Annotated in this window: 48 protein-coding genes and 10 tRNA genes; 40 read left to right on the top strand and 18 right to left on the bottom strand. The window is 62.2% G+C overall.

All coding sequences use genetic code 11. The annotated features are described in order from the left end of the window. Positions 1-94: 94 nt before the first annotated feature. The 11 genes from HU760_RS17880 (at position 95) to HU760_RS17830 (ending at position 4,587) form a co-directional block, all read left to right on the top strand. A tRNA-Ala gene (locus HU760_RS17880) sits at positions 95-170 on the top strand. 72 nt (positions 171-242) lie between these two features. Beyond that, positions 243-318: transfer RNA gene (locus HU760_RS17875), tRNA-Glu, on the top strand. A 53-nt stretch (positions 319-371) separates the two neighbouring features. Further along, positions 372-447, top strand: a tRNA-Ala gene (locus tag HU760_RS17870). A 42-nt stretch (positions 448-489) separates the two neighbouring features. After that, positions 490-565 (top strand) — tRNA-Glu (locus tag HU760_RS17865). A gap of 61 nt (positions 566-626) precedes the next feature. Beyond that, a tRNA-Ala gene (locus HU760_RS17860) sits at positions 627-702 on the top strand. 42 nt (positions 703-744) lie between these two features. After that, positions 745-820 (top strand) — tRNA-Glu (locus tag HU760_RS17855). 170 nt (positions 821-990) lie between these two features. Beyond that, entirely contained in the window at positions 991-1,530 is a 540-nt protein-coding gene (locus HU760_RS17850; protein WP_186680483.1) for a TetR/AcrR family transcriptional regulator, read from the top strand. A gap of 13 nt (positions 1,531-1,543) precedes the next feature. Continuing rightward, positions 1,544-2,377, top strand: a complete 834-nt coding sequence (locus tag HU760_RS17845) for an alpha/beta fold hydrolase (RefSeq protein WP_186680481.1) — start codon at positions 1,544-1,546, stop codon at positions 2,375-2,377. Between the two features lie 155 nt (positions 2,378-2,532). Further along, positions 2,533-2,967, top strand: coding sequence for an acyl-CoA thioesterase (locus tag HU760_RS17840; RefSeq protein ID WP_186680479.1), 435 nt, complete (start codon positions 2,533-2,535; stop codon positions 2,965-2,967). A gap of 50 nt (positions 2,968-3,017) precedes the next feature. Next, entirely contained in the window at positions 3,018-3,989 is a 972-nt protein-coding gene (locus HU760_RS17835) for a tRNA dihydrouridine synthase (protein WP_186680476.1), read from the top strand. Positions 3,990-4,143: 154 nt separating this feature from the next. Then, positions 4,144-4,587 (top strand): Hsp20 family protein, encoded by a 444-nt coding sequence (locus HU760_RS17830; protein WP_186680474.1) that lies wholly within the window; start codon positions 4,144-4,146, stop codon positions 4,585-4,587. Positions 4,588-4,683: 96 nt separating this feature from the next. Here the strand turns inward: HU760_RS17830 and HU760_RS17825 are convergent, their stop codons facing one another. Beyond that, positions 4,684-7,986 carry a PAS domain S-box protein gene (locus HU760_RS17825; RefSeq protein ID WP_186680472.1) on the bottom strand — a complete coding sequence of 1,101 codons (3,303 nt, stop codon included), beginning with the start codon at positions 7,984-7,986 and terminating at the stop codon, positions 4,684-4,686. Between the two features lie 63 nt (positions 7,987-8,049). Next, positions 8,050-8,928 carry a LysR family transcriptional regulator gene (locus HU760_RS17820; protein WP_186680468.1) on the bottom strand — a complete coding sequence of 293 codons (879 nt, stop codon included), beginning with the start codon at positions 8,926-8,928 and terminating at the stop codon, positions 8,050-8,052. Positions 8,929-9,058: 130 nt separating this feature from the next. Between HU760_RS17820 and leuC the strand changes: the two genes are divergently transcribed. The 22 genes from leuC (at position 9,059) to HU760_RS17710 (ending at position 29,926) form a co-directional block, all read left to right on the top strand. Beyond that, the gene (leuC, locus tag HU760_RS17815) at positions 9,059-10,492 is read left to right on the top strand and encodes a 3-isopropylmalate dehydratase large subunit (RefSeq protein ID WP_186680465.1); all 1,434 of its coding nucleotides are present in this window, start codon (positions 9,059-9,061) and stop codon (positions 10,490-10,492) included. Continuing rightward, complete coding sequence (gene leuD / locus HU760_RS17810) at positions 10,489-11,133, top strand: 3-isopropylmalate dehydratase small subunit (protein ID WP_186680462.1); 645 nt, start codon at positions 10,489-10,491, stop codon at positions 11,131-11,133. The genes leuC and leuD overlap by 4 nt, the downstream gene beginning before the upstream one ends. Positions 11,134-11,280: 147 nt before the next feature. Then, positions 11,281-12,045, top strand: coding sequence for a class I SAM-dependent methyltransferase (locus HU760_RS17805; RefSeq protein ID WP_186680460.1), 765 nt, complete (start codon positions 11,281-11,283; stop codon positions 12,043-12,045). Between the two features lie 54 nt (positions 12,046-12,099). Continuing rightward, entirely contained in the window at positions 12,100-13,182 is a 1,083-nt protein-coding gene (gene leuB, locus HU760_RS17800) for a 3-isopropylmalate dehydrogenase (RefSeq protein ID WP_186680456.1), read from the top strand. 63 nt (positions 13,183-13,245) lie between these two features. Beyond that, positions 13,246-14,358 (top strand): aspartate-semialdehyde dehydrogenase, encoded by a 1,113-nt coding sequence (gene asd, locus HU760_RS17795; protein ID WP_003260268.1) that lies wholly within the window; start codon positions 13,246-13,248, stop codon positions 14,356-14,358. A gap of 652 nt (positions 14,359-15,010) precedes the next feature. Further along, complete coding sequence (locus HU760_RS17790; RefSeq protein WP_186680454.1) at positions 15,011-15,193, top strand: hypothetical protein; 183 nt, start codon at positions 15,011-15,013, stop codon at positions 15,191-15,193. A 68-nt stretch (positions 15,194-15,261) separates the two neighbouring features. Further along, positions 15,262-16,266, top strand: coding sequence for an aspartate-semialdehyde dehydrogenase (locus HU760_RS17785; RefSeq protein WP_186680451.1), 1,005 nt, complete (start codon positions 15,262-15,264; stop codon positions 16,264-16,266). Positions 16,267-16,337: 71 nt separating this feature from the next. Then, entirely contained in the window at positions 16,338-19,055 is a 2,718-nt protein-coding gene (locus HU760_RS17780) for a FimV/HubP family polar landmark protein (RefSeq protein WP_186680433.1), read from the top strand. 116 nt (positions 19,056-19,171) lie between these two features. Continuing rightward, positions 19,172-20,029: a tRNA pseudouridine(38-40) synthase TruA gene (gene truA / locus HU760_RS17775; protein WP_186680419.1), complete on the top strand. Its 858-nt coding sequence runs from the start codon at positions 19,172-19,174 to the stop codon at positions 20,027-20,029. A 61-nt stretch (positions 20,030-20,090) separates the two neighbouring features. Further along, complete coding sequence (locus HU760_RS17770; RefSeq protein WP_186680416.1) at positions 20,091-20,711, top strand: phosphoribosylanthranilate isomerase; 621 nt, start codon at positions 20,091-20,093, stop codon at positions 20,709-20,711. A gap of 216 nt (positions 20,712-20,927) precedes the next feature. Further along, positions 20,928-21,821: an acetyl-CoA carboxylase, carboxyltransferase subunit beta gene (accD, locus tag HU760_RS17765; protein WP_186680413.1), complete on the top strand. Its 894-nt coding sequence runs from the start codon at positions 20,928-20,930 to the stop codon at positions 21,819-21,821. After that, positions 21,821-23,128 carry a bifunctional tetrahydrofolate synthase/dihydrofolate synthase gene (folC, locus tag HU760_RS17760; RefSeq protein ID WP_186680410.1) on the top strand — a complete coding sequence of 436 codons (1,308 nt, stop codon included), beginning with the start codon at positions 21,821-21,823 and terminating at the stop codon, positions 23,126-23,128. Before accD ends, folC begins: the two co-directional genes overlap by 1 nt. After that, positions 23,112-23,789 (top strand): SPOR domain-containing protein, encoded by a 678-nt coding sequence (locus HU760_RS17755; protein ID WP_186680406.1) that lies wholly within the window; start codon positions 23,112-23,114, stop codon positions 23,787-23,789. Before folC ends, HU760_RS17755 begins: the two co-directional genes overlap by 17 nt. A gap of 170 nt (positions 23,790-23,959) precedes the next feature. Next, entirely contained in the window at positions 23,960-24,517 is a 558-nt protein-coding gene (locus HU760_RS17750) for a CvpA family protein (RefSeq protein ID WP_186680403.1), read from the top strand. Between the two features lie 42 nt (positions 24,518-24,559). Next, complete coding sequence (gene purF, locus HU760_RS17745; RefSeq protein ID WP_170028951.1) at positions 24,560-26,065, top strand: amidophosphoribosyltransferase; 1,506 nt, start codon at positions 24,560-24,562, stop codon at positions 26,063-26,065. Between the two features lie 15 nt (positions 26,066-26,080). Further along, entirely contained in the window at positions 26,081-27,292 is a 1,212-nt protein-coding gene (locus HU760_RS17740; RefSeq protein WP_186680400.1) for an O-succinylhomoserine sulfhydrylase, read from the top strand. Next, entirely contained in the window at positions 27,289-28,062 is a 774-nt protein-coding gene (locus tag HU760_RS17735) for an SDR family oxidoreductase (RefSeq protein ID WP_170028953.1), read from the top strand. Before HU760_RS17740 ends, HU760_RS17735 begins: the two co-directional genes overlap by 4 nt. 229 nt (positions 28,063-28,291) lie before the next feature. Then, a tRNA-Val gene (locus HU760_RS17730) sits at positions 28,292-28,367 on the top strand. A 66-nt stretch (positions 28,368-28,433) separates the two neighbouring features. Further along, positions 28,434-28,510 (top strand) — tRNA-Asp (locus HU760_RS17725). Positions 28,511-28,610: 100 nt separating this feature from the next. Beyond that, positions 28,611-28,687, top strand: a tRNA-Asp gene (locus HU760_RS17720). Positions 28,688-28,828: 141 nt separating this feature from the next. Further along, positions 28,829-28,905: transfer RNA gene (locus HU760_RS17715), tRNA-Asp, on the top strand. Positions 28,906-29,104: 199 nt separating this feature from the next. After that, positions 29,105-29,926, top strand: coding sequence for a DUF2242 domain-containing protein (locus HU760_RS17710; protein WP_186679543.1), 822 nt, complete (start codon positions 29,105-29,107; stop codon positions 29,924-29,926). Between the two features lie 40 nt (positions 29,927-29,966). Here the strand turns inward: HU760_RS17710 and HU760_RS17705 are convergent, their stop codons facing one another. From HU760_RS17705 to HU760_RS17680, 6 genes are all read right to left on the bottom strand, one after another. Next, positions 29,967-30,959 carry a LacI family DNA-binding transcriptional regulator gene (locus tag HU760_RS17705; protein WP_186679540.1) on the bottom strand — a complete coding sequence of 331 codons (993 nt, stop codon included), beginning with the start codon at positions 30,957-30,959 and terminating at the stop codon, positions 29,967-29,969. Positions 30,960-31,034: 75 nt separating this feature from the next. Then, positions 31,035-32,537, bottom strand: coding sequence for a glycoside hydrolase family 32 protein (locus HU760_RS17700; RefSeq protein WP_186679537.1), 1,503 nt, complete (start codon positions 32,535-32,537; stop codon positions 31,035-31,037). Then, entirely contained in the window at positions 32,534-33,679 is a 1,146-nt protein-coding gene (locus tag HU760_RS17695) for an ABC transporter ATP-binding protein (protein ID WP_186679534.1), read from the bottom strand. Before HU760_RS17695 ends, HU760_RS17700 begins: the two co-directional genes overlap by 4 nt. A gap of 27 nt (positions 33,680-33,706) precedes the next feature. Continuing rightward, the gene (locus HU760_RS17690) at positions 33,707-34,549 is read right to left on the bottom strand and encodes a carbohydrate ABC transporter permease (protein WP_186679532.1); all 843 of its coding nucleotides are present in this window, start codon (positions 34,547-34,549) and stop codon (positions 33,707-33,709) included. Beyond that, the gene (locus HU760_RS17685) at positions 34,546-35,508 is read right to left on the bottom strand and encodes a carbohydrate ABC transporter permease (protein WP_186679530.1); all 963 of its coding nucleotides are present in this window, start codon (positions 35,506-35,508) and stop codon (positions 34,546-34,548) included. Before HU760_RS17685 ends, HU760_RS17690 begins: the two co-directional genes overlap by 4 nt. Before the next feature lie 21 nt (positions 35,509-35,529). Further along, positions 35,530-36,804, bottom strand: a complete 1,275-nt coding sequence (locus HU760_RS17680; RefSeq protein WP_186679568.1) for an ABC transporter substrate-binding protein — start codon at positions 36,802-36,804, stop codon at positions 35,530-35,532. Between the two features lie 167 nt (positions 36,805-36,971). On the opposite strand from HU760_RS17680, the gene HU760_RS17675 reads away from it, so the two are divergent. Both HU760_RS17675 and HU760_RS17670 read left to right on the top strand, forming a co-directional pair. After that, positions 36,972-38,534, top strand: coding sequence for a carbohydrate porin (locus HU760_RS17675; protein WP_186679528.1), 1,563 nt, complete (start codon positions 36,972-36,974; stop codon positions 38,532-38,534). Between the two features lie 133 nt (positions 38,535-38,667). Then, the gene (locus HU760_RS17670; protein WP_186679527.1) at positions 38,668-39,570 is read left to right on the top strand and encodes a carbohydrate kinase family protein; all 903 of its coding nucleotides are present in this window, start codon (positions 38,668-38,670) and stop codon (positions 39,568-39,570) included. 174 nt (positions 39,571-39,744) lie between these two features. Here HU760_RS17670 and HU760_RS17665 read toward each other — a convergent pair whose 3' ends face one another. From HU760_RS17665 to HU760_RS17655, 3 genes are all read right to left on the bottom strand, one after another. Then, on the bottom strand, positions 39,745-40,785 hold the full coding sequence (locus HU760_RS17665) for an AraC family transcriptional regulator (RefSeq protein WP_186679519.1): 1,041 nt from the start codon (positions 40,783-40,785) through the stop codon (positions 39,745-39,747). Between the two features lie 4 nt (positions 40,786-40,789). Then, positions 40,790-41,908 carry a nitrilase-related carbon-nitrogen hydrolase gene (locus tag HU760_RS17660; protein ID WP_186679517.1) on the bottom strand — a complete coding sequence of 373 codons (1,119 nt, stop codon included), beginning with the start codon at positions 41,906-41,908 and terminating at the stop codon, positions 40,790-40,792. 181 nt (positions 41,909-42,089) lie between these two features. After that, positions 42,090-43,055, bottom strand: coding sequence for a GlxA family transcriptional regulator (locus tag HU760_RS17655; protein ID WP_186679514.1), 966 nt, complete (start codon positions 43,053-43,055; stop codon positions 42,090-42,092). 96 nt (positions 43,056-43,151) lie between these two features. Between HU760_RS17655 and HU760_RS17650 the strand changes: the two genes are divergently transcribed. After that, positions 43,152-43,610: a tautomerase family protein gene (locus tag HU760_RS17650; RefSeq protein WP_186679511.1), complete on the top strand. Its 459-nt coding sequence runs from the start codon at positions 43,152-43,154 to the stop codon at positions 43,608-43,610. 75 nt (positions 43,611-43,685) lie between these two features. Here HU760_RS17650 and HU760_RS17645 read toward each other — a convergent pair whose 3' ends face one another. From HU760_RS17645 to HU760_RS17625, 5 genes are all read right to left on the bottom strand, one after another. Then, on the bottom strand, positions 43,686-44,798 hold the full coding sequence (locus HU760_RS17645) for an alkene reductase (protein ID WP_186679509.1): 1,113 nt from the start codon (positions 44,796-44,798) through the stop codon (positions 43,686-43,688). Positions 44,799-44,950: 152 nt separating this feature from the next. After that, positions 44,951-45,919 carry an XdhC family protein gene (locus HU760_RS17640; RefSeq protein ID WP_186679508.1) on the bottom strand — a complete coding sequence of 323 codons (969 nt, stop codon included), beginning with the start codon at positions 45,917-45,919 and terminating at the stop codon, positions 44,951-44,953. A 42-nt stretch (positions 45,920-45,961) separates the two neighbouring features. After that, a complete protein-coding gene (locus HU760_RS17635) occupies positions 45,962-48,184 on the bottom strand; it encodes a xanthine dehydrogenase family protein molybdopterin-binding subunit (RefSeq protein WP_186679506.1) in 2,223 nt (740 codons plus the stop codon). Next, entirely contained in the window at positions 48,168-48,650 is a 483-nt protein-coding gene (locus HU760_RS17630; protein WP_186679502.1) for a (2Fe-2S)-binding protein, read from the bottom strand. The genes HU760_RS17635 and HU760_RS17630 overlap by 17 nt, the downstream gene beginning before the upstream one ends. After that, complete coding sequence (locus tag HU760_RS17625) at positions 48,647-49,915, bottom strand: cytochrome c (protein ID WP_186679500.1); 1,269 nt, start codon at positions 49,913-49,915, stop codon at positions 48,647-48,649. Before HU760_RS17625 ends, HU760_RS17630 begins: the two co-directional genes overlap by 4 nt. 274 nt (positions 49,916-50,189) lie before the next feature. On the opposite strand from HU760_RS17625, the gene HU760_RS17620 reads away from it, so the two are divergent. The 4 genes from HU760_RS17620 (at position 50,190) to HU760_RS17605 (ending at position 53,359) form a co-directional block, all read left to right on the top strand. After that, positions 50,190-51,092 carry a LysR family transcriptional regulator gene (locus HU760_RS17620; protein ID WP_186679498.1) on the top strand — a complete coding sequence of 301 codons (903 nt, stop codon included), beginning with the start codon at positions 50,190-50,192 and terminating at the stop codon, positions 51,090-51,092. A gap of 96 nt (positions 51,093-51,188) precedes the next feature. Beyond that, positions 51,189-51,818, top strand: a complete 630-nt coding sequence (locus HU760_RS17615; protein WP_186679496.1) for a DsbA family oxidoreductase — start codon at positions 51,189-51,191, stop codon at positions 51,816-51,818. A gap of 538 nt (positions 51,819-52,356) precedes the next feature. Continuing rightward, complete coding sequence (locus tag HU760_RS17610) at positions 52,357-52,821, top strand: GNAT family N-acetyltransferase (RefSeq protein ID WP_189665593.1); 465 nt, start codon at positions 52,357-52,359, stop codon at positions 52,819-52,821. 79 nt (positions 52,822-52,900) lie between these two features. Beyond that, a complete protein-coding gene (locus HU760_RS17605) occupies positions 52,901-53,359 on the top strand; it encodes a GyrI-like domain-containing protein (protein ID WP_186679491.1) in 459 nt (152 codons plus the stop codon). A 276-nt stretch (positions 53,360-53,635) separates the two neighbouring features. Here the strand turns inward: HU760_RS17605 and HU760_RS17600 are convergent, their stop codons facing one another. Both HU760_RS17600 and HU760_RS17595 read right to left on the bottom strand, forming a co-directional pair. Beyond that, positions 53,636-55,273 (bottom strand): restriction endonuclease, encoded by a 1,638-nt coding sequence (locus tag HU760_RS17600; protein WP_186679487.1) that lies wholly within the window; start codon positions 55,271-55,273, stop codon positions 53,636-53,638. Between the two features lie 145 nt (positions 55,274-55,418). Then, on the bottom strand, positions 55,419-56,327 hold the full coding sequence (locus HU760_RS17595) for a LysR substrate-binding domain-containing protein (protein ID WP_186679485.1): 909 nt from the start codon (positions 56,325-56,327) through the stop codon (positions 55,419-55,421). Positions 56,328-56,417 lie beyond the last annotated feature (90 nt).

Genomic DNA, 56,417 nt, shown 5'->3' with positions numbered 1-56,417 from the left:
TGCAATCCGATCTTAATATGCGCCCCGTCCACAGCGATGAACGAAAACGAAACGTCAGGCACCCAGCCAGCGCTTCGGTTCAAAGCGACATTGTGGGGCTATAGCTCAGCTGGGAGAGCGCCTGCATGGCATGCAGGAGGTCAGCGGTTCGATCCCGCTTAGCTCCACCAAATTCCGTTTGGCAGCCAAGGCTGTCGAGCAAGGCCGGGTCCAGCAACCGGGTCTTGAAGGTAAGAAGGTTCGTCCCCTTCGTCTAGTGGCCTAGGACACCGCCCTTTCACGGCGGTAACAGGGGTTCGAGTCCCCTAGGGGACGCCAGTTTTGCACAAGCGATGTTTCAGGATGTCGCTGGGCCGAGAGGCTATAAATCCGGGGCTATAGCTCAGCTGGGAGAGCGCCTGCATGGCATGCAGGAGGTCAGCGGTTCGATCCCGCTTAGCTCCACCAATTCTGCCAGGGTCCACATGCGTGGATCTTCGCGAAGGTTACGTCCCCTTCGTCTAGTGGCCTAGGACACCGCCCTTTCACGGCGGTAACAGGGGTTCGAGTCCCCTAGGGGACGCCACTTTTCCTGCGTTTTGCAGGGCTTAAAAAGGCTCGTCGATTATTGATGAGCCTTTTGTTTCGGGGCTATAGCTCAGCTGGGAGAGCGCCTGCATGGCATGCAGGAGGTCAGCGGTTCGATCCCGCTTAGCTCCACCATTTCTGCCAGGGTTCACATGCGTGGATCTTCGCGAAGGTTACGTCCCCTTCGTCTAGTGGCCTAGGACACCGCCCTTTCACGGCGGTAACAGGGGTTCGAGTCCCCTAGGGGACGCCACATTTACCCGCGTATTGCGGGACCTTAAAGGCTCATTCGCTTATTGAATGGGCCTTTTGTTTTTTCCCTTCTCGAAAAAAATCTCACTGACAGATGGCCGCAGAATCCGCTTGCAGAAAAATATTATGAGAATAATATTTCGATCATCATATTTTCCTGGTGAGTGCCTCATGAGCGACAAGAAGAGCAAAACCCGCGAGCGCATTCTCGAAGCGGCATGCACTGCATTGATCCAGCACGGCCCGGCCGAGCCTAGCGTCAGTCAGGTGATGGGGGCGGCAGGCCTGACTGTGGGCGGCTTCTATGCCCATTTCGACAGCAAGGACGACATGATGCTCGAGGCGTTCCGCCAACTGCTCAGCGAACGCCGGGCCTTGCTGGCCCAGGTCGATCCCGGCCTCGATGGTACCGAGCGGCGGGCGTTGGTCAGCGCCTTCTACCTATCGCGCAAGCACCGCGATGCCGAGGTGCATGCCTGCCCACTGCCCAATTCGCTGGGTGAAATGCAGCGCCTGCCAGAGGCTTTTCGCGAGGTGCTGGCCGAGCACATCGAGTTGATGACTGCCGCCATGGTCGACTGCCCCGAGGAAGCCGACAAGGCGCTGGCCGACCTGGCCCTGATGATTGGCGGTCTGGCCCTGGCCCGTGCCTTGGGCACCAGCGAACTGTCTGACCGGATTCTACGCGCCGCCAAATCGGCGGTGCTCTGAGAGGAGCATGGCGATGACCACCCTGAGCTGGATTCGTGGTGTCAACGGCACCCTGGGCCATCTGGCCCCGGAGCATATTGCGGGCAAGATGCGCCGTGCGTTCATGACCCCGCGCAACCTGCCGCCGCGGCAGTGGGAGCTGCCGGTGCTGGCCAGCGCCGAACGCATCACCCTGCGCTTCGGTTTGTCCGCGTTGCGATGGGGCAAAGGGCCGACCGTGCTGTTGATGCACGGCTGGGAAGGGCGCCCGACCCAGTTCGCTGCCTTGATCGAGACCCTGGTCCAGGCCGGGCATACCGTGGTCTCGCTGGAAGGGCCGGGGCATGGTCGGTCGCCTGGCGAGCAGGCGCACGTGGTGCTGTTTGCCCGGGCCTTGCTGGAGGCTGCCGCCGAGTTGCCGCCGCTGCGCGCGGTGATTGGCCATTCCATGGGCGGTGCCAGTGTGTTGCTGGCGCTGCAGATGGGCCTGCGCGCAGAAGCGGCAGTGAGCATCGCTGCGCCGGCACAACTGCTGGGCGTACTGCGTGGGTTCGCGCACCGCCTGGGGCTGCCGGCACGCGCGCGGGCCGCGTTCATCCGCCAGGTAGAGCGGGATGTGGGCATGCAGATTGCGCGGCTCGATGTCAGTGGTTATCAGCTGGAGTTGCCGGGGCTGGTGGTGCATGCCGCCGATGATGAGCTGGTACCTGTCACTGAAGCCCAGGCCATTCACAAGGCCTGGTTCGACAGCCGGCTGCTGCGGCTGGAGGAGGGCGGGCACCAGCGCGTGCTGGCTGACCCACGCTTGAGTGAAGCCGTGCTCGAATTGCTGGCGCAGGCGGATGCACCGGCGCGGCAAAGCGCCTGATCGACGCGCCTGGCATCGCCCGAGGCGGTCGTTCCGGCACCACTCGACGTGGCTGCTCCGGCAACGACTGCGTCGGGCTCACTAGCAGGCGCAGAAGGTCTGGACATTCCCCCGCAGGTCGCTGCTAAATCCACTTTTGCGCCAAGGAAGCGAACATGAGCTGGGATCTGGCAACACCTTTTGTCATCGACCTGCGCGTCGCCAGCGAGGACATCGATGGCCTCGGCCACGCCAACAATGCCGTTTACGTCACCTGGTTGGAACGCTGCGCCTGGCGTCACTCACAGCGCCTGGGCCTGGATCTGGCCGAATACCGCCGGCTGGACCGGGCCATGGCCGTGGTGCGCCACGAAATCGACTACCTGGCCGCCGCCTACGAGGACGATGAGCTGCAACTGGCCACCTGGATCATCGACTGGGACCAGCGCCTGCGCATGACCCGGCGCTTCCAGCTCAAACGCCCGCGTGACGGCGTGACCCTGCTGCGCGCCCAGACCACCTTTGCCTGCATCGAGCTGTCCAGTGGCAAGCCCAGGCGCATGCCGGCGGAATTCCTCAACGGTTACGGCCCGGCGCTGATCGGCGCCTGAAACACCGGCAATTTTTGCTAGACTGCCGGCTTTTTCCCCGAGACCCCGACATGCAAATTGCCCTGGCCCCCATGGAGGGGCTGGTCGACAACATCCTGCGCGACGTGCTGACCCGCGTCGGCGGTATCGACTGGTGTGTCACCGAGTTCATTCGCGTATGTGATCGCCTGCTGCCGCCTGCCTCGTTCGACAAGCTGGCGCCCGAATTGCGCAGCGGCGCGCGGACTGCCGCAGGGGTGCCGATGCGTGTGCAGTTGCTGGGCTCCGACCCGGTGTGCCTGGCCGAAAACGCCGCGCTTGCCTGCGAGCTGGGGGCGCCGGTGATCGACCTGAACTTCGGTTGCCCGGCCAAGACCGTGAACAAGTCACGCGGTGGCGCGGTGCTGCTCAAGGAGCCGGAGCTGCTGCACGCCATCGTGCGCGAGGTACGCCGCGCCGTGCCGGCGGATATTCCGGTGACGGCGAAGATGCGTCTGGGCTTTGACAGCCCCGATGGTGCGCTGGACTGTGCCACCGCCCTGGCCGAAGGTGGTTCGGCGCACCTGGTGGTGCATGCGCGGACCAAGGTCGAGGGCTACAAGCCGCCGGCCCACTGGGAGTGGGTGGCGCGGGTGCAGGATGTGGTCAAGGTGCCGGTGTTTGCCAATGGCGAGATCTGGACCGTGGAGGACTGGCGGCGTTGCCGTGAGGTCAGTGGTGCCGAAGACATCATGCTGGGCCGCGGGCTGGTCTCGCGCCCCGACCTGGGGCTACAGATTGCCGCCGCGCGTGATGGGCGCGAGTATCTGCCGATGACCTGGACCGACCTGCTGCCGTTGTTGCGTGAATTCTGGCGTCAGGCCCAGGCCAAGCTGTCGCCACGTTATGCGCCGGGGCGGATGAAGCAGTGGTTGGCGATGCTGACCCGCAGTTACCCGGAAGCGGTGGTACTGTTCGCCGAATTGCGCCGGGAGGATGACTGTGCGCGGATCAGTCGCTTGCTTGGGGTTGAGGAGGCTTCCTTCGAGGTCTGTGTTGCCTGACCTGGCCCTGTCGCGGTCAGGCCCGGTGCAAGTCGGTGGAATTTTTCGGTTTGCCCCCTTGAAAGCATATTCCTCGACCCTATCTCTTGAGTACGCGATGCCGAAGTCGGGTCGCGTAGTGACTTTACTTGCTGAATCTCAGGAGTTTACGACCATGACTACCGCTTTCTCTCTCGCTCCACTGTTCCGCCATTCCGTGGGTTTCGACCGTTTCAACGACCTGTTCGAGTCCGCGGCACGTAACGAGGCCGGTAGCAGCTACCCGCCCTACAACGTGGAAAAGCATGGCGATGACCACTACCGCATCGTGGTAGCCGCAGCCGGCTTCCAGGAGCAGGACCTCGACCTGCAGGTCGAAAAAGGTGTCCTGACCGTGTCCGGTGGCAAGCGCGACAACGGCGCCGAAGAAGTGACCTACCTGCACCAGGGTATCGCGCAGCGCGCCTTCAAGTTGTCCTTCCGCCTGGCCGACCATATCGAAGTCAAGGCTGCCGGCCTGGCCAATGGCCTGCTCAGCATCGACTTGCTGCGCATCGTGCCTGAAGAAGCCAAGGCCAAGCGCATCCCGATCAATGGCGACAAGCCGGCGCTGAACTGATCGCGGCGATGTGAAAAAGGGCACCCCAGTGGTGCCCTTTTTTGTGTCCCGCTGTGGTGGCTCTTGCGCGGCAACTGTTGCAGGAGCGCATCAGTATCAGCTTCCGTAATTAGCCGGCGCCTCCAGCAACATCTGCCGAAACTCCGACAAGGGCAGCGGCCGGCTATGCAGGTACCCCTGGTACAAGTGGCACCCCAGCCGTTCCAGGAACTCCAGCTGTTCGGTCAGCTCCACCCCTTCGGCAATTACCGCCAAACCCAGGCTGCGGGCCATGGCAACGATGGCGCGGACGATCTCGGCGTCGTTGGGATCCATCGGCGCATCGCGCACGAAGGTCTGGTCGATTTTCAGTGCGTCTACCGGCAGGCGCTTCAGGTAGGTCAGTGAGGAGTAGCCGGTGCCAAAGTCATCCATCGCAAAACTCACCCCTTGGCGCTTCAGCTCGCGCATCTTGCTGATGGTGTCTTCGAGGTTCTGGATGACGATGCCTTCGGTGATTTCCAGCTTCAGCATCTGCCGTGGCAAACGGTAGTCGTCCAGGCTGCGCAGCACCCGCCCAACGAAATCGTTCTGGCGGAACTGGCGCGGGCTGATGTTCACACACAGGCTGAAGCTGTCGGCCTCGACCAGCCCGTCGGCAAGCATGCTGGCGCAGGCATCGCAGGCTTCGTCGAGGATCCAGCTGCCAACCTCCAGGATCAGGCCGCTTTCTTCCAACACCTGGATGAATTGTGCCGGTGGTTGCTGGCCCAGTTGCGGGTGGTGCCAACGCAGCAACACCTCGGCGCCGACGATGCGGTTGTCACGCGCATCCACCTGCGGCTGGAAGTGCAACGCCAATTCGCCGCGGGCCAGGGCCAAGCGCAGGTCGTTTTCCATGCGCAGGCGCTCGCTGGCGGCCTTCTGCATGGTGGTATGGAATAGCTGGGTGGTGTTGCGCCCGGAATCCTTGGCCCGGTACAAGGCGATATCGGCGCGCTTGAGCAGGTCGGCTGGCGTGGCGCCATGGTCGGGGATCAGTGCGACACCGATGCTCGGCGTCACCTGCAGGCGCTGGCCATCCAGCGACATTGGCTCGGCCAGCAGTTCGCGCAGATTGTCGGCCAGTTCACGGACTTTTGCTTCGACCATGTCGCGGCTGCCTTCCAGGCCGCTCAGCAACACTACGAACTCGTCGCCACCCAGGCGTGCCACGGTGTCCTCCAGGCGCACGCTGGCTTCCAGGCGTGCGGTGATGATCTTCAGCACCGTGTCGCCCACCGGGTGGCCCAGCGAGTCGTTGATGTGCTTGAAATGGTCGAGGTCGAGGAACAGCAACGCGCCGCGCAGGTTATGGCGCTTGAGCAAGGCAATCTGCTGGCTCAGGCGGTCCATCAGCAGGGCGCGGTTGGGCAGGTTGGTCAACGGGTCGTGGTAGGCCAGGTGGCGAATCTGCGCTTGCGCATTCTTCAGCTGGCTGACGTCGCGAGCGTTCAGCAGCAGGCAGTCGACCTCGTTCAGGGTAATGGGCTCGACGGATACCTCCACAGTGAGGATATCGCCACGCTTGTTGCGCCCGAGCATCTCGCGGTGGTGCACCCGGCCCCGCTCGCGCAACTCCGCCAGCAGGGCGCTACGCTGTTTGTCGTCGGCCCAGATACCCACCTCGTACACCGTGCGGCCGACCACTTCGGCGGCGCTGTAGCCGGTCAGGCGGCAGAAACCGTCGTTGATTTCCAGGTAGCGGCCACTGTAGCGCTCGGTGATGGTGATGGCGTCGGGGCTGGAGTGGAAGGCTTTGGCGAACTTCTCCTCGCTGGACTTGAGCGCCGCCTCGGCGCGCTGCTGCTGGGTGATGTCGCGCAGGGTAGTCACGCTGCAGGGCTGGCCATCGACGGTGATCAGGCGGCTGGAAATCACGCAGGTCAACGGTGCACCATTGCGGTGGTTGACCACCACGGCAACGTTGCTCAGGGCCTGCTCGCGGATCACCCGCTCGATGCGCTGCGCGCGCTCGAAGGTCTCGGCCCACAGGCCGATTTCCTCGGCAGTGCGGCCGATGACCTGGTCGGTGCTCCAGCCAAAGGTCTGGGTGAACGCCGGGTTGATCTCGATGAACTGGCCGGTGTCCTGGCGGTTGACGCAGATCGGGTCGGGGCTGACCTGGAACAGGCTGGCGAATTTCTCTTCCGAAGCGCTCAGGCGTTGTTCACGCTCCACCTGGTCAGTGATGTCGAGCAAGGTGCCGGCCATGCGCAACGGGTTGCCCTGCTCGTCGCGGTACAGCCGGGCGCGGCTTTCGATATAGCGCGAGACGCCGTTCTCCAGCTGTACCTGGTAGGTGATCTGGTAGTTGCCGGCAGGGCCTTCGCGCAGGCTGCGGTAGGTCTGGCGCATCGCGTTGCGCTCTTGCTCCGGCACACCTTCGAAAAACGCGTCGAACGATTCGTGAAAGGGGATCGGCGGCAGGCCATGCAGCTGTGCGGCGCGGGCCGAGCCGTAGAGCATGCCGCTGGGGATATGCCAATCCCAGGTGCCCAGCTGTGCCGAGTCCAGGGCCAGGTCCAGGCGCTCCTGGCTTTCCTTCAGCGCCTGTTCGGCGCGTTTGCGTTCGGTGGTGTCCATGAAGGTGCTGAGGAGGAAGGTCACGCCTTCCAGCTCTATGCCCTGGGTGCTGAGTATGCCGTCATGTACCTTGCCGCTGATGGCGCGGAACTGGACCTCCAGGTTCAATGGGCCGTTGCTGGTACGGGTCGATTCCAGCAATTGGTGGCGCTGTTCGGGGTTGACCCACAGGCCCAGTTCCAGGCTGGTCTTGCCGATCACCTGGCTGCCGGGCCAGCCGAACATGTTTTCGAAGTGCTGGTTGACTTCGAAAATCATGCCGTCGTGGCGGCGGGTCAGCAAAATGGCGTTGGGGCTGAGGTGGAACAGGGTGGCGAAGCGCTTTTCCGAGTTTATCAGCGCTGTTTCCCGTTCGCGCTGGCGGGTGATCTCGCGGATGACCCCGATCATCTGCGGCCGGCCGTGCTGGTCATGGGTCAGGCTGCCATTGATCTCCAGCCAGTGCAGGCTGCCGTCCGGCCAGCGGATGCGGTGGCGCATGGCTTTTTCCGCCGGTTCGCCGTTGACCACGGCCTGGAACACCTGGCGGGTGCGGGCGCGGTCTTCCTCTGGCAGCAGGTCGAGATAGTCGATATCGCTGGGTAGCGGTTTGTGCGGGTCGAAGCCAAACAGCGCCTGGGTGCCCCGTGACCAGCTCACCCGGCCGGTCTGTATATCCCATAGCCAGGCGCCCAGGCGCGCCCCGTTGAGCGCTGCCAGCAATTGCGGGGCGTTCTGCCAGGCCTGTTCCGACTCCTGGGGATCGGCCGCAGGGATGCGCGGCAGGCGCGGAAAGCGGTTCGCTGATTTGGGCATCGGTACCAGACCTTTGGCGTATGACGCGTCCTTTGGAGGTGGAAAAACCGGGCTGACGGCCGGTCAGGCGGGCCCCGCGTGGCTGTCGAGCAGGGCCATGAATGCCCTGGCGGCGTTCGATAGCGTACGCTCCGTGTGCAAAATGTAGCCTAGCTGGCGCGACAGCTGTATGCCCGGCAAGCTGATGGGTGCAACCTGTTCATCGAGCATGGTGCGCGGCAGCACGCTCCAGGCCAGGCCGATCGAGACCATCATCTTGATGGTTTCCAGATAATTGGTGCTCATGGCGATATTGGGTGTCAGGCCCTGGCTTTCGAACAGGCGCTGCACGATATGGTGAGTGAAGGTATTGCCGCCCGGGAATACGGCCGGGTGGCGCGCGACGTCGGCCAGGCTCACCGCATGGTTGGCGGCCAGTGGGTGTTCAGGGGCGGCGACGAAATCCAGGGCGTCGTCCCACACCGGCACGGCCTTTACCAGGTGGTGCGGTTCGGGTGCCAGGGTGATCACGGCAATCTCGGCGCGGCCATGGAGGATTTCGTCGTAGGCCGCTTCCGAATCCATGAACTGAATATCCAACGCCACCGCCGGGTATTCCCGAGTGAAGGCCCGCAACAGCGGGGGCAAGCGGTGCAAGCCGATATGGTGGCTGGTGGCCAGGGTCAGGCGGCCACTGACTTCGCCGGTCAAATTGGTCAGTGCGCGCCGGGTATCATCGAGGACGTTGAGGATCTGGTAGGCGCGGGGCAGCAAGGCGCGGCCAGCTTCGGTCAGGGTCACCTCGCGGCCCAGCCGGTCGAACAGGCGCACATCCAGTTGTTGTTCCAGTCCGGCGATGCGCTTGCTGACGGCCGGTTGGGTCAGGAACAGGCGGTCGGCCGCCCCGGAAAAGCTCCCGGTTTCGGCAATCGCGATGAAGGCGCTAAGGTTGGCCAGATCCACGGTTTGTATTCCTGTTTGTTATCCAAAGCATAAAAATTATGAATTTGAGTTATTCAATCTAACCCCCTAGCATCGACCGCACAAGCCAAGGGGTCTTTGGCATAGAAAGACGCTGATGAGGAACAGTCTGATGGCTGGCAAAACGCTCTACGACAAACTCTGGGAAGCCCATGAGGTCAAGCGCCGTGATGACGGCTCGTCCTTGATCTACATCGACCGCCACATCATCCACGAAGTGACGTCGCCCCAGGCCTTCGAAGGCCTGCGCCTCGCCAACCGCAAGCCATGGCGCATTGATGCCAACATCGCCACGCCAGACCATAACGTGCCGACCACGCCAGAGCGCAAGGGCGGTATCGAGGCCATTGTCGACCAGGTGTCGCGCCTGCAGGTGCAGACGCTCGATGAAAACTGCGACGAATACGGCATCGTCGAATTCAAGATGAACGACGAGCGCCAAGGCATCGTCCATGTCATCAGCCCGGAGCAAGGTGCCACCTTGCCGGGCATGACCGTGGTCTGCGGTGATTCACACACCTCCACCCATGGCGCTTTCGGCGCCCTGGCCCATGGCATCGGCACTTCCGAAGTGGAGCACGTTCTCGCTACCCAGTGCCTGGTGGCGAAGAAGATGAAGAACATGCTGGTACGCGTGGAGGGCCAGTTGCCTGTCGGCGTTACCGCCAAGGATATCGTTCTGGCCGTGATCGGCAAGATCGGCACCGCCGGTGGTAATGGCCATGCCATGGAATTCGCCGGCAGCGCCATTCGCGAGTTGTCGATGGAAGGCCGCATGACCATCTGCAACATGTCCATTGAAGCCGGAGCCCGCGTAGGCCTGGTTGCGGTGGACGATACCACTGTCGCCTATGTTGAAGGCCGCCCGTACGCGCCCAAGGGCGAGCAATGGAAGCAGGCGGTCGAAGCCTGGAAAGGCCTGGTTTCCGACGCTGACGCGGTGTTCGACACCGTGGTCGAGCTCGACGCTGCGCAAATCAAGCCACAGGTCAGCTGGGGCACCTCGCCGGAGATGGTCCTGGCCGTCGACCAGCGCGTACCGGACCCGGCTGCCGAGCCTGACCTGATCAAGCGTGGCTCGATCGAGCGCGCCCTCAAGTACATGGGCCTGGCCGCCAACCAGGCAATCACCGACATCAAGCTCGACCGCGTGTTCATCGGCTCGTGCACCAACTCGCGTATCGAAGACCTGCGCGCCGCAGCCGCAATCGCCAAGGGCCGCAAGGTCGCTGCCAACGTCAAGCAGGCGCTGGTGGTGCCGGGCTCGGGCCTGGTCAAGGCCCAGGCCGAGCGCGAAGGCCTGGACAAGATCTTCCTCGAAGCCGGTTTCGAATGGCGTGAACCAGGCTGCTCGATGTGCCTGGCGATGAACCCGGATCGCCTGGAGAGCGGCGAGCACTGCGCGTCCACCTCGAACCGCAACTTCGAAGGCCGTCAGGGCGCCGGTGGCCGTACCCACCTGGTCAGCCCGGCCATGGCCGCCGCCGCCGCGGTGACCGGCCACTTCATCGATGTCCGCGAGTTGATCCAAGGGAGCGCAGCATGAAAGCCTTTACCCAGCACACTGGCCTCGTTGCTCCGTTGGACCGTGCCAACGTCGACACCGACCAGATCATCCCCAAGCAGTTCCTGAAGTCGATCAAACGCACCGGCTTCGGCCCCAACCTGTTCGACGAGTGGCGTTACCTGGATGTAGGCCAGCCCTACCAGGACAACAGCAAGCGCCCGCTGAACAAGGAATTCGTGCTCAACCACGAACGTTACCAGGGCGCCAGCGTGTTGCTGGCGCGGGAGAACTTCGGTTGCGGTTCCAGCCGTGAACACGCGCCGTGGGCGCTGGACGAGTACGGCTTCCGCAGCGTGATCGCGCCGAGCTTTGCCGACATCTTCTTCAATAACAGCTTCAAGAACGGCTTGCTGCCGATCATCCTCAGCGATGAGGAAGTCGACGAGCTGTTCAAGCAGGTCGAAGCCAACCCGGGCTACCAGCTGGTCATCGACCTGCAGGCGCAGGCGGTGACCCGTCCGGATGGCAAGGTGCTGCACTTCGAGATCGATGCGTTCCGCAAGCACTGCCTGCTCAACGGCCTGGACGACATCGGCCTGACCCTGCAGGACAGCGATGCGATCAAGGCTTTCGAAGGCAAGCACCGCGCCGGGCAGCCTTGGCTGTTCCGTGATGCCTGATTGTTTTTAGGGCAGTACCGGCCTGTTCGCGGGTGAACCCGCTCCCACAGGTACAGTGCAGGATTGCAAACCTGTAGAGGTCCTGTGGGAGCGGGTTTACCCGCGAAAGGGCCGGTACAGGCAGCAATAAACCCAAAGGATCGAGACATGACCAGCACCCAGCACACCGATGTGGTCCAGCGCCAGTTCGGCGAACAGGCCAACGCCTACCTCAGCAGCGCCGTACACGCCCAGGGCAGCGAATTCGCCCTGCTGCAGGCCGCACTGGCCGGGCAGGGCCATGCCCGCGTGCTGGACCTGGGCTGCGGTGCCGGCCATGTCAGCTTCCACGTCGCCCCGCTGGTTGCCGAAGTGGTCGCCTACGACCTTTCGCAAGCCATGCTTGACGTGGTTGCCAGTGCCGCTGCCGAGCGCGGCCTGGCCAATATCACCACCGAACGCGGCGCCGCCGAACGCCTGCCGTTCGCCGATGCCTCGTTCGACTTCGTCTTCAGCCGCTACTCGGCCCACCACTGGAGCGACCTGGGCCTGGCCCTGCGCGAAGTGCGCCGGGTACTCAAGCCGGGCGGCGTGGCAGCCTTCACCGACGTCATGTCGCCGGGTAGCCCGTTGCTTGACACCTACCTGCAAACGGTCGAAGTGCTGCGCGACACCAGCCACGTACGCGACTACTCCGCCGCCGAATGGCAGCGCCAGGTCAGCGAGGCCGGCCTGCACGTGCGCAGCCATACCCGCCAGCCGCTGCGCCTGGAGTTCGGCAGCTGGGTCGAGCGCATGCGCACCCCCGAACCGATGCGCGTGGCCATCCGCCAGTTGCAGCAAGCCATGGGCGAAGAAGTACGGCAGTATTACCAGATCGAGGCCGATGGTTCGTTCAGCACGGATGTGCTGGTGTTGTGGGCCGAGCGTTAAGAACTTTTCGGTGTGGCCCGCTTGGCCGCACCGCGTGAATGGATAGAGGAAAGCATGAGCAAGCAGATTCTGATTCTCCCAGGTGACGGTATCGGCCCGGAAATCATGGCCGAGGCGGTCAAGGTGCTGGAGCTGGCCAACGACAAGTTCCAGCTCGGTTTCAGCCTGGCCCACGACGTCATCGGTGGCGCCGCCATCGACAAGCACGGCGTGCCACTGGCCGACGAGACCCTGGAGCGTGCGCGCAAGGCCGATGCCGTGCTGCTGGGCGCCGTAGGCGGGCCGAAGTGGGACAAGATCGAGCGTGACATTCGCCCGGAGCGCGGCCTGCTGAAGATCCGTTCGCAACTGGGCCTGTTCGCCAACCTGCGCCCGGCCATCCTCTATCCGCAACTGGCCGATGCCTCGTCGCTCAAGCCAGAGATCGTCTCCGGCCTGGACATCCTCATCGTCCGTGAGCTGACCGGCGGCATCTACTTTGGTGCGCCGCGTGGCCAGCGCGAGCTGCAAGGTGGCGAGCGCCAGGCCTACGACACCCTGCCGTACAGCGAAAGCGAAGTGCGCCGCATTGCCCGGGTCGGCTTCGACATGGCCCGTGTGCGGGGCAAGAAGCTGTGCTCGGTGGACAAGGCCAACGTCCTGGCGTCCAGCCAACTGTGGCGCGAAGTGGTCGAAGACGTGGCCAAGGACTACCCGGACGTGGAACTGAGCCACATGTACGTCGATAACGCTGCCATGCAACTGGTACGCGCACCCAAGCAGTTCGACGTGATGGTGACCGACAACATGTTCGGTGACATTCTGTCGGATGAAGCTTCCATGCTGACCGGTTCCATCGGCATGCTGCCTTCGGCGTCGCTGGATGCCGACAACAAGGGCATGTACGAACCGTGCCACGGCTCGGCGCCGGACATCGCCGGCCAGGGTATCGCCAACCCGTTGGCGACCATCCTCTCGGTGTCGATGATGCTGCGTTACAGCTTCAATCAGACGGTTGCCGCCGAAGCGATCGAGAAGGCCGTGAGCGTGGTCCTGGACCAGGGCCTGCGCACCGGCGACATTTTCTCGGAAGGCTGCCGCAAAGTGGGTACGCAGGAAATGGGCGACGCAGTAGTCGCAGCGCTGCGGAATCTGTAATCTCTCTGGCCCGCCACCCCAAATTCCCGGTGGCGGCCCACTTTTAGCAAAGGTGTAGTTGCGATGAAACGTGTAGGTCTGATCGGTTGGCGCGGTATGGTCGGTTCCGTGCTCATGCAGCGGATGCTGGAGGAGCAGGATTTCGACCTTATCGAGCCGGTGTTCTTCACCACCTCCAACGTCGGTGGCCAAGGCCCGAACGTGGGCAAGGATACTGCTCCACTCAAGGACGCTTATTCGATCGAAGAACTCAAGACCCTCGACGTGATCCTGACCTGTCAGGGCGGCGACTACACCAACGAGGTCTTCCCCAAGCTGCGTGAAGCCGGTTGGCAGGGCTACTGGATCGATGCCGCTTCGTCCCTGCGCATGCAGGATGACGCGGTGATCATCCTCGACCCGGTCAACCGCAAGGTCATCGACCAGCAGCTGGACGCGGGTACCAAGAACTACATCGGCGGCAACTGCACCGTCAGCCTGATGCTGATGGGCCTGGGCGGCCTGTTCGAAGCCGGCCTGGTCGAGTGGATGAGCGCCATGACCTACCAGGCGGCCTCGGGTGCTGGCGCGCAGAACATGCGTGAGCTGATCAAGCAGATGGGGGCTACCCACGCCGCGGTGGCCGATGACCTGGCCAACCCGGCCAGTGCCATCCTCGACATCGACCGCAAGGTTGCCGAAACCATGCGTAGCGAAGCGTTCCCGACCGAAAACTTCGGTGTGCCGCTGGCCGGCAGCCTGATCCCGTGGATCGACAAGGAACTGCCGAACGGCCAGAGCCGCGAAGAGTGGAAGGCCCAGGCCGAGACCAACAAGATCCTCGGCCGCTTCAAGAGCCCGATCCCGGTAGACGGCATCTGCGTGCGCATCGGCGCCATGCGTTGCCATAGCCAGGCGCTGACCATCAAGCTGAACAAGGACGTGCCGCTCGCCGACATCGAAGGCATGATCAGCCAGCACAACCCTTGGGTGAAACTGGTGCCGAACCAGCGGGAGATCAGCATGCAGGAGCTGAGTCCGACCAAGGTGACCGGGACCCTGAATATTCCGGTTGGCCGCTTGCGCAAGCTGAACATGGGGTCGCAGTACCTGGGCGCGTTCACCGTCGGTGACCAGCTGCTGTGGGGCGCGGCCGAACCGCTGCGTCGCATGCTGCGGATTCTGCTGGAGCGTTGATCGTTCCGGTCTGACCGAAAACCCGCGCTGGTGACAGCGCGGGTTTTTTATTTCCGATCCATCCCGGCCGGCCCGGCTCTTCTCTACTTTTGCTTCTAGGCGCGCGATAGTTCAGGCGCCGCCGATTGCGACTTCAGGAGGCCGAGCGAAGGGACTGCGGAGGGAGGTGACGGGCATGGATGCCCGTCAAGCGCTGAGGCCCCATGGATGGGGCCTGCAGCGCGTACTCCCGGGAGCAGGCCCGTAGCGAGGGGACCCCGGAGCGAAGCGTAGGGGCCGGATGATGGGAGCCGACGGTTTTTGGTTCCTTTTTGCCACGACAAAAAGGAACCCGCCGTAAGGGCGGAAAGGTGACTTTGCGCCACCATCGCGAATGAATGTCTGCCTACATCCCAAAAGCCCAAAAGCCCAAAAGCTTTAAGCGACGGTTTTGATATGGCGAACAGTCCGTTTGCGATGGCGACGCTGACTCACCTTTTCGCCCTTACGGCGAGTCACTTTTTGCCAAACGCGGCAAAAAGTAACCAAAAAACGCTGCGCTCCCATCATCCGGCCCCTCCGCTGCGCTCCGGGGTTCCCTCGCGCCGGTCTTGCTCCCGGGAGTACGCGCTGCAGGCCCCATCCATGGGGCCTCAGCGCTTGACGGGCATCCATGCCCGTCACCTCCCTCCGCAAGACCTCTGCTCGGCCTCCTGAAGTCGCGAAGATCAAGATCAAGATCAAGATCAAGATCAAGATCAAGAGCAAGAGCAAGAGCAAGAGCAAGAGCAAGAGCAAGAGCAAGAGCAAGAGCAAGAGCAAGAGCAAGAGCGGCGCAGCTCTAGGTTTGGGCTAGCACAGACAAAACTCTACAATCCGAGTAAAGTGCCGCCCCCCGCCGTTTTCAGCAAAAGGATCCCTTCCATGACACACCCTTTGGACATCGCCGTCGTCGGCGCCACCGGCAGCGTCGGTGAAGCCCTGGTGCAGATCCTCGAAGAGCTGGATTTCCCGGTCGCCACCCTGCACCTGCTGGCCAGCATGGAATCGGCGGGCAGCAGCGTGATGTTCGCCGGCAAGAAGCTGAAAGTGCGCGAAGTGGACAGCTTCGACTTCGCCCAGGTCAAGCTGGCCTTCTTCGCCACCGGCGCCGCCGTCAGCCGCAGTTTTGCCGGCAAGGCGCTGCAGGCGGGTTGTACGGTCATCGACCTGTCCGGCGGCCTGGACGACGCCCTGGCCCTGGTGCCTGAAGCCAACGCCGAACGTCTGGCCGGCCTGGCACTGCCCGCGCGCATCGTCAGCCCGTGCTCGGCCGCAGTTGCCCTGGCTGTGGCGCTGGCACCGCTCAAGGGCTTGCTGGATATCGAGCGGGTGCAGGTGATGGCGGCGCTGGCGGTGTCGGCACAGGGGCGCGAAGCGGTCAACGAGCTGGCCCGGCAGACCGCCGAGCTGCTCAACGCCCGGCCGCTGGAACCACGCTTCTTCGACCGTCAGATGGCATTCAACCTGCTGGCCCAGGTGGGTGCTGCCGACGAACAGGGCCATACGGCGCTGGAGCGGCGCCTGGTCAGTGAGCTGCGTGTGCTGCTGGGCATGCCTGAACTGAAGATTTCCGTGAGCTGTGTTCAAGTCCCGGTGTTTTTTGGCGATAGCTTCAGTGTCGCGGTGCAGAGCCGTCGCCCGGTCGACCTGGAGGCGATTCAACAGGCACTCGAGGCGGCCGACAGTGTCGAACTGGTGGAACGCGATGATTATCCGACCCCGGTTGGTGACGCAGTGGGCCAAGACGTGGTCTATGTTGGTCGTGTACGGCATGGCGTTGATGAAGACCAGCAGCTCAACCTCTGGCTGACCACCGACAACGTGCGCAAAGGCGCCGCGTTGAACGCCGTGCAAGTGGCGCAATTGTTGATTAAACACATGCCGTAAAAGATACTGGCGAGCACTTTTGTCCTGCTCCGCATGCAGGTTTCAGGACGCTTCATACAAGGGAAGAGGTCATGCTTCGAATTCGCAAACTGGTTCTGGCCATGGCTGCAGCATCGGCGCTGTCATCAGGCATGGCGAATGCCCTGGGCCTGGGGGAGTTGACCCTCAAGTCGGCACAGAACCAGCCGCTGGACGCCGAGATCGAGCTGCTGGACGTGCGCGACCTCACCGCCGCCGAGGTGGCGCCGAGCCTGGCGCCGCCGGAAGAGTTCAGCAAGGCCGGCGTGGCGCTGCCGCCTTACCTCGAAGACCTGACCTTCACGCCGGTGATCAACCCCAACGGCCGGAGCGTGCTGCGGGTTACCTCCAGCCAGCCGCTGCCCGGGCCGGTGGTCAAGTTCCTGGTCCAGGTGATGTGGCCGCAGGGGCGTCTGCTGCGTGACTACAGTGTGCTGCTCGACCAGGCCAAGGCCCAGGGCGACAAGCCGGCGGCAGGCAATGTCGCGCCGGCGGTGACCGCTGCCGGCAGCTACACCACCCAGCGTCGCGACACCTTGTGGCAGATTGCCGCGCGCAACACCCAGGGTGGTGGCTCGATCCAGCAGACCATGATCGCGATCCAGGCGCTTAACCCGGACGCCTTCATCGGCAACAACATCAACCAGCTGAAGGTGGGCCAGGTGCTGCGCCTGCCCGACCAGCAGCAGATCCAGAGTATTGCGCAGAGCGAGGCGACCCGTGAGGTGGCCGAGCAGTATGCGGCCTGGCGTGAAGGCCGCCGCCTGGGCCCACGTGCGCGCCAGCTGGATGCTACCCGTCGCGGCGCCGCCGAGGCGGCACCGGCGCGCATTGCCCAGGGTGACAACCTGCGCCTGGTCAGCCCGGGCACCCAGGCCGGCGCCGACCAGGCCAAGGCACTCAGCGATAAACTGGCCGTGGCCGAGGAAAGCCTGGACACCAGCCGCCGCGACAACGAAGAACTCAAGAGCCGCATGGCCGACCTGCAGAGCCAGCTGGACAAGCTGCAGCGCCTGATCGAGTTGAAGAACAACCAGTTGGCCCACCTGGAGGCCCAGGGTGCAGCTGCTCCGGCCCAGCCCGCAGCCGATGCGCAACCGGTGGATGCGCAAGCGGAGGTCAAGCCTGCACCTGCCGCCGTGGATACTGCGCCCAAGCCGGCACCAGCCGCCGAGGCCGCAGCCAATGAACAGCCTGGCGGCATGCTGGAGGAAATCACCGGCAACCCGCTGCTGCTGGGGCTGATTGCCGGCAGTGCATTCCTCGTGCTGCTGCTTCTGCTGTTGCTGCTGGCGCGCAAGCGCAAGGCCCAGCAGGAAGCCGAGAAGCACCTGCGCATGGCGCGCGCGCTGGAAGAAGAGCAGGGCACAGGCTTCGACAACGACAGCGCAAGCCTCGAGGGTGTCGATGTTTCGGCCCCGAGCGTGACCCTGTCGCCAGCCGTGGTCGCCGCTTCGGCTGCTGCCGCTGCAGCAGCGGAAAAGCCGCTGACAGCCGCCGTCGAAGCGCAGCCGGAGCCGCAAGCCGACCCGTACGCCGCGCTGCTGGAAGAAGTCGGGCAATGCCTGGCCGCCGGTCGCCTGAACCGCGCTGCCGACCTGCTGGAGCCCGCCGTGGCCGCCGCGCCGCAACGTGATGACCTGCGCCTGCAACTGATGGATGTGTACGCCCGCCAGGGTGACCAGAGCGCCTTCGTCGAGCAGGAGCGCAAGCTGCCGGCAAGCGAGCAGAACAGCGCCGCAGTTGCCGGCTTGAAGGAACGCTACCCGGCCATGCTCGGCCTGGCTGCCGCCGGTCTCGGTGCTGCGGCCCTGGCTGCCGAGATGGACGAACAGTACGTGCAGGAGTTGCTCCAGGATCAGCCCGAAACGCCAGCGGTGGCCGAAGCCGGGCTGGACGACCTGCCGGCCCTCGAGCCGCAGTTGGCGGGCGAGCCGGAGGCCATCACGCCAGCGCAACCGGAGGCGGCACGCGAGCCGGAAGCCGAGCTGGATGCCTTCGATGAGGTACCGACCCTCGATGTGCCGGGCCTGGATGAGCAGGACCTGGACAGTGCCTTTGACCTGAGCCTGGGTGATGATTTGCCCGAGGAAGGCCCGCTGGCTGCGCCGGTACTCGACGAGCCGGTACAGGATGAGCCCCTGGCGCCAGTGCCACCGGCAGCAGAAGAGCCGTTCGCCGTCGATGCCGAGCTGCAGGCCGATGCCGACGCCGATTTCGAGGCCATGCTCGCCCAGGCTGAAGCGCAACCCGCAGTAGACCTGTCCGATTTCGACCTCGATATCAGCGAGCCGGTTGCCCCGGCTGCCCCGGCGGCGGCCGACGAGCCCCCGGTGGATGTCGCTGCGGAACTGGCGGCCTTCGACAGCGTGCCGGCGTTCGACCCATTGTCCGAATTCGACCTGCCGTCCGACTTCGACCTGTCGTTGTCGCTGGAAGACGATTCGCCGGCAGCCAAGAGCTTTGCCTCCGAGCTGGACGACGTCAACGCCGAGCTGGACAAGCTGTCGCAGAGCCTTGAGTCCCCCTCGCTGGAGCCACACTTCACCAGCGAAGACGCGGCTGCCCAGCCAGAGCCCGAGCCGCTGGACGACCTCGACTTCGACTTCTTCTCCGGCAGCGACGAAGTGGCGACCAAGCTTGACCTGGCCCGTGCCTATATCGACATGGGCGACCACCAGGGGGCACGTGACATCCTCGACGAAGTGGTCAAGGATGGCGATGAAAGCCAGCGCCAGGAAGCCGAGGACATGCTTTCCCGGTTGATCTGAAGCAGGCAGGGCTGGCGCCTTCGCGGGCCAGCCAAGGCAATGCAGATCCAACGGCAGCCCTGCACGGCTGCCGTTGTCGTTATAATCCCCGCCATTCCGTACACCCCACAGGTTTCATGCTCTTGGACATCATCGACACCGCCGCCGAGTCTGCGGCCGAAGGCTACTCTCGCATCGCCCTGGGCGTGGAATACAAAGGCGCGCGCTACCGCGGCTGGCAGCGCCAGGCCAGCGGTGTGCCGAGTGTCCAGCAGGCGCTCGAACAAGCCCTGTCCAAGGTGGCCAACGAGCCGATCTCGGTCATCTGCGCCGGGCGCACCGACGCCGGCGTACACGGTTGCGGGCAGGTCGTGCATTTCGACACCCGCGCCGTGCGCGACGAGCGCGCCTGGACCATGGGGACCAACTTCAACCTGCCGCATGACATCAGTGTGGTCTGGTCGCGGCCGATGCCGGCCGACTTCCATGCCCGTTTCAAGGCCTGTGCCCGGCGTTACCGCTACGTCATCTACAACGACCCGATCCGCCCGGCGCACCTGGCCGAGGAGGTTACCTGGAACCACCGCCCGCTGGATGTCGAGCGTATGGCCGAAGCCGCGCAGTACCTGCTCGGCACCCATGATTTCAGCGCCTTCCGTGCCAGCCAGTGCCAGGCCAAGTCGCCGATCAAGCATATCTACCATCTGCGTGTTACCCGCCATGGCCAGATGATCGTGCTGGACGTGCGCGCCACCGCCTTCCTGCACCACATGGTGCGCAACATTGCCGGCGTCCTGATGACCATCGGTGCCGGTGAGCGTCCGGTGGCCTGGGCGCGTGAGGTGCTGGAAGGGCGCAATCGCCGCGAAGGCGGGGTCACCGCGCACCCGTACGGGCTCTACCTGGTGCAGGTGGAGTACCCCGAGGAGTATGCGCTGCCAAGGCGTTACATCGGCCCACACTTTTTGACCGGCTACGAGGCATTGGCCGACTGACGGGCGAAAAGCCATTTGCTAACATCCGGCCTTTCACCTTCAGCAGCAGGGTTCGCTGTCCATGAGCAACGTTCGCAGCAAGATCTGCGGTATTACCCGCATCGAAGATGCACTGGCCGCTGCCGAAGCAGGGGCTGACGCCATCGGCCTGGTGTTCTACGCCAGGAGCCCGCGCGCGGTGGACGTGCGTCAGGCGCGGGCGATCATCGCCGCACTGCCGCCGTTCGTGACCACGGTGGGGTTGTTCGTCAACGCCACACGTTGCGAGCTGAACGAGATTCTCGAAGCGGTGCCGCTGGACCTGCTACAGTTCCACGGCGATGAAACCCCGCAGGATTGCGCAGGCTATCAGCGCCCCTGGATAAAGGCCCTGCGCGTGCGCCCGGGCGATGACCTGGAGGCGGCCTGCCGGTTGTACGCCGGTGCCCGCGGCATTCTGCTGGATACTTACGTGCCTGGCGTACCCGGCGGTACCGGTGAGGCATTCGACTGGTCGCTGGTGCCACCGCACCTGAGCAAGCCGGTCATCCTGGCCGGCGGGCTGACGGCCGACAACGTCGGCCAGGCCATCGCCCAGGTGCGGCCATACGCGGTGGATGTCAGTGGCGGCGTGGAGCAGGCCAAGGGCATCAAGGATGCAGCGAAGATCGAAGCCTTCGTGCGGGCGGTGAAACAGGCGTGATGGCAGATGTGACGGCTGGCTGCGCGCCATCGTCCATAGCTTTCGCAGCCCTGTGGGCAGCCGCCTGCGCCTGAGGCGGCAGAACGACACATTAGCGGTGGAGTGGCGCGCCGGAAGCCCCGGCGGTCGGTCCATCATCGTTTCATAAAAGATTGTGAGCTCAAGGGCAGGGCCGGCGATAGCGGCCGCTGCCTGCCGATACTGGAGAAAGAAAGCATGAGCAACTGGTTAGTCGACAAACTGATCCCTTCGATCATGCGTTCCGAGGTGAAGAAGAGCTCGGTGCCTGAAGGCCTGTGGCACAAGTGCCCGGCCTGCGAGGCCGTGCTGTATCGTCCGGAGCTGGAAAAGACCCTGGATGTCTGCCCCAAGTGCAACCACCACATGCGCATCGGCGCACGTGCGCGCATCGACATCTTCCTCGACGCCGATGGCCGTGCCGAACTGGGTGCCGACCTGGAGCCGGTCGACCGCCTGAAGTTCCGGGATGGCAAGAAGTACAAGGACCGCCTGGCCGGCGCCCAGAAGCAGACCGGCGAGAAAGACGCGCTGATCTCCATGAGCGGCACCCTGATGGGCATGCCGGTCGTGGTCAGTGCCTTCGAATTCTCGTTCATGGGTGGCTCGATGGGCGCCATCGTCGGCGAGCGTTTCGTACGCGCGGCCAACTACGCCCTGGAGCACCGCTGCCCGATGGTCTGCTTCTCCGCCTCGGGTGGCGCGCGCATGCAGGAAGCGCTGATCTCGCTGATGCAGATGGCCAAGACCTCGGCCGTACTGGCGCGCCTGCGTGAAGAAGGCATCCCGTTCATCTCGGTACTGACCGACCCGGTGTACGGTGGCGTTTCCGCCAGCCTGGCGATGCTCGGTGACGTGATCGTCGGCGAGCCGAAGGCCCTGATCGGTTTCGCCGGCCCGCGCGTGATCGAACAGACCGTACGCGAGAAACTGCCGGAAGGCTTCCAGCGCAGCGAGTTCCTGCTGGAACACGGTGCCATCGACCTGATCATCCCGCGTGGTGAGTTGCGCCCGCGTCTGGCTCGCCTGCTGGCCCAGATGACTGGCCAGAAGACCCCGGAGCAGGCGCGTGAGGCGGCTGCCGTCGCGTGATGAAACAACGATCCCTGGGCGAATGGCTCGCCTACCTCGAGCAGTTGCACCCCACGGCCATCGACATGGGCCTGGAGCGGTCGCAGAAGGTGCTTGCCCGGCTGGCGCTGGGCAAGCTGGCGCCACGCGTGGTAACGGTGACCGGTACCAACGGCAAGGGCTCGACCTGCGCCTTCGTGGCTTCGCTGCTGCGTGCCCAGGGGTTGAAGGTCGGCGTGTACAGCTCGCCGCATCTGTTGCGTTACAACGAGCGAGTGCTGATCGATGGCCAGGAAGCCAGCGACGAGCGCCTGTGCGATGCCTTCGCCGCCGTCGAGGCGGCGCGGGGCGACATATCGCTGACCTATTTCGAAATGGGCACCCTGGCCGCGTTCTGGTTGTTCTGCCAGTCGCAACTGGACGCGGTGGTGCTGGAAGTAGGCCTGGGTGGCCGTCTGGATACCGTGAACGTGGTGGATGCCGACCTGGCCCTGGTGACCAGCATCGGCGTCGACCATGTCGACTACCTGGGCGATACCCGCGAGCAGGTGGCTTTCGAGAAGGCCGGGATCTTCCGTCAGGGCAAGCCTGCCCTGTGCGGTGACCTGGAGCCGCCCCAGCCGCTGCTGGACAAGGCCGCCGAGCTGGCTGCGCCATTGTTCCTGCGCGGGCGGGATTTCGACCTGGCCAGTGCCGATGGCCACTGGAGCTGGCGCGGTGTTACCGCCGCGGGTCAACCGGTGGCGTTGCCCAACCTGCCGTTGCTCGACCTGCCGATGGAGAACGCCGCGCTCGCCCTGCAAGCCTACCTGCTGATGGGGCTGCCGTGGGACGCCGGGCAGATTCGCCAGGCGCTGCTGGATACCCGTATCACCGGGCGCCTCGATCGTCGGCTGCTGAGCTGGCAGGGCAGGCCGGTGGAGCTGTTGCTGGATGTGGGGCACAACCCGCACGCTGCAGAATACCTGGCGCGACGCCTGGCCACCCGGCCGCTGAAGGGGCGCCGCCTGGCGGTGTTCGGGCTGCTCGCCGACAAGGACCTGCACGGTGTTATCGCGCCGCTGCAGGGCCTGGTCGACGACTGGGCGGTGGCACCGCTGGACACCCCGCGCAGCCGGCCGGCTGCCGAGCTGGTCGCGGCCTTGACGAACCTCGGCGCCGCGGTGAAGTCTTATGCCAGCGTCGACGCCGCCCTTGAAGGGCAATGCGCGCAGGCGACGGCAGATGACCAGATCCTGCTGTTCGGTTCGTTTTTCTGTGTTGCCCAGGCGCTGGAATGGCTGGAGCGGCACGCCCAGGAGGGTGGAGTAGATGGCAGTGCTGGATAAAGGGATGAAACAGCGCATGGTGGGTGCGTTGGTGCTGGTGGCGCTGGCGGTGATTTTCCTGCCGATGCTGTTCACCCGCGAGGACGAGATGCGCCAGGTGCACGTCGAGGCCCCGCAGGCACCGGCCATGCCAAGCCTGCCGGAAGTGAAGGTGGAGCCGGTTGCCGTGCCGGAGCCACAGGCCATTGCGCAAGAGCCGCAACAGCCACCGGTGGTGGTCGATGAGTCCACCACGCCGGCGAGCCCGCCCAGTCAGCCGATCACGCCGTCGCCGCAGGCACAGGTGCAGGCTCAGCCGCCCAAGGCGCAGGCTCCTGCGCCAAAGGTCGAGCCCAGGCCGGAGCCCAAGCCGGCAGTTGCTTCGGCCCCGGCCGCAGCCGTGGCCAAACCGGAAGCGCCATCGAAGATCGACGTCAATGGCCTGCCGGTCAGTTGGTCCATCCAGCTGGCCAGCCTGTCCAACCGCGCCGGTGCCGAGAAATTGCAGCAAACCTTGCGTAGCCAGGGTTACAACGCCTATGTCCGCTCGGCGGGAGGCATGAACCGGGTGTACGTGGGGCCGTTGATCGAGCGCGCCGAGGCCGAGCGCATGCGCGATACCATCAATCGCCAGAACAGCCTCAAGGGCTTTGTGGTGCGTTTCCAGCCCGAGCGCAGTTGATCCTGGCTGGCTCGCTCCCACAGAAGTCGTGCGTTTCGCTTTTGCGCGCGATCCTTGTGGGAGCTGGCTTGCCGGCGATGAAGCCAACACCAATCGACCTGACATTCCGCTTACCCAACCCCTCGCCGCTCTGGTAAAATGCGCCGCCTCAAACGTCTGCAGGCAGCACCGTGGCATTTACCCTGGTTGATTGGGCGATCATCGCGATCATCGCCGTCTCCACACTGATCAGTCTCAAGCGCGGCTTCGTCAAGGAAGCCATGTCCTTGCTCATCTGGATCATTGCCGGTGCGGTTGCCTGGATATTCGGCGGTTCGCTCTCGGTATATCTTGAAAGCTACATCCAGACGCCGTCGATGCGTGTCATCGCCGGCTGCGCCATTCTTTTCGTCGCCACCTTGCTGGTGGGGGCCATGATCAACTTCCTCATCGGCGAGCTGATCCGCGTGACCGGGTTGTCCGGCACCGATCGTTTCCTGGGCATGGCCTTCGGCGCCGCGCGCGGGGCCTTGCTGGTGGTGGTGGCCATCGGGCTGATCAGCCTGGGGCCGGTTCAACAGGACACCTGGTGGCAGGAATCACGCCTGATACCACAATTTCTCTTGGTTGCCGACTGGTCGAAAAACCTGATCCTGGGTTTTACCGGCCAGTGGACACCCAGTGGGCTGATCGGCACTCCGGCTGATCTTCCGTTCAAGGAACAGTTGCTCGGGCCGGCTAAGCCCTGAGCGCTATTCACTCAAGTTTCGTCAAAGTAGGGGTTGCGTCGCATGTGTGGCATCGTCGGTATCGTCGGTAAGTCGAACGTCAATCAGGCGCTGTATGACGCGCTTACGGTCCTCCAGCACCGCGGCCAGGACGCTGCCGGTATCGTGACCAGCCATGACGGCCGGTTGTTCCTGCGCAAGGATAATGGCCTGGTGCGCGATGTGTTCCAGCAACGCCACATGCAGCGCCTGGTCGGCAACATCGGCATCGGCCACGTGCGCTATCCGACGGCGGGCAGCTCGACCTCGGCCGAGGCACAGCCGTTCTACGTCAACTCGCCGTACGGCATCACCCTGGCACACAACGGCAACCTGACCAACGTCGAGCAGTTGGCCAAGGAGATCTACGAGTCCGACCTGCGCCACGTCAACACCAACTCCGACTCGGAAGTGCTGTTGAACGTGTTCGCCCATGAACTGGCCGTGCGCGGCAAGCTGCAGCCGACCGAAGAAGACGTGTTTGCCGCTGTGTCCCACGTGCACAGCCGCTGCGTCGGCGGTTACGCCGTGGTGGCGATGATCACCGGCTATGGCATCGTCGGTTTCCGCGACCCCAACGGCATCCGCCCGGTGGTGTTCGGCCAGCGTCATACCGACGAGGGCGTGGAGTACATGATCGCTTCGGAAAGCGTGGCCCTGGACGTGCTCGGCTTCACCCTGATCCGCGATCTGGCGCCCGGCGAAGCGGTGTACATCACCGAAGAAGGCCAGCTGTACACCAAACAGTGTGCCGACGCGCCGAAGCTGCAGCCGTGCATCTTCGAGCACGTCTACCTGGCCCGTCCGGACTCGATCATGGACGGCGTGTCGGTGTACAAGGCGCGCCTGCGCATGGGTGAGAAGCTGGCCGAGAAGATCCAGCGCGAGCGCCCGGACCATGACATCGACGTGGTCATCCCGATCCCGGACACCAGCCGCACCGCAGCCCTGGAGCTGGCCAACCACCTGGGCGTGAAATTCCGCGAAGGCTTCGTCAAGAACCGCTACATTGGCCGTACCTTCATCATGCCCGGCCAGGCCGCGCGCAAGAAATCGGTACGCCAGAAGCTCAACGCCATCGAGCTGGAGTTCCGCGGCAAGAACGTGATGCTGGTGGACGACTCGATCGTGCGCGGCACCACCTGCAAGCAGATCATCCAGATGGCTCGCGAAGCCGGCGCCAAAAACGTCTACTTCTGCTCCGCAGCCCCTGCGGTGCGCTACCCCAACGTCTACGGCATCGATATGCCGAGCGCTCACGAACTGATCGCCCACAACCGCACCACCGAACAGGTGGCCGAGTTGATCGGCGCCGACTGGCTGGTCTACCAGGACCTGCCGGACCTGATCGAATCGGTCGGTGGCGGCAAGATCAAGATCGAGCACTTCGATTGCGCGGTGTTCAACGGCGAATATGTCACCGGCGACATCGACGAGGCCTACCTCGACCGCATCGAGCAAGCCCGCAATGACCTGGCCAAGGTCAAGAACCAGGCAGTCAGCGCGATCATCGACCTGTACAACAACTGATTCGGGAGCGACGGCATGACGGATCAATGGGATGCCGGGCGGCTGGACAGTGACCTCGAGGGTGTCGGTTTCGACACCCTTGCGGTGCGCGCCGGTCAGCACCGTACACCGGAGGCCGAGCACAGCGAAGCGCTGTTCCTGACCTCCAGCTATGTGTTCCGCACGGCTGCCGACGCCGCCGCGCGCTTTGCCGGCGAAACGCCGGGCAACGTCTATTCGCGTTACACCAACCCGTCGGTGCGCGCCTTCGAGGAGCGCCTGGCGGCCATGGAAGGCGCCGAACAGGCCGTGGGCACGTCCACCGGCATGGCTGCGATCCTCGCCGTGGTGATGTCGCTGTGCAGCGCCGGTGACCATGTGCTGGTGTCGCAAAGCGTGTTCGGTTCGACCATCAGCCTGTTCGAGAAGTACTTCAAGCGCTTTGGCGTGCAGGTGGACTACGTGCCGCTGGTCGACCTGGCTGGCTGGGAAAAGGCCATCAAGGCCAACACCAGGCTGCTGATCGTCGAGTCGCCGTCCAATCCGCTGGCCGAGCTGGTCGATATCACTGCCCTCAGCGAAATCGCCCATGCCCGCGGAGCCATGCTGGTGGTGGACAACTGCTTCAGCACCCCGGCGCTGCAGCAACCGCTGAAGCTGGGTGCCGACATCGTGTTCCACTCGGCCACCAAGTTCATCGACGGCCAGGGCCGCTGCATGGGCGGCGTGGTTGCCGGGCGTGCCGAGCAGATGAAGGAAGTGGTCGGTTTCCTGCGTACCGCAGGCCCGACCCTCAGCCCGTTCAACGCCTGGATCTTCACCAAGGGCCTGGAAACCCTGCGCCTGCGCATGCGTGCGCACTGCGAAAGCGCCCAGGCACTGGCCGAATGGCTGGAGCAGCAGGAGGGCGTGGAGAAGGTGCATTACGCCGGCCTGCCGAGCCACCCGCAGCACGAGCTGGCCAAGCGCCAGATGAGTGGCTTCGGTGCGGTGGTGAGTTTCGAGGTCAAGGGCGGCAAAGCGGGCGCCTGGCGCTTCATCGACGCTACCCGGGTGATCTCCATCACCACCAACCTCGGTGACAGCAAGACCACCATCGCCCACCCGGCCACCACCTCCCACGGTCGCCTGACACCGCAGGAGCGTGAAGCCGCAGGTATCCGCGACAGCCTGATCCGCGTTGCCGTGGGCCTGGAAGACGTGGCTGACCTGCAGGCCGACCTGGCGCGCGGGCTGGCGGCCCTGTGATCGAGATCGGCGGCGCTGCGCCCGGCCACAATGGCCGGGTCGCGCTGGTTACCGGTGCCGCGCGCGGCATCGGCCTGGGCATTGCCGCCTGGCTGATCTGCGAAGGCTGGCAGGTGGTGCTCAGTGACCTCGACCGCCAGCGTGGCGCCAAGGTGGCCAAGGCCCTGGGTGACAACGCCTGGTTCATTACCATGGACGTTGCCGACGAGGCCCAGGTCAGTGCCGGGGTCTCCGAGGTGCTGGGGCAGTTTGGCCGCCTGGACGCGTTGGTGTGCAACGCGGCCATTGCCAACCCGCACAACCACACCCTGGAAAGCCTGAGCCTGGCGCAGTGGAACCGCGTGCTGGCGGTCAACCTCAGTGGCCCGATGCTGCTGGCCAAGCATTGTGCACCGTACCTGCGTGCGCACAACGGGGCGATCGTCAACCTGACGTCTACCCGGGCGCGACAGTCCGAGCCCGATACCGAGGCCTATGCGGCTAGCAAGGGCGGCCTGGTGGCGTTGACTCATGCCCTGGCCATGAGCCTGGGCCCGGAGATCCGTGTCAATGCGGTGAGCCCGGGCTGGATCGACGCCCGCGACCCTTCGCAGCGCCGTGCCGAACCGTTGACCGAGGCCGACCATGCCCAGCATCCAACCGGCAGGGTAGGGACGGTTGAAGACGTCGCGGCCATGGTGGCCTGGCTGTTGTCGCGCCAGGCGGCGTTCGTTACCGGCCAGGAGTTCGTGGTCGATGGCGGCATGACCCGCAAGATGATCTACACCTGAGCATTCTGCATATCCTGTACTGGCCTCTTCGCAGGCACGCCCGCTCCCACAGGTATTTCGCATAGGTCAGGATCGGTGGAGATCCTGTGGGAGCGGGCGAGCCCGCGAAGAGGTCGGTGCAGCCAACCGACCTTTTTTGAAAAAAAGCCAACGGGGCTATTGACTTAGCTTCACCACCTGCGTAAATTTCGCGGCCTCAGCGAAGCAAACGCAACAAGCAACATCGCGAGGGTGATTAGCTCAGCCGGGAGAGCATCTGCCTTACAAGCAGAGGGTCGGCGGTTCGATCCCGTCATCACCCACCACTTCCTGAGATGTTCCTGGTGCTTCAGGTTTCGCAAGAAGCCGATAGCCAGAGAGGAACGCACTGCGCAGCGGTAGTTCAGTCGGTTAGAATACCGGCCTGTCACGCCGGGGGTCGCGGGTTCGAGTCCCGTCCGCTGCGCCATTTTTCAGTAACAGATGGGTGCCTGGCACCGGTCTGAAGTCGCAAGGCAACCTGCCTTGGACTGATCCCAGTTTCAATCGGGCGCAAGCCTGAACGATACGCAGCGGTAGTTCAGTCGGTTAGAATACCGGCCTGTCACGCCGGGGGTCGCGGGTTCGAGTCCCGTCCGCTGCGCCATCTTCGTTTCAAGGTCCCTTGAACACCTTGAAGCAAACACAAGAGAAGCGATCCAGTCATCGCTTTTTTTGTGCCTGTCCTGAGGCCATCGAGCCGGAAGGGTAGACCCAGGTTTCAATCGGGCGCAAGCCTGAATGATACGCAGCGGTAGTTCAGTCGGTTAGAATACCGGCCTGTCACGCCGGGGGTCGCGGGTTCGAGTCCCGTCCGCTGCGCCATCTTCGCCTCGAGGCCCCTTGAACGCCTCGAAGCACGAAAAAGCGACCTCAGGGTCGCTTTTTTCGTTTCTACGCCTGACCATCGCCGGCCTTGGCCCAGATTTACACGAATCTGACAGACTCTTCACCGATCAACGGTTCCTGTGCCAGCCTCGTGTGTTGCACAATAGGCACCTTTCTGACTTACCCGGAATACGCAATGACCAGATCTTCCGTCTTTGGTGCGCTCGGGCTGGCCCTGGTGCTGGCGGGCGTGACCGGTTGTTCCTCAAAAAAAGCCGCCGTCTACGAGCACGAGAATTTCGATGACTCGGGCACCTTTTCGCGCAGCTTCCCGGTGAGCGATGCCGGCTCTTGCGAGGCCGCCCGGCGCGCCTTGCTCAGCCAGGGCTACATCATCACCAGCAGCGGCGCCAACCAGGTGATGGGCAACAAGAGTTTCCAGCAGAACAGCGAGAATCACCTGCAGATCAGCTTCAACGTCACCTGTGCACCGGATGTGAGCGACGAGAAGCGCTCGACCATGTTCGCCAATGCCCTGCAGGACCGCTATGCCCTGAAAAAGTCCAACACCTCGGCCAGCCTGGGCGTGGGGGTGCTGGGTTCGGTTTCGATGCCGATCGGCTCCAGCGACGACTCCATGGTCAAGGTGGCCAGCGAGACGGTGACGGCGGCGCAGTTCTATGACCGCTATTTCGCTTTGGTGGAGAGCTATCTGCCCAAGCCCAAACCGAAGCAGGCCAGCAAGGCCGAGGCGCCTGCGCCGAATGTCGAGAAGCCGGCGGCAGCCCTGGGGCTACCGGAGCAGGCGGCTGCCAACCCGGCGCCAGCCCCGGCAGCTGCACCTGTGACTGAGGTTGCGCCAACGCCTGCAGCCATAGCCCCAGCCACTGAGGCGGTAGCGGCGCCAGCGGTGGATGACAGCCAGGGCTCGCAGCCGGTGGCACCGCCGGTGGAGGCGGCGCCGATTGAGGTACAGCAGGACGCCCGGCCCGTTGAGGTGGCACCCCCCTCTCTTTGAAGGGGGACCTTTACTGGCGTCTCCACCGGCAAGCTGGCTCTTACACGGATGCCCTGATCACCAACGGGCAATCCACTGGCTCAGCTCCCGGTTTCTCCAAGGCGTCGATCAGGTGCCGGGCAGCCTTGCGACCGATCTCGTAGTACGGTAGTTGCACTGTGGTCAGTGGCGGGATGAACAGCTCGGCAATACCGATCATGTTGTCGTAGCCAAGCACGGCGACATCGTCGGGAATTTTCAGGCCGCGGCCCAGCAACACCTGATAGGCACATAACGCAATGCGGTCGTTGCCACAGATCAGAATGTCGAATTGGGGGCGACCATCAGTGATGTGCCGGTCGAGGATGGCGGCAGTTTCACCATAGGCGTCATGCTCGGACAGGTCGTACTGCAGGAGTGCGTCAGGCGCCAGTCCGAATGCCTGACAAGCTCGCTGCATGCCTTTTTGACGTAACCCCCAGGCCAGACTCTGCTTTGGCAGGTTGATAAGCAAGGGGCGCTGATAGCCTTGGCTCAATGCGTGATGTACGGCTCGATACTGCCCCGTTTCGTCGTCGGGCACATAACTCGCCAAGTGGCTGTCATCCGCCAGGCAATTGGCGAGTACCAGGGGTTTGCTCTTCAACCGCTCGGGAATACACACCTGGCGCAGTCCCATGGCGCTGAAAATCAACCCGTCAGGGCGGTGTGACAACATAAGGTCGATGTTCTGATCGGTAGGCGGGTTGCTTAGCAGGTTAAGGATAAAGACATTCCAGCCTGCCTGTTGCGCAGTCTGTTCGATGGACAGCAGCAGTTCGACGGCGAACGGCGTGGTCGCTGTGTCCAGCGCGAACACGCCGATGGTTCGTGTCTGGAGGTTGTCGCCGCGAATCTTGCGCGCCGACAGGCTCGGTACGAATTGCAGTTCATCAATGGCGCGACGTACCCGCTGATAGGTTTCGGGGCTCAATTTTTCCGGATTGTTGAGCGCTCTGGAAACTGTCATCAGGGACACACCGGCCAGTTGTGCAACGTCTTTCACTGAAGTCATTCGGGGTGAGACCGGTCAGGTTTGCGACGAATCATGACACATGATCTGCGCTTTTTGCGATTTGCATGATGCTGCTCATAGCCATCCCGAGGCGAGAGACCATGCTCTAGGAATGGAGACACGCCCGCCATTCCCGCTGGCAAGGAGCTTCACTCCCAGGCTGTCGGTCTGCGGATAGAGGCGACTGCTGAGGCTGAAGCGGCCGTTTTCGTCGAACACCTCAATGGACGAACGATCCAGGTATATGCGCAGTTCGAGTCGCTCCTGCCCTGGGTCTATCGCCACGCTTCGCTGGCCTGTGGTGTGCGCACCCGAGTGGCTGCGGTCAAGCACCAGGCGGCGTAACGAGGCATCATGGTAGAGCAGGGTTTCTTCACGGCCATCGGCGCTGCAGCGCAAGGCGATCCCCAGGTGGCCATCGGTGCAGCCGAGCAGATCCAGGTGCACATGGATTTCGAGCATATCGCCATTCACTTGCTGCACCCACCGGGTTCCCGGCCCATCCCACCATGGCGTACTTGGCAATGGCGCCTTGCGCAGAGCTGTGAGCTCCCGTGCCGGGTACACGCACAGACGATCTGCGCGCAGTTCGAGTTCGCGAGGCAAACCGAGCATGCCGCACCAGTGATGGGCTTTGGTCGGCATCGGGCTTTCCCACATGTCGAGCCAGGCCCATAAAAGTCGTCGACCATCGGCGCCTGAAAACGTTTGCGCTGCATAGAAATCGTGGCCGTTATCCAGCTCGATGAAAGGCCCGCCGGTGAAGTGCCACTCGCTGTCGAGTCGGCCCACTCGATAACCGGTCTGGTATTTGTTGAGCCGTTCATAACCTTGGGGTTGCATGCCTTGGGGGGAGTACAGCAGCACATCGCGTCCATTCAGTGGAAACAGATCCGGACACTCCCACATGTAGCCATCGCCCGCGCTGCCACTGGCCGTGTAGTCGAGGAACTCCCAGGTGAACAGGTCTGTTGAACGGTACAGCGGGAGCAACGGCCTATCGCCCAGGCGTGCGCCGGCAATCAGGTACCAATAGCCATCTTCCTTCCATACCTTGGGGTCTCGAAAGTGCATTATCGCGTCGTGCGGCGCGCTGTCGATGACGGCCCCCTGCTTGACGAAACGGATGCCGTCGGTGCTGGTGGCCAGGCACTGTACTTGACGGATCGCGCGCTCGTCGCCCACTTCCCCCAGCCAGGTGTGCCCGGTGTAGATCAGTGCGAGGGTATCCCCGCACACCACCGCACTACCGGAAAAACATCCATCACGGTCGAAGTCATCGCCGGGTGCCAGGGCAATGGGCAGGTGCTGCCAATGAACCAGATCGGCACTCTTGGCGTGCCCCCAATGCATCGGGCCCCATTTCGCTTCGAAGGGGTAATGTTGATAGAAAACGTGATATTCGCCACGAAAGTACACGACCCCATTAGGGTCATTCATCCAGCCTGCAGGGGGGGCAATATGATAACCAGGCCGATAATCCTGGATGACACGAGCCAGGCCGTCACTCAGTGCCTGCTGTGCAAGGTCAAGGGGAGAAGGCATTGGATCGCTCATGTTGTTCGAAGACAAGGTCATAGGGCTCGTGCTCGGCCTGAGCGCACGGAGACTGCAGTCGGAAGGTTTTCGATGGCTTTTGGATGACGCTCCAAGACCGCTCCATCGACGTCGAACAGGTGCAGGTTGTCGAGGTCCAGCTGCACTTCGACTCGATCGCCCGCCTGCCATCCGGCATTGACCTCGCAACGACAGACCAGCGGCTCCTCCTGGCCTGTTTCGAGATACACATACGTTTCGCTGCCAAGGTATTCGACCCCGGCCACGACGATCCCGGTCGCTCCCTCTGCCGCCTTGAGTGAAACATGCTCTGGGCGAACCCCCAGGCTCAGTCGCGTGCCTGCCGCCAGTTGCGAGCTGTCGAAGGGTAGGGCGGTGATACCCAGAACGGGGGCATCGACCAGGCTGGTTTCGCCTGGGGCATGCAGGTGTGCCGCTAGGAAGTTCATTTTTGGCGAGCCAAGAAAGCCGGCGACAAAGCGGCTCGCTGGCCGTTCATAGAGTTCGCGGGGTGAGCCGATCTGTTCTACATGACCGCCATTGAGCACAACGATTTTGTCGGCCAGGGTCATCGCTTCCACTTGATCGTGGGTGACGTAGATCATGGTCGAGCCCAGTCGATCATGCAGCCGGGCGATTTCGTTGCGCATCTGCACCCGTAGAGAGGCGTCCAGATTGGAAAGGGGCTCGTCGAACAACAGAATGTCCGGCTCCCGCGCCATGGCTCTGCCCATTGCTACACGTTGACGCTGCCCCCCGGACAGTTGCTTGGGTTTGCGTTGCAGCAGTTTGTCCAGTTGAAGGATTTTCGCCGTTTTCATCACGCGTTCGTGCAGGGTGCTCTTTTCTGTCCTGGCCAACTTGAGGCCAAAGCTGATGTTGTCGTAGACGCTCATGTGCGGATACAGCGCGTACGACTGAAACACCATGCCGACGCCGCGCTCGCGCGGTTCCAGGTCGTTGACCCGTTGCCCGTCGATTAGCAGGTTGCCCGCGCAGATCGAATCCAGTCCGGCGATCAGGCGCAGCAGCGTCGACTTTCCGCAGCCCGAAGGGCCAACGAACACCACGAATTCACCTGCACTGATTTCCAGGTTGACGTTGCGAAGTATCTGCACGCCGCCCAGTTGTTTGTTCACGTTGTCCAGTTTCAATTTGATCATGATGCTGTTCCTTGTATTTGTTGGGCATCAACCCTTCAACGCACCGGCAGTGAGACCGGATACGATTCGGCGCTGGAAGATCAGTACCAGCATCACCAGAGGGACAGTGACCAGCACCGATGCGGCCATCAACAGCCCCCATGGCAGCTCATGGGGGCTACCACCGGAAATCAAGGCGATGGCAACCGGCACCGTGCGTTGCGTGTCGGTGAGGGTGAAGGTCAAGGCGAACAGGAACTCGTTCCACGCTGCAATAAAAGCCAGCAAACCGGTGGTGACCAGTGCAGGCCATAGCAGCGGCAACAGCACCCGGGTAAGCGTTACCCAGGGCGAAGCGCCATCCATGATTGCTGCTTCTTCCAGTTCATGTGGCAGTTGGCCCATGAACGTCGTCAGCACCCAGACGGTGAACGGCAGGGTGAAAATCGTGTAGCTCAGGATCAAAGCCCAGGAGGTGTTGTACAGGCCCAGGGCGCGTACCACTTCGAACAGCCCCGACAGTACGGCAACCTGGGGAAACATCGACACGCCGAGCACCATCATCAATACCGTGCCACGCCCACGGAATTTCACCCGTCCCAAGGCATAGGCGGCGGTCACACTGAGGAACAGCGCCAGGGTCACCACGCAAAGCGCGACCACCAGCGAGTTACCGATCGCTCGCAGGAACGAGGCTTGGTGGAGTACTGCCGCGTAATTGGAGAAATCGAGGCTTTCGATCCAGTAGCTCACCTCGAACAAGGTGCCGGACGGCTTCAGCGAAGTTACGATGGCGTAGTAGAAAGGAAAGACCGCATACAGCAGCAAAACCACGATCAGGCACCAGAACCCGAGACGTAACAGTGTTTTCTTGAGTAGGCGCAGGCTCATGACCGGACCTCCATCTGACGGCGTCCGAGGTAGAGATAAAGCATGGCGATTACTGCAACGACCAGAAACAGCAGAGTCGAGGCTGCACTGCCATAACCGACATCCTGAAACTCCACCAGTTGTTGGCGGGCATAGACCGACATGCTCATGGTGCTCGAAGCATTCGAGGTCAGCACATAGATCACGTCGAACACGCGCAGGGAATCGAGGATGCGGAAGATCGCCGCCACCAACAATGCAGGTATCAACAGCGGAAGCGTGACACGCCAGAACACTTTCAGCGGATGAATGCCATCGACCCTGGCGGCTTCGTAGCAATCGCTTGGCAACATCTGCAAGGCCGCCAGCATCAATAGCGTGACAAACGGGACGGTTTTCCAGACATCGACAATGATCACCGCCCACATCGACAGATCCGCATCTGCCGTCCAGGCCAGGGGGGCGTCAATCAGGCCGATGCTCAGCATCAGGTGATTGATGATGCCGAACTGGTCGTTGAGCATCCACGACCAGATCTTTGCCGAGACAATGGTAGGAATCGCCCAAGGAATCAGAATCAAGGCACGCACCAGGGAACGGCCGGTGAACTTGATGTTCAACAGCAACGCCACCAGTAATCCCAGGACGACCTCCAGCCCCACCGACACCACGGTGAAATGCAAGGTGTTGCGAACAGCGTTCCACCATTGGGCATCCACCAGGATGCCTGACCAGCTGGAACCGTTGTGGAACAGGTAATTGCTCACGCCTATGAAGGATACATCTCGGGTGTCCGCCAGGCTGGCGTCAGTCAGGCTGAGCCAGAATGTGCGCATTAGTGGCCAGGCCGCCACCAGCGCCAGACATAGCAGCATCGGCGTCAGAAACAGCCAGGCGGCGCGTACTTGGCGGCGATGCACAGGCGTTTCCCGGGTGAGCACGAGCTGCTCACCGGGGGCGTGAGTAGTAGAGACAGTCATGGCGATTTCCTTCCTTGTGGCTTACCAGCTCCGACGTTTGATGCGAGTGAGTTCACTCTCCAGTTCGGTCAGCGCCTGATCGACAGGCTGCTCGCCCGCCAGCACACCATGCACTCGATCGAAGAACGCATTGGAGACGCGGGGATAACGGTCGGCGGTTATCGAGGCGGGGCGCATCACCCCATCGTTGAGAATGCTGTGCAACTGACTGTAATAAGGCATTGCCGTGAGCAGGTCGGGATCTTGATACAGCGACTCGATAACCGGGTTGTAGGCGCCGACCAGGGCACGATGTTTCTGCTGCTGGGCACTGCTCAAGTAGCTCACCAACTCTGCGGCAAGTCTTGGATGGGCGCTGTAGCGCGATACTGCCAGGCCCCAGCCACCGAGGGTGGAGGCATGGGTGCCGGTTATGCCGCCACGGGGTAGGGGGGCGACCCCGACCTTGTCTTTTACGGCACTGTCCGGGCTTTGTACCAAGGCCCAGACATAAGGCCAGTTACGCATGAACAACGCATTTCCCGATTGGAATACGCCACGTCCTTCTTCCTCGGTGTAGTTGAGTACGCCTCGCGGGGAGATGTCTCCCACCCAGCTTTGCGCCAGGGTCAAAGCCGCCCTTGAGGCCTGAGTGTTAACCACGATGTCGCCGAGAGGGTTGATCAGTCCGCCTTGCGGCTGGCTGCTGATCCACTCCAGTGCGTTACACGTCAGGCCCTCGTAGGCGCGTCCCTGGAAGATATAACCCCAGGCATTGGCGTTCCCGGCAGTGCGCTCGGCCTGTTGAACATACTTGGCGGTAGCGGTCATTTCCTCCCAGGTCTGCGGAACCGGCCGGTTGTACTTCTCGAGCAAGTCTTTGCGGTAATACAGCAGGCCCGAGTCGGTGAACCAGGGCATCGTCACCAGCCGCCCGTTCACCGTGGCGTTATCCACCTGTGCCTGGAAGTAGCCCTGGGTAGCGTTGGCAGGAAGTACCTCGCGCAGATCCAGCAGGTGGTTGGCCAGCATCCCCGGCCACACCATATCGATCTGGATGATGTCGATGTCGGTGGACTGCGCACTGAGGATCTGTTGGTAGAACGACAACCTCTCGGTCGCCGAATTAGGCGTGGAAACCACCTCGACGTTATTGCCGGTCTGTTTCGACCACGCCTCGACAGCTTCCTTGCAGAGTGCCAACTCCGCACCCACTGCGCCACACGAAATCGTCAAATCTGCGGCGTTCGAAACGGATGGCAGTCCGCCGCAGAGGGTGATGAATGCTGCTGGAAGGAGCGTTTTCAGCGGTTTCATTGAGTGCCCTTTATTTTTGTTTTTAGAAAAGTTAACGTTAACATCGCCAATGTAGCAGCCTCGTTGCGATGAGGCATCCTTTTTTTCGTCGTTCACGGCAATTCGAAATGCACGTAGGAAAGGGCTGCTCGCAGGAGTGAACAATAAAAACAAGATAGGAAACCCACATGCAGAAAGCATCAAGCTGGCTACTAGCAGGTGTGCTCGGCACTTCGGTTGCGACCTCTGAGGCCGCGACCCTGGAGGAACGCATGGCTGCGTTTGAAGCCCGTGCCAGTGCAGCGGAAAAGCGTGCTGCCGCAGCCGAACAGCAGACCCAGGCCCTCGCCAGGGAATTGCAGCAGCTCAAACTTGCAACGCACACATTACCGCCTGGGTCTACTTCGACGGCGGCTGCGGCACAGACATTGGATGCCCGGCTGGCAAGTTTGGAAGTCCGTCAACAAAGCCTGGAGAAGCAGAGCAGCAGTGGACACCTTACTGACGGCTTCAGCTTCAAGGGTTACGCCCGTTCCGGATTGTTGATCAACGATGGGCTTGGCGGTGGTCGTGGTGGCCCTTATACAACCCCTGCCGGTTCGGTCGGCGGGGCCGTCGGGCGGCTCGGCAACGAAGATGACACCTACATGCGCATCGACCTCTCGAAAGAAGCCTATGCGCAAAACGGCACCCGTTCCAAATTCACGGTTTCCATTGCCGATGGCGTGGAAAGCTCCAACGACTGGACGGCCGATGAAAGCAGCCTGAACGTGCGCCAGGTATTCACAGAGCTCGACCATCTCGCGGCGTTCAAGGGTAATTCAGTATTCGAGAACGCCACCCTGTGGGCAGGCAAGCGCTTCGACAGGGATAACTTCGACATTCACTGGCTGGACTCGGACGTCGTCTTCCTGGCTGGCACCGGGGGTGGCGTCTACGACATGCAGATGAACCAGAACTGGCGCTCGAATTATTCCTTGATCGGGCGTAACTACGGTGATTTCAGTGAAGGCGGTATCAATGCCGATGTGGAAAGCTACATCCTGACCTCTAACCAGTTTTTTGATGATGGTCAGTGGCAGTGGATGTTCAATGCCATTGGCTCAAAGAAGAACGACGTCGGCACCCGCAGCAATGAAGCGGGCCTGGCGCCTGCGGAATCAGGCATGCACAGCATGCTGGCCAATCACCAGAAAAACTTTCTCGGCAGGGAAGGCTTCTTCAAAACGGCACTGCTCTATGGGCAAGGTCTGGGGGCGGAGGTCAAGAATATCGGTTCGGATGGCGAACTGATCGACGATGCCCGTGCCTTGCGTCTGGCGCTTTACGGCGAGACCCCCATTGCGTCTGGCTGGCGCATCGGTCCCAGCGTGCTGGCCGAGCAAAGCAAGGACAGGTACGTCAAGGGTGACGACTACCGGTGGATGACCCTGAACGTGCGCTTGGCCAATGAAATCAACAGCAATTTCGAGATGGCCTACGAAATGAGCTGGCAAACCATGGACCTCGATCCCAAGGGCTATCTGCAACGTAATGCCGTCGACGGTAACTTCTGGAAAATCACGGTTGCCCCGACATTCAAACCTGATGTTGGAGACCTTCTCACACGCCCCGAGTTGCGAGTGTTTGCAAGTTTCATGAACTGGTCGTCGGACCTGGACCGATACAGCGCCACGGACAACTTCGGCAAGACCGACTTCAACGCCGGCGGTGTATGGCAATACGGTATACAGATGGAAACCTGGTTCTAATATTTGAACATGGCGGCCACCACGCCTTCGCGCATCGAACTCTGCCTGTTAATCCGGCGCATGGCGTGATGGGTTACCGGTCAAAACTGATCAGCCTGCAGTTATCCCTACGATAAAAACTGAGGAAATGGCGATGGTATTGCCTCGCGCAGTAGTATTTGGCGAAGCCCTGACGGACCTTGTCCAAGGCACCCCTGGACAGTGGAAGGGCTACCCGGGTGGTGCTCCCTGGAACGTTGCGCGAGCACTCAGTCGCTTGGGTGTCAGCAGCGCTTTTGCCGGGGCAGTGAGCAAAGATTCCATGGGCGACGAGATAGTCTCGCAGTCGCAAGCCGCAGGGCTGGATACGAACTTCATGCAACAGGTAGACCGAGATCCTTTGGTCGCCATTGTTCGATCGAACCGTCCTCCGCGTTACTTCTTTGCGGGGGATGCCGATCTTTTTTTCGATCCGGATCAGCTGCCCGAAGGATGGATCGGCCAAGCAGAGCTGTGTCACTTCAGTGGCATCAGCCTGGCTCGACGGCCACTCGCAGACAGGCTGGTTGAAATTGCTCGGGCGGCCAAGGAAGCCGGTAAACGGGTCAGCTATGACCCCAATTGGCGCACGTTGATGGATCGCCATTATCGCGAGCGGACCTTCACTGCGATAACCCCCCTTGCTGACAGGATCAAGCTTTCCGACGAAGACCTCCGGCATCTCTATCCAGGGCTGACAGAATGCCAGGCAATGGATGAGCTGCGTGCTCTGAATTCTCAGGCGCAGATCCTGTTTACCCTAGGGGAACACGGGATGATTCTCCACACCCCTGACAGCCAACTCGATCAGCCCGCTATTACCGTGGAAGTGGAAGATACGGTGGGAGCAGGCGATGCGTGTATGGCGGGTTGGCTGGCTGCGGAGATGCTCGGGATCGCAGACTTGAAGGAGCGCCTGCGATTTTCAGCGGCCTGCGCATCCATATCATGCCGGTATGCCGGAGCCCATGCACCGGCACTGGCTGATGTAGAAGGTTTAGTGAAGCTGCTAAGGTAAGAAGGTCATAAGCTTGTCATCATTCCTTCATCCCATCGGTTTAGGTTGAAGGCGACACCGATAAAGATCGTGAGAAAAGAGGACGCAGGGCATGGATGAATACCAGGAAGAACTGCTCGAATTCCAGGCCTATGAACTGGACCCCCTGGAACCGGCCGACGACGCCACCGAGCTCTAGCCCACCCGCCGCTGGCTGCGGCGGAACTCCCCCGGCGTAAGGCCCGTCCAGCGCTTGAAAGCGCGCTGGAAGGCCTCGGCCGATGCAAACCCCAACAGATAGGCGATCTCGCCGAAGGCCAGTTCCGTATCGCGGATGTAGGTCTCGGCCAGGTCGCGCCGTGTTTCGTTGAGCAGGTCGCGAAAACGCGTACCTTCCTCGGCCAGCTTGCGGCGCAAGGTCCAGGTCGGCAGTTGCAGGTGCAGCGCCACTTCTTCCAGGTCCGGTTCGCGACCGCCATTGAGCAACGGGCCCAGCAGGTGGGTGATGCGCTCACCCAGGCTGCGTACGCGCGTGCGTTGCAGCATCTCCGCCTCGCACAACTGCAACAGGTGCTGCCAGGTGCTTGGGCAGTGTCGGGGGTTGGCCAACTGCAGCGTGGCGCGGCTCAGGCGCAATTGATTGCGTTCGGCGGCAAATTGCACAGGTGTGCCGCACAACGGCTGGTAACGCTCGGCGTAGGCGGGGGCGGCAAATTCGATTTCCAGGCGTTCGGCCTGCACCGGTGTGCCGGCAAGGTCGCTCAACTGGGCCAGCCAGCCCGCGAGCAGGGAATCGACGACAAAGCGGTTGTAGGCGTTGTAGGGGCTGATCGAGTAGAAGCGCAGCCAGGCGCCATGGGCATCTTCATGGAAACTGGAATGGCCACGGTAGTTGGCCGCATACAGCGGCTCGAAGCGCAGCAGGGTGCGTGCCGCCTCGCCCACGGAGGGGGCCTGGGCCGCCGTGACCCCGGCCAGCCCGGCATGCGCCAGGCGGCTCAGGCGCCCCATGTGCAGGCCCAGCGCAGGCTCGCCGCACAGTTCGATGGCGGCGTGGCCCAGGTGCATGTAGCGCGGTATCGACAAGCGTGCATTGGCCTCGCCCAGGCGTGCCGCATCCAGGCCATAGCGCTGCAACAGCGGCTCAGGGTCGTGGCCAAGCTCGCGCAGGGCCTCGCTCAGCGGCTGGACAAAGCCGACCGAAAGGTCGCCCAGGCGCACACGGGGGCGGGCCATCGGCCTACAGCCACAGGTTCAGCAGGCGGGCGCCGGGGCTGGGTGTTCCCGCCAGCAGTTCGCCGGCCTGGCGGGCAAAGCCCTGGCCGTCGCTGCCCTGTTCCCAGAACTGCCCGCGCATGAACACGCTCATGCTGCTGACATTGGCCCCGGCGGCCTCGGTCAGGTGCTGCCAGGCAGCCTGTTCGCTGACTTCGCCGCGCTGCAAGGGCAGCCTGGCGCTGGCATCCTGATGGCGATTGCCACGCCAGGGTGCCTGCCAACTGCCCTTGCCGCTGAGGAATACCGGGTTGGCGATCAGTTCTACTGCCTGGCGGGCCAGTTGCTGGTGGTTTTCCGGGTACCAGCTGTCGCTGCCCACCAGTACGCCCAGGCGCCCGGCAGGGGTTTGCACCACCTGCAAAGGCTGCTGGCGGCCATCGTGGACATAGCGGCGCATTTCGCTGTCGGGGAACTGTTGACGCTGGGGCTGGCCCAGCAGCGAGCCGTCGCCGGCGAACACCATGCTGCTGTTGAACAGCGGGCCGCTGCCGGCATGCAGTACGCCCTGCTTCACATAGGGGGCGGGCAGCACGATCGAACCGGCTACCAGGGTCACGTTGAATTCCTTGGCCAGGCCGCCGAACAGCTGCTGATAGTCCGTGGCCATCTGTTCGGCTTTCATGCGCAAATGGGCATCGGCGCGGCGGTCGTCGCCGTCAGCACCGAGCATGGCCAGGCCATAGCGCAGCGGGTTGCTCAGCTCCAGCCATTGCAGGGCTTCACGGCTTTGCGTGACCTGATACAGCTCGTTCTTTTCGCCGCGCGCCCACAGCCAGGTACCGATGTGCTCGGGCAGCACCACCACCGTGCGCGGGCCCACCAGGCCATGGGCTCGGGCCTGCTCCAGGTAGGCTGCGAGCTTTCTGTGCAGGCGTTGCAGGTTCTGGTAGTCGCCTGGGTAGAGCAGCGGTTCGACGCCGAGCAGGTTGCCATGCTCACCGGGCACGCCATGGTTCAGCGCCAGTTCGATGCGCAGGTCGGACAGGTAATGGCCCTCCGGGCGCTGCTGGGTCCAGAAACCGTAGCCACAGAGTGCGGCGGCCATCACCAGCGCCAGGGTGCTTGCCAGGAGTTTTCGCATCAAACTTCAGCTTTCACCTAAAAATGAGCCGGCAGTGCAGATCAAGGACATAGTGCGGCCCTGTTCATTTGGAATCGTTTGCAGACTGTATCTGCAAAATCGCGTCTGGATCATACCAAAGCTACCGTGTGCTCATGAGTATTCTCTACTACCAATCATGAGCGTCCAGCGCTGTGCCTGGTCAGCGCTGGCGCAATTGTCGCGGGGTGGCGTTGAGCAGGCGTCGCATCAGGCGCCGCAGTGCCGTGGCGTCCTGGTAGCCGACCTGCGCCGCGACCGCTTCGACGGAATGCTCGCCAGACTCGAGCAGTGCCCGGGCCTTGTGCAACTGTACCCGCTGAATCAGCTGCCGGGTGGAGTGCCCCGTTGCCTTGTGCACATGACGCGACAGGGTCCGCTCGGACATGCCGACGCTTGCAGCCAGCGCCTTGACGCTGGCCGGTTCAGGCAGCGAATTGTCGATCTCGGCAGTCAGGCGTGAGATCAGCGCATTACCTTGCGCCAGCACGGCAGGGATGACGAAAGGTGCCTGCAGTTGCCGGCGATCGAGCAGCAGCGCTTTGCCCACCGCGTCGGCGATTTCAGGTGAAAGGCGCCGACGTAGCAGCTGCAGCATCAGGTCGGTTTGCGCGAAGGCAGCCCCTGCCGTGGTCACCGGATGATCGGTCAGCACCATGAAGTCCGGGTCCACGTGGCAGCCGGGTGCCAGTTGCTGCAGATGCGCTGCCAGCCACCAGGAGGTGGTCACCCGCCGGCCGTCCAGCAGCCCGGCAGCCTGCAGCAGAAACACCGCCGAGCACGACGCGGCTATTTCCTTGCCGTTGGCGGTGTGACTGCGCAGCGCAGCGAGAAAGGGGGCTATCCATGGCTCCGCGAGGCGATGCTCGAGCAGCTCGATGTCGCTGACGCCGATGCCCGGTATGACCCAGCAGGAATGGTCCTCGGCGCTCGCTTCGAGCGGTTGCACTGGCAGTTGCAGGCCATGGCCCAGCGCAACCGGCCCCGGTTGCGGGCCGCACACCCGCCAGCGTGGTGCAGCGAAGCCGAGCCGCTCACTGACGGTGGCGGCGCTGGCGAGGATATCCAGGGTGGCAGCCACGCTCGTCGCGAATGCCCCCGGCGTGACCAGGATGGTGAAATCGTACATTGTCGGATTATGCTCGAAACGGGACGGATCAGACACTTCTGCGTGAAGCGGGTGACAGGCCTAATGGCGTTTCCATTCATCATCAAGGTTTGCGCCATGCCCAACATTCTGATCAAGGTACCTGCCGGGGCTTTCAACGAGCCGCAACGCGAACAGCTGCTGAAACACGTCAGCGAGGCTGCCATTGCGCACGAACACATCGGCAGCGCGCTACCGCAGCGCAGCCTGTGCTGGGTGCTCATCGAGGAGGTGCGTGGCGCTGACTGGCTGTGTGGCGGGGTGAACATGCACGCCCAGGCCATCCCCTGCATCGTCACGGTAAAGGTGCCTGCCGGGGTCCTTGATGCACAGATGCGCAAGGATTATGTCCAGGGCCTGCACCAGGCCATCGAACACTGCGTGAGGCAGGATGACGGGCGCATGCTGATGACCTCGATACAGCTGGTCGACATCGCCGATGGCACCTGGGGCGCCAACGGCAACCTCTGGCATCTTGCCGATTTCACCCGCGCTGCCGGTTACGGCCATCTTCTCGCATGCACCCGGCAGCCATGAGCATCGCGCCAATGCGCGTCTGAAGCCTGGACCGCCGCGTTCGACTGGCTGGGCCAGCCAGTCTGCACGGCCCGCTCATGGGTGGGCTGGATAGTCGATGTAGCCTCGTTCGTTGCCACCGAAGAAGGTTGCAGGGTCGGGTGTGTTGAGCTCCAGGCCATCGCGGATGCGGCGTGGCAAGTCCGGGTTGGCCAGGAACGGTCGGCCGAAAGCCACCACGTCGGCACGGCCTTCGGCAATCGCTTTTTCGGCAGAGGCTGCGTCATACCCGCCTGCGATCACCAGGACACCTTCCCAGGCATCGCGCAGCTGCAAGATGATCTCGTCCCAGCGCGGGTCGAAGTTCTCGTCCTTGACGGTGCCGACAACCGCAGGCTCGACCAGGTGCAGGTAGGCCAGGCCGTAGCGGTTCAGCGACTTGACGATGTGACTGAAGGTTTCGAAGGGGGTGTCATCGCCCATACCCATGAACCGCCCCATCGGGGTGAGGCGCACACCGACGCGATCTGCGCCGATCTCTTGCGCCACGGCCTGGACCACCGCCAGCAGCAGGCGGGCCCGATTCTGGTACGAGCCGCCGTAAGGGTCGCTGCGCCGGTTGCTGTTGCTGTTGATGAACTGGTCGAGCAGGTAGCCGTTGCCGGCGTGGATCTCGACGCCATCCATGCCAGCCGCCATGGCATTGAGTGCTGCATTGCGGTAATCATCGATGATCGCCGCGATCTCTTCGACTTCCAGGGCGCGCGGGACCGGTACATCACCCCACACGCCATTGCCGTCGTGGTCGACGATGAACGTCTTGCCGGGCGCCGCGATCGCACTCGGTGCCACGGGCAGGCCATGGTCAGGCTGGAAGCTGGGGTGCGAAACGCGGCCGACGTGCCACAACTGCATGAAGATGCGGCCGCCCTGTGCGTGCACCTTGTCGCTCACCTGCTTCCAGGCTGCGACCTGTTCAGCTGTGTAGATGCCGGGCGTCCATGCATAACCTTGCCCCTGCCGGGAGATTTGCGTGGCTTCGGTGATGATCAACGCTGCGCTGGCGCGCTGGGCATAATATTCCGCTGCCATTGCCGTCGGGATATCGCCGGGTTGGCCCGCACGGGAGCGGGTCAGTGGCGCCATGGCAATACGGTGTGGCAGTTGCAAGGCGCCCACGCGAATGGGATTGAACAGATGACGGGCCATTACTCAGTTCCTTTGCAAGTGGTTTGAATGCGGTTGGCAAGTGCAGCGATAGCGCGGCTGTTTGCTGGAGTCAGGTTAATGTCCGGCGCCCAGACTGATAATCAGCACAACCGGGGCAAGTGCATTGCGCAACTCGCAAAGCCCGGGAACCTTCAAAGCGCCGTTCGCGCTTTACCTCGGTAAACCCGCAGCACATCAGCCATGACCGACAATGCAATTTCGGCGGGGGTCCTGGAGCCGATATCCAGGCCGATGGGCATGTGCAGCCGATCGACATCCGCAGGCAACAAGCCGCCGATCCGGCGCAATCGCTCCGCGCGTCTTTCCGAGGTCCGTTTCGAGCCCATGGCACCGATGTAGAAGGCAGGCGTGTGCACGGCCTCCATCAATGCGAGGTCGTCGATTCTAGGATCATGGGTCAGCGCAACGACCGCCGTCGCTTCGTGGCAACCGCCGTTGGCGATGTAGATCGACGGCAGTAGCGGAAGCACCGTCACGCCCTCCAGCACCAGCGTGGCCACTTCTTCTCGGGGGTCGCAAGCGATGACTTCAAAGCCCAGGGCCCGGGCGAACTGTGCACAGGCCTCGGCAACCGGTGACAGGCCTGCCAGCAGCAAGCGCAGTGCCGGGCCCAGGGCGATCTCCAGGCGGCTTCCGCTGCGCACTACGGTGTCGCTGCCGTCGGTGCGGCTGCGGGTGCTGAACAGGCCGCCTTCCAGGTCAATCACCCGGGTCAGCCGACGTTGACCGCGCAGAGCGTCGAGCAACTGGCGCAGGTGGGTGCGCCATTCGGCGCTCGGGCGCCTGTGCTCGACCAGTACGTCCAGGCTACCGCCACACGGCAACTGCAGGCGACTGCGCTCCTCGGCACTGGCGCCGTAGCAGATAACCTGTGCCGGTGCGGCATGCTCGCCATGGCTGAGCGCTTCGAGAAATGCCTCCTCGACGCAGCCGCCGGACAACGAGCCGCTGTGCGCACCGGACTGGATGGCCACCAGCATTGCGCCAGGCGCGCGCGGTGCCGAACCGAAGGTGGAAAGGACCGTGCATAGCCACACGCTGTGTCCCTGGTCTGCCCAGGCCAGCGCCTGCTCCAGGACCGTTACATCAAGATGTTGCATCTGCCGTTACCTTTGCAAGACACAGATTCAAGCGCCGCCGGTTCATGCCTTGCGGGCCAGCGGTAGCGCCAGCCGGCGCTGGCCGGTGGCATCCGCCACTGCGTTACCCAGGGCTGCGGCCATCGGGCCCTGGACGATTTCGGCTGCACCGAGGAAGGGTTGGCCAGGCTGGTCGATCAGGTGCACTTCCACGTGTTTCGGCAGTTGCGGGAAGCGCAGGATCGGATAGCCACTCCAGTCATAGCTGCGTACCCCGCCGGGGTCATAACTGACCGCCTCGTAGAGCGTCCAGCTGCTCGACTGGACGATGCCGCCCTCGACCTGGTTGCGCAGCCCATCGGGATTGACGATCTGCCCGACGTCCACCGCCGTGACCACCCGCTGAATCGCGATCTCGCCGGTTTGCGGATGCACCTGGATTTCCACTGCCACCGCGCAGTAGCCCATGATGTTCTTGTAGCGGGCGAAGCCCAGGCCGATGCCCGTGCCGGGTGCAGACGAACGCCGTGGCCAAGCGAATTCATCGCGGGCCCGTTCGACCACGGCGCGGGCCCTCGGGTCGGTGAGGTGGCTGAGGCGGAACTCGACGGCATCCACGCCTGCCTGCGCCGCCAGTTCGTCCAGGCAGGCCTCGATGGCAAACACATTGATATGGGCACCCAGCGAGCGCATTGCCGAAGTGCGGAACGGCATTTCGCTGATGAAGTGCATGTCGATGTCGCTTGCGCCGGTTTGGTACAGCGGGATCGCGTTGCGGTCGCCATCCCCTTCTGGGTGGGCAATCGGTACCGAGGGTGCCGAGGCGAACGGACGGGCGAGCATGCGCGCGGGCACCAGGCGGCCGGCGTTGGTGATGCGCTCGTTATGCGGCGTGGTCCATAGCTGGTACTTCCAGTGGTTGATGCGGCCGCTGCTGTCCAGGCCGGCTTCCAGTTCGGTGAGCATGGCCGAGCTGTACGGTTCCCACAGGTTTTCCTGTTCGCGCATCCATTGCACGCGCACCGGCAGGCCTGGTACTCGCATGGCGATGAGCGCCGCGTCGGCTGCGGCGTCATCGGCACCGTTGTGGCCGTAGCATCCGGAACCTTCGGCGTGGATGCAGCGCACGGCCGCCAGCGGCAGGCCGAGCATTTCGGCGATGCCCGCACGCAGCGGGAACACACCTTGGGTATGGGTCCAGACGGTCAACCTACCGTCCTTGAACCAGGCCAGCGAACAGGAGGGGCCGATGGAACCGTGCATCAGGTACTGTTTGGTGACACGCGCCCGATAGGTCTTGCCACTTGAAGGCGTCGGCTGGCCTTCGTGCTGGATGGGGTAGCGCCTGGATTGCAGCTTGGGCAGCAGCTGGTGGATGACGGCCTGGTCCGGAATCACCTCGCCAGTGGTCCACGTTGCCGCCGCGTAGCCCGCCCGCATGGCCTTGATGGCCTGCCATTCATCCCTGGCCACCACGGCGAGATAGTTGCCGTCCTCGACCACCTTGACGATGCCCGGCAGGCGTTCAATCGCCTGTTTATCGAAACCGGTGAGCGTGCAGCCCGGCCGCGGTGGCCGGATCACCCGGGCATGGAGCATGCCCGGCAAGCGCATGTCCTGCACGAACGCCGCGCCCCCACTGACCTTGGCCGGAATATCCAGGCGCGGGATGGCGTGGCCGATGAGCTTGAACTGCTCAGGTGAAATGTCCGGCGAGCTGGCCTTGGCATATTGATGCAGGTCCACGCCCGCTACTGCCTCGGCATAGCTCATGCGGGCGCCGGACGGGGCCGTGATCATCGCACCGCCTGTCTGCAGCGACGACACTTCCACGCCCCAGCGCCTGGCGGCCGACTCCATCAGCATCTGCCGCACCTGCGCGGCGGCATTGAACAGCGCCGTGCCGCTGTCGAAGATGGTATGGCTGCCGGCCGTGTAGCCTTCGTTCGGCGTCAGCGCCGTGTCCGCCGTGAGGAAAGTGACCGCCGCCGGCGAGACGTCCAGCCGCTCGGCCGCGATCTGCAACAGCGCGGTCTTTACCCCGGTGCCCAACTCCACTTTACCGGTATACACGGTGATGCCTTCGACGCCGACCTTGATCCACGCGTCGAGGTAAGGGTTGGTGCGCAAGCTGCCGGGCAGATCCGGGGCGAGCACGACAGTACCGAGGGTATCCACCTCGGTATCGGCCAGCGCCTTGCGCGCGGCCGGCATCAGCGCGAATGCCATCAGCAGGCTGCCGCCCTGCAGGAAGGCGCGGCGACCGAATTCAGTTGTGGACGACATGGAGGCCACCGTTTTCGACGACGCGGGTGATCGCTTCGATGATTCGCAGATGCGTGCCGCAGCGACACAGGTTGCTGGCCATGTGCGCGCGGATGGTGGCTGCGTCGGGCCGCGGATTCTGCTCCAGCAAGGCTTGGGCGCGCATGATCATCCCGGCGATGCAGTAGCCGCACTGTGCGGCCTGGGTATCGATGAAGGCTTGTTGCAGCGGGCCTGGCCGTTCAGGTGTGCCCAGGCTCTCCACGGTCCGCACGTTGCGGCCTTGCATGCCTGCACACGGGGTCACGCAGGAGAATACCGGCTGGTCGTCGACGATGACGGTGCAGGCGCCGCACTGGCCCAGCCCGCAGCCATACTTGGCGCCGTTGAGTTCCAGGTGGTTGCGCAAGGCATAGAGCAGCGGCATGTCCGGATCGATATCCAGGCTATGCAACTTGCCGTTGACTGTAAGGTTCACGTTGCTCATGGGGTCTCCTCGCGCAGAGCCTGAATAGTCGAATGCAAATCCCTCCACGGCCGATCCGGGGCGGCTTGGCCACGGACGAAGGCCGCCAGGGCGGCGAGCTGCTGGTCGTTCAGGCTGACCGCGAAGGGCGGCATCGCCGGGCCGGGCTCACCGGGTGTGGGGGCAATGCCTTCCAGTACCGTCTTGATGAAGTTGCGTGGCGCCGGGGCTTGCACCGAGGACGTCGCGGTCAACGCTGGCCTGCCGTCGATACTGCGCATCGGGGCGGCCGCGCCGTGGCAACCCGCGCATGCGGCCTGGAACAGATCACCGCCGAGGCGGGTCGAGTCGGCCGTGGCCGCCGCCTTCGTTTCGAGCGTGGCTGGTGGATGAGGGGGCGCCGGCAAACTCAGCAGGTACTCCGCCATGGCGTCGACGTCGGCCCGAGGCAGCCGCGCGAGTTCCTGGCTGACCGGACGCATGGGGCCGGCCGCAGTGCCATGGCCGTCGACGACCTTGGCTTGCAGGTAGTCCACCAGCTGGGCTTGGGTCCAGGGTGTTTCGCGACTGGCCAGGCCGAGCAGGGAAGGAGCCGCCCAGCCGTCAACCACGCCACCGGCAAGCGCCTGGCCCGCTTTCTCGGCACCCAGCAGGTTCAACGGGGTATGGCATCCGCCGCAGTGGCCCGCGCCTTCTACCAGGTAGCGGCCACGGTCCCACTGCGCCGATGCCTGCGCTGTCGGTGCGAACGGCGCTGAATGCAGGAACAGCAGGTTCCAGCCCGCGACCAGCGGGCGAAGGTTCATCGGGAACTTCATGCGGTTGGGGGTTGCAGGCGCGTACGCCGGTGGCCCGCTCATCAGGTAGGCATAGGCGTCCGCCAGGTCCTGATCGTCGAGCAGCCGGTAATGCGTGTAGGGGAAGGCCGGGTAGAGGAAATGCCCATCGCGGGAAATCCCGTCGCGCATGGCGCGCTGGAACGCTTCGAGTGGCCACTTGCCGATACCGGTCTGGGCATCAGGCGTGATGTTGGTGCTGTACAGCGTGCCAAACGGTGTCACCAGTGGCAGGCCGCCCGCGAGGTACTTGCCACCAGGACGCGTATGGCAAACCGCGCAGTCGCCGGCGGTGACTACCTGGGCACCGCGCGCGATCTGCGCGGGTTCGAACACCATCGGCCGCTCGATCGGGTCGATGGCCGGTCGCCACATCAACCCGAGCGCTGCGGCTAGCCCGCCCACGCCCAGCGCCATCGCTGCCAATGCCCAACGCTTCCTGTGCGACATCGATACCCACCTCGTTCTTCACCATTGGCAACCAGCAACTCCCGGTATTGCCGGATGCCGATCAGTTGAGGGCGAGCCTAAAGGACCACGGCTGGTGCGGGTATGGGGCGCTCGCGCAAGGCAGCTTTGCTCATCACGCAAGGCTGGCCGCGCGTGTCCGAGAGCACGCCTGTTCAATCCCCAGGCCAGGCAGGTGGCTATGCTGCAGGCTGATGCAACCTCGACTGGTGATGCCGCCAGCTTCCCTCATGGATATCTTCGACAGGGTCGGCCAATGGACAAGTTTCTCGCCTTGAGCATGTTCGTAGAGACGGTACGTTGCGGTGGCTATTCCGCCGCAGCCCGCAAGCTTGGCGTGGCAACATCGTCCGTGGCGCGGCAGGTTGCAGCATTGGAGGCGGAACTGGGCACCACGCTCATTACCCGCAGCACCCGCCAGAACCGCCTGACCGACCTGGGCCAAGCCTATTTCGACAACGCGGTGGGCATTCTCGATGCGCTCGCTGCAGCCGATGGCATGGTCACCGACAGGGGCAGCGAAGCGAAGGGCAAGCTGCGGGTCAGCGTGCCGGTGGAGTTCGGCCGACGCTTGATTTCCCCCCACCTGGGGCGTTTTCTGGCGAGCCATCCGGAGCTGGAGGTCAGCCTCAACCTCAGCGACGAGCGCGTGGACCTTTACAAGGACCGTATCGACCTGACCGTGCGCCTGGGGTCGACGGTCTCCAGCGAGGACGTGATCTGCACCACCATCGGTCATTTCCAGCGTTGGCTGGTGGCCAGCCCGGCCTATCTGCAGCGGCACGGTGCGCCGACGCAACCGAGCGAACTCACCCGGCATTCCTGCATGCGCTTCGATTACGGCGGGCCGATGCGCGACTGGCTGTTCGAGGTGGCTGACGAGACAGTGCCCGTCGCGGTGCAGGGCCGGATGCAGAGCAACAATGCCGACATTCTCAGGCAGGCAGCGGTCGCCGGGCAGGGCGTTGCGCTGCTGGCCGACTGGCTGGTTGCCGAGGATGTGCAACAGGGCCGGCTCACCCGCTTGCTGCCTGAATATGAAGTGAACCCGGTATCAGTCAATGCCTCGATCAATATCGTCTACCTGCCGATCAATCGCGCCTCGACGCGTATCAGGGCCTTTGCGCATTTCATGAAAGAGCTGGTCAGTGTTGCCTAGCGACATTGCGCAACGCTCTATTGCGTGCTGTGTGGCTTCTGCCTGTGCAGCTGACGCCGTACGCTGGGCTGAACTACCTTACTCTGGGCCTGGACCATGCACATTCCCCCGCTCCTGGCGTTCGACTTTCTTGACCCTTGGAGCTGGGTAGCGCAGCGTCGGCTTGCGCTCGCGATGAGCCAGGTCGGGCAACCATTTAACGTCACCTTTCAACCCTGCCGCTCGCCATTGAGCCGTGCCGCCGCTGGCATGGCCTACCACGACTTTCTTGAACGTCGCTTTGGCACCCAGGCGCTGATCCAGCAATCCCTGGTGGCTGCGGAAATGCGCCAGCTTGGCATTGAACCGGCGTTCAGCCAGATCGTCCGCCTGCCCGACACGCGCCCCGCGCTTGCCGCTGTACTGTGGCTGCAGCGTAGCGGGAAACCCGCTCATCACTTTGTGGAAAGTGTCTTCGAAGCCTTGTATTGCCATGGCCAGGACATCGGCGATCCGGCAGTCCTGAAACAGCTGCTGCTGCGAGAGCGAGTAGCTTTGAGCGAAGTCGTGCAATTCATGCACAGCGACACGTTCAGTGAGGAATTGCAGGCCAGCGAAGCCACGGCTGCGGCGTGGGCGGGGCGTGTGATTCCATCTTTGCGCATCAACGGTACGGTGGTATTCGGTGCGCAGACACCGAGTGTTCTGGCGCCGATGCTTGGCTTCTTCGGCGCTCAGCAAGAATGAAATGGCCATCAAGGCAATCAAGGACAGGGTATGGCCCAGTTTTGCAATCTTTGTTGCACGGTTAGGGATTGCAGTCAGGCTTTGCGTCGCTTCTGCGCAAATGCCTCCAGGGTAACCGTCCTGGCTGAATTAGTCGGCAGGTTGTAAGTCGCTCTCGGTAAATGGTTGCTAGGTTCTGTGTGAAAAGTCTTGAGACGAAGGTCAGGCAAGGCGAAAACAGCCGAGGAAGCGGAGTTTACGGGTTGTAAATGAGCATTCCGAGGCTGTTTTCAACGCAGCATCACCGAGTATCAAGGCTTTTCACACAGAGCCTAGGGGGCGAGCAGTTTTGCGTTTGGACTGTGTTCAGCACGCGATGTAGTCCTTGCGTGATTCACGAGCTGCCTATTAGTATGCGATCGCTCGGCAGGATCAGCCGAATGTTTTTCCATCCGCGAAACAAGGAGGTGCCCTATGACCCGGTTTTCAATGATGTGTCTGCTAATAAACCGTCAACGAAATCCTGAAGGGGCCCCTTTTGCCCCGCGGAGAATCAAACATGTCCAATCTTTGCCCACCGGTGTTTCTTGTTAGCCTCAGCTCGCCAGAGGAAGAAGCACTCTGCCGCGCCCTACGGGTACGCGACGACCAAAGTGATTTTATAGCCAGCAATGCCGAATCGCTGGAACAGGCTGCCGATAGCCCGTGGTGTGAGCCGTTGGCCATACGGGCCATGCAGACTGGTGAGCTAGTCGGTTTCCTGATGCACGCCCTCGATCCGGATGAGAACAGCCGCTGGATCTACCGCCTGATGATTGACCGCAACCACCAGGGCCGCGGTTACGGGCGTGCTGCCCTACGAGCGCTCATGGCACATCTCCACACCTTGCCTGGAGGACCTGGCGTCGCCCTTGGTGTTGACCCCGAGAACATCGGCGCGCGACGTCTCTATGCTTCTGAAGGCTTTGTCGAGACCGGTGAAGTCATTGATGGCGAGTTGATCATGCGACGGATGTCTACGTGATCAAAGGCAGGGGCGCCGTGTCGCCCCTGCAACTTCGCAGAGCCATCCCCAACGGGTGCCTGACAAACAGGAGTTATAGATGAAGGAGAAAAGCATCGCCTCTCAGCGGGTACTTTTCATCGGACGCGAGCTATCCATCTCGGAAATTGCTGACCAAGCGTCAGTATGTTGTGCGGAGATTATTAGCGCGGCCGAAGATCTGGGGCTTGAGGTCGTCGGTCCATGGATTTTCGTTTCCCACAAGATGCCTAACAATTCCAACGACCGTTTTCGGATAGAATTCTGCCTGCCAGTAGAGGGTGACTTCGAAGAGCAGATCGAAGGGGTTCGCTATCAACTGCTACCGGCGTTACATTGCATCTATGAAGATTACCGAGGGCCACTCAGTGACCTCTTTTCCCATGGTTATGCGAAGCTCTTCGAAGGGGCTCGTGCAGCCGGCTGTAGACTAACCGACGAAAGCCGAGAGGTCTATCACAACTGGCAGGGACCAGATTCACTAGATAATCACATAGAACTCCAATTCGGCATCGTCTGAGCATGGCAAAGAATGCCTAGACCCTTCCTTGTGAACCTATTGATTGAACTGTTCAGGTGCCAGAACCCTGAACCGCTCTTAACGTCATAAATACGGAACGAACGCATTTGGCCGATTGCTGCCGTCCGCGAGAGGCCGCTTTCGACCCAAAGCAGCCGTTCGAATTTGCTTGCGCAACTAGGCGGTTTTCAGCTTGAAGCATACTTAGCTACGACTCATTGAGTTGGCCTTAAGGAATTTGAACCGGATGCTCCTATCCGGGGCAAAGTCTTGAGGCTAATCCACGGGCATTAGAATTCGCGCTTCAACTCCAATCTCTTGGAGGAGGAAAAGCAGTCCTCCGCCTTCGATGAGTTCGATGGGCTTGTCCTTAGCGAACTCAAACGCGTCTGGACCGTACCCGCTTGTTGTAACCAAAATCCCCTTATTGGCACCTTCATTCATCATAGTGCCATAAAGGTCCCTAACGGCTGAAACACCAACTGTATGTTTGTATCGCTTTGCTTGAATAACTACCTTGCCGCCTAATACAGGGCGAGGATCATAAGCAATGCAATCGACTCCTCCGTCGCGCGATGATCTCGTTAATTTTGATTCTAAACCCATTTTTTCGAATAAGTTGGCCACCAATGCTTCAAACTCGTAGGGGTTTAGATCCATGAGATTCGTTGCAGAAGTAAGATGCGAAGCGAGATCCTGCTGATCTACAAAACGCTTATCGACCATATTGAATTCAATGATCGGTCTAACCGGATGCGCTTCACTTGGAGACCGGGAAACATGCGCTCCGAGATTCCGCAGACACACGGCACGATCGACACGGGCAAGATCAATCTCCATGAATGTTTCACGTGTAGTGCGGACAGAAACGAGATGTGGTTGCACTCCGCGGCCCGTTGCGGGATCAATGGTATCCACATAACCATTGAAGCAGCAGACCTCTATGAACTCGCCTTGGTCTGCCTCGAAAAGCTCATGGAGGCACCTCAGTGTGAGACTTGCGATGAGATCCGCATAGAGAGATTTGATCTCAGCTGGCTTGCGCTGCTTAGTGGAGACCTCATCTTTCGATTTTATATAACGATACTCGGCCACTTCCGGAATGATGTCCGAGGTAGGTAGCTCATATTCAATAACTAGCTGTTTCGATTCAGGCAGGAACACCAAAGAAAAATTTTGGGGGAACCCTTCTGGATAATCGGACTTCTCCAGAACCATACTGCAATAGGCAACAATTGACTCGGGATCTCCATCATAGTAGGAATAGCGGAACGCATCTACTTCGGAGTCGCGGAGAGCCTTTTTTTCGAGGAATTCAGACACGCCACGTTCATAGGCCTCTCGCGCGCTTTTGAGAGTTTCAAGACGTTTAATATTCCGAGTTTTATGCTCGTCCTGACTTAGTTGAAAATTTTCTTTAGCGGCTTTCAAGTGCTCAGCATGTCTAGCTTTAAACCTTGGTATGAACGAAAGATACCAAGGTAATGGGGGGACCTTCGAGGTGAAAAATTCCAGTGCTGGTCCTTCAATGACTGTTGTCAAAGACTTGGCTGGTGCAAATTGGGGTGGATTCTCAGTGATGCGAAGCGAGTCGAATGTGATGGTGTCATCAACCATCAGCGTTGATGACAAAATGGCTTGCAATCCGTCTACCCAGGACCGAATGGTCGCGTTTGCGTCACGAACTTCTTGTTCACGAAACGCTATGTAGTTTTGCTTAGCGGCTCGTTCCGACTGGCGATCATATCGCGCCTGGTCACGCTCGCGTATAGCATGTGCCCTAAGCCGCTGGCGTTCAGCACGTTCAGAGGCACGCAGTGCCGCGCGGCGTTCAGACTCGTTCAACCTCTGCTGCTTGGCTGTCTCCCGAGCAATTGCTCGGATCACCTTTTCGAACCCGCTCCGCTTGGCCATATGTCCCCCTTGCTGATGGCGTGATGGTATCAAAAGGAAAGCAGAGGTGGACATGGTCTTAAACGGTTCGCACCGTCGTTTGGGGGTCGGTGGTTAAAGGGCCGCTTTGGGTCGTTAGCGGTCATCCGCAACCAGCCCTGTTCCGTTAAGCCTGCGGCGAACCCAATGCAGCAACAACCTCGTCTATGAAGTGCCTGAGCTTTGCGGAGGGGCGACGGTCCAAGGGGTAGATCAGATTGACAGGATACGTGGGCCCTTCGAATTCCTCGAAGAGTACGACCAGTTCGCCCCGTTGCACGTAAGGCATCAGTACGTCCTCGACGCACAGCGTGATGCCGAAATCCGCTAATGCGGCGTTCACCTTGGCCAGGGTGTTATTGACGTTCAGTCGACTCGCAATGGGGATCGTAAACGTCTGCCTGTCTTTGGTGAATCGCCAGAGTTTGTCCGTCATTCGATCGGAGAACAGATAGCCCAGGCAATCATGGTCCACGAGTTGTTCGGGATGGAGCGGGGTGCCTTTGCGTGCCAGATAAGCGGGAGATGCGCAAGCAAACATCCTGAAAGGCCTCAAGCCGCGTTGCACCAATGCCGCGCTGTCGCCCAGTTGGGGTTTGCCCAACCGAAACACGACTTCGAATCCCTCTTCTACGATATTCACGAACCTGTCGGTCAACTCCAACTCGATTTCCGTTTCCGGGTATCGCGTCAGGTATTGGGTCAGGAACGGGATGAGTCGATGAGAGCCGTAATTATAGGGCGCGCTGATGCGGATTTTTCCGCGCGGTGTCGAGCTTGCTGACTGCGCCAGCTCATCGGCGTCTTCAACGTCGCTCAGGATAGCCTTGCAGCGCAAGTAATAGTCCCTGCCCACGGCGGTCAGGCTTTGTCGGCGAGTGGTGCGGGTGATCAGTTTAAGGCCTAGCTGAGATTCCAGATTGCTGACCTGTTTGGCAATCAGCTGCGGCGTCACGCCTAACACGGCGGCGGCTGCCGAGAAGGAGTCTGACTCAGCTGCTGCTACGAACGCCGCCATGCTTTTAAGCTTGTCCATATCCTCAATCTTTAGTTGTTAATGTTGTTTGAATTCGAGCATTTATCTTGAAGATCTTCCTGCTTAGCATCTCTGCGGTCAATCAATAGA

Origin of the sequence: Pseudomonas oryzicola, from assembly GCF_014269185.2 — a bacterium.
Lineage (GTDB): Bacteria > Pseudomonadota > Gammaproteobacteria > Pseudomonadales > Pseudomonadaceae > Aquipseudomonas > Aquipseudomonas oryzicola.
This window is presented reverse-complemented; position numbering and strand designations above follow the sequence as displayed.

What these genes read in the sequence shown, in the direction of transcription:
- HU760_RS17850 (WP_186680483.1), top strand. Translation starts at nt 991, where the DNA reads ATGAGCGACAAGAAGAGCAAAACCCGCGAGCGCATTCTCGAAGCGGCA.
- HU760_RS17845 (WP_186680481.1), top strand. Translation starts at nt 1,544, where the DNA reads ATGACCACCCTGAGCTGGATTCGTGGTGTCAACGGCACCCTGGGCCAT.
- HU760_RS17840 (WP_186680479.1), top strand. Translation starts at nt 2,533, where the DNA reads ATGAGCTGGGATCTGGCAACACCTTTTGTCATCGACCTGCGCGTCGCC.
- HU760_RS17835 (WP_186680476.1), top strand. Translation starts at nt 3,018, where the DNA reads ATGCAAATTGCCCTGGCCCCCATGGAGGGGCTGGTCGACAACATCCTG.
- HU760_RS17830 (WP_186680474.1), top strand. Translation starts at nt 4,144, where the DNA reads ATGACTACCGCTTTCTCTCTCGCTCCACTGTTCCGCCATTCCGTGGGT.
- HU760_RS17825 (WP_186680472.1), bottom strand. Translation starts at nt 7,986, where the DNA reads ATGCCCAAATCAGCGAACCGCTTTCCGCGCCTGCCGCGCATCCCTGCG.
- leuC (WP_186680465.1), top strand. Translation starts at nt 9,059, where the DNA reads ATGGCTGGCAAAACGCTCTACGACAAACTCTGGGAAGCCCATGAGGTC.
- leuD (WP_186680462.1), top strand. Translation starts at nt 10,489, where the DNA reads ATGAAAGCCTTTACCCAGCACACTGGCCTCGTTGCTCCGTTGGACCGT.
- HU760_RS17805 (WP_186680460.1), top strand. Translation starts at nt 11,281, where the DNA reads ATGACCAGCACCCAGCACACCGATGTGGTCCAGCGCCAGTTCGGCGAA.
- leuB (WP_186680456.1), top strand. Translation starts at nt 12,100, where the DNA reads ATGAGCAAGCAGATTCTGATTCTCCCAGGTGACGGTATCGGCCCGGAA.
- asd (WP_003260268.1), top strand. Translation starts at nt 13,246, where the DNA reads ATGAAACGTGTAGGTCTGATCGGTTGGCGCGGTATGGTCGGTTCCGTG.
- HU760_RS17790 (WP_186680454.1), top strand. Translation starts at nt 15,011, where the DNA reads ATGCCCGTCACCTCCCTCCGCAAGACCTCTGCTCGGCCTCCTGAAGTC.
- HU760_RS17785 (WP_186680451.1), top strand. Translation starts at nt 15,262, where the DNA reads ATGACACACCCTTTGGACATCGCCGTCGTCGGCGCCACCGGCAGCGTC.
- HU760_RS17780 (WP_186680433.1), top strand. Translation starts at nt 16,338, where the DNA reads ATGCTTCGAATTCGCAAACTGGTTCTGGCCATGGCTGCAGCATCGGCG.
- truA (WP_186680419.1), top strand. Translation starts at nt 19,172, where the DNA reads ATGCTCTTGGACATCATCGACACCGCCGCCGAGTCTGCGGCCGAAGGC.
- HU760_RS17770 (WP_186680416.1), top strand. Translation starts at nt 20,091, where the DNA reads ATGAGCAACGTTCGCAGCAAGATCTGCGGTATTACCCGCATCGAAGAT.
- accD (WP_186680413.1), top strand. Translation starts at nt 20,928, where the DNA reads ATGAGCAACTGGTTAGTCGACAAACTGATCCCTTCGATCATGCGTTCC.
- folC (WP_186680410.1), top strand. Translation starts at nt 21,821, where the DNA reads ATGAAACAACGATCCCTGGGCGAATGGCTCGCCTACCTCGAGCAGTTG.
- HU760_RS17755 (WP_186680406.1), top strand. Translation starts at nt 23,112, where the DNA reads ATGGCAGTGCTGGATAAAGGGATGAAACAGCGCATGGTGGGTGCGTTG.
- purF (WP_170028951.1), top strand. Translation starts at nt 24,560, where the DNA reads ATGTGTGGCATCGTCGGTATCGTCGGTAAGTCGAACGTCAATCAGGCG.
- HU760_RS17740 (WP_186680400.1), top strand. Translation starts at nt 26,081, where the DNA reads ATGACGGATCAATGGGATGCCGGGCGGCTGGACAGTGACCTCGAGGGT.
- HU760_RS17710 (WP_186679543.1), top strand. Translation starts at nt 29,105, where the DNA reads ATGACCAGATCTTCCGTCTTTGGTGCGCTCGGGCTGGCCCTGGTGCTG.
- HU760_RS17705 (WP_186679540.1), bottom strand. Translation starts at nt 30,959, where the DNA reads ATGACTTCAGTGAAAGACGTTGCACAACTGGCCGGTGTGTCCCTGATG.
- HU760_RS17700 (WP_186679537.1), bottom strand. Translation starts at nt 32,537, where the DNA reads ATGACCTTGTCTTCGAACAACATGAGCGATCCAATGCCTTCTCCCCTT.
- HU760_RS17695 (WP_186679534.1), bottom strand. Translation starts at nt 33,679, where the DNA reads ATGATCAAATTGAAACTGGACAACGTGAACAAACAACTGGGCGGCGTG.
- HU760_RS17690 (WP_186679532.1), bottom strand. Translation starts at nt 34,549, where the DNA reads ATGAGCCTGCGCCTACTCAAGAAAACACTGTTACGTCTCGGGTTCTGG.
- HU760_RS17685 (WP_186679530.1), bottom strand. Translation starts at nt 35,508, where the DNA reads ATGACTGTCTCTACTACTCACGCCCCCGGTGAGCAGCTCGTGCTCACC.
- HU760_RS17680 (WP_186679568.1), bottom strand. Translation starts at nt 36,804, where the DNA reads ATGAAACCGCTGAAAACGCTCCTTCCAGCAGCATTCATCACCCTCTGC.
- HU760_RS17675 (WP_186679528.1), top strand. Translation starts at nt 36,972, where the DNA reads ATGCAGAAAGCATCAAGCTGGCTACTAGCAGGTGTGCTCGGCACTTCG.
- HU760_RS17670 (WP_186679527.1), top strand. Translation starts at nt 38,668, where the DNA reads ATGGTATTGCCTCGCGCAGTAGTATTTGGCGAAGCCCTGACGGACCTT.
- HU760_RS17665 (WP_186679519.1), bottom strand. Translation starts at nt 40,785, where the DNA reads ATGGCCCGCCCCCGTGTGCGCCTGGGCGACCTTTCGGTCGGCTTTGTC.
- HU760_RS17660 (WP_186679517.1), bottom strand. Translation starts at nt 41,908, where the DNA reads ATGCGAAAACTCCTGGCAAGCACCCTGGCGCTGGTGATGGCCGCCGCA.
- HU760_RS17655 (WP_186679514.1), bottom strand. Translation starts at nt 43,055, where the DNA reads ATGTACGATTTCACCATCCTGGTCACGCCGGGGGCATTCGCGACGAGC.
- HU760_RS17650 (WP_186679511.1), top strand. Translation starts at nt 43,152, where the DNA reads ATGCCCAACATTCTGATCAAGGTACCTGCCGGGGCTTTCAACGAGCCG.
- HU760_RS17645 (WP_186679509.1), bottom strand. Translation starts at nt 44,798, where the DNA reads ATGGCCCGTCATCTGTTCAATCCCATTCGCGTGGGCGCCTTGCAACTG.
- HU760_RS17640 (WP_186679508.1), bottom strand. Translation starts at nt 45,919, where the DNA reads ATGCAACATCTTGATGTAACGGTCCTGGAGCAGGCGCTGGCCTGGGCA.
- HU760_RS17635 (WP_186679506.1), bottom strand. Translation starts at nt 48,184, where the DNA reads ATGTCGTCCACAACTGAATTCGGTCGCCGCGCCTTCCTGCAGGGCGGC.
- HU760_RS17630 (WP_186679502.1), bottom strand. Translation starts at nt 48,650, where the DNA reads ATGAGCAACGTGAACCTTACAGTCAACGGCAAGTTGCATAGCCTGGAT.
- HU760_RS17625 (WP_186679500.1), bottom strand. Translation starts at nt 49,915, where the DNA reads ATGTCGCACAGGAAGCGTTGGGCATTGGCAGCGATGGCGCTGGGCGTG.
- HU760_RS17620 (WP_186679498.1), top strand. Translation starts at nt 50,190, where the DNA reads ATGGACAAGTTTCTCGCCTTGAGCATGTTCGTAGAGACGGTACGTTGC.
- HU760_RS17615 (WP_186679496.1), top strand. Translation starts at nt 51,189, where the DNA reads ATGCACATTCCCCCGCTCCTGGCGTTCGACTTTCTTGACCCTTGGAGC.
- HU760_RS17610 (WP_189665593.1), top strand. Translation starts at nt 52,357, where the DNA reads ATGTCCAATCTTTGCCCACCGGTGTTTCTTGTTAGCCTCAGCTCGCCA.
- HU760_RS17605 (WP_186679491.1), top strand. Translation starts at nt 52,901, where the DNA reads ATGAAGGAGAAAAGCATCGCCTCTCAGCGGGTACTTTTCATCGGACGC.
- HU760_RS17600 (WP_186679487.1), bottom strand. Translation starts at nt 55,273, where the DNA reads ATGGCCAAGCGGAGCGGGTTCGAAAAGGTGATCCGAGCAATTGCTCGG.
- HU760_RS17595 (WP_186679485.1), bottom strand. Translation starts at nt 56,327, where the DNA reads ATGGACAAGCTTAAAAGCATGGCGGCGTTCGTAGCAGCAGCTGAGTCA.